Genomic DNA, 57,671 nt, shown 5'->3' with positions numbered 1-57,671 from the left:
CAAGTTGGTAGCTACAGCTTCTACATAACACCAGGAACCGTTGCGGTGGCGGACTCGATACTCAACTGGGGACTGGCTTCTTTTGGGGTTTTCAAGGGCTTTGTGGAGGGTTTGGGCGATCGCGGCGCAGTCGTCTGGGTGAACTGTCCCTAGGGCGCTACGCCCGATCGCGTGGTGGGGTGCGTAGCCTAAAATTCGCTTGACGGAAGGGCTGATGTAGCGGAAGATGCCCTTGCCGTCGATAATGATCGTGATGTCTGTGGCGTTTTCAATCAGCGATCGAAAGCGCTGTTCGCTTTCCCGTAGCGCTGATTCGGCAAGTTTGCGTCCGCTGATGTCGAGGGCTACTCCGTCGATAATTATGTCACCGTTTTCGTTTTTGGAAAATCTGGCGCTATCTTGCACCCACTTGACCTCACCAGATCTCAGAACGATCCGGTACTGGCGATCGCAGGGCTGGAGACTGGCACTCGATGCTGCTACGCTGCTGTTAAACAAGCTTTTGTCGTCGGGATGAATGATTTCGGTCAACAGTTCTGGACGCGCCTTTACTTCTTCGGCCTCAATCCCAGTTACTTCGCGCACGCCCGGACTGACGTAGGGCATAGACATTGTGTCGTCTGGATGTATTACGACGCGGTAGACTGAGCCGGGAATGTTGGCTGCCATTGTGGCTAGCTGCTGCTGGATGCCGCGGACTTCTGCTTCAGCGCGCTTGCGTTCTGCGAGTTCGGTTTGGGCTTGTTGGTAGAGTTCGGCTTGGTGGATCGCGATCGCACATTGATCCGCTATGGCTTTGACTAGCGATAGTTCTTCGGCGCTCCAAGAGCGCGCGCGATCGCACTGATAGAGACCAATTCCTCCCAAAAATGACTGCTGGTAAAGCAGCGGTGCGATCACCACTGCGCGAAACCCTACAAACTCTGCTGATGCTTGCAGGGACGGGCACAGAGTCGATAACTCATCGAGGACGAGGGTTTCTCCGGCCGCGAGGGATGTTCGGTAGTGTTGGGCAAATTCGCAATTTAGCCCGATGAGTCGTTGTTTGTCTGCTGATGAGCTGATGTAGCGAACTATGATGCCGCCTGTGGCATCTGGCTGCAAGATCGTACAGCCGCTGATTTCGAGAGCTTCGTGCAGTTGGTCGGCGGTGGTTTGCAGCACTTCGTCGAGTACCAGGGTTTCGCGCATGGCTTGGACGATGCGGTTAATGATCGCCTCACGAGTCGCTTGCCGCTGAATTTGGGCGATCGCTTCTTGTTGCTGGCGACGCATTTTGTATTCTTGGAGCGATCGTTCTAATACTGTTGGCAACCTAAACAGCCGCCCTTTTAATACGAAATCGGTCATTCCGGCTTTGATGCACTCAACTGCGGCTTCTTCTCCCAAACTTCCCGTTACTAAAATCAAGGGTATGTCTTGCCCTAATTCCTGCATTAATTTCAACACTTCTAAACCGTTGAAACCTGGGAGGCGGTAATCTGACAGCACAGCATCGTACTGGCAATTTTGCAGCAGTTGTCTGCATTCTGTTGCTGTTTCGGCAGTGTCGCAATTAAAATTTACTCCCCCCGATTCTAAGGCTAGCACTATTAATTCCATATCTTCTGCCATGTCTTCGACAATCAACAAGTTTAATGTTGATTCCGCTACCAGGTTCAGTAAATAATTGGTCTGTTCGTGATCTAACATACGGAATTATGGAGTTTTTGAAGGTGGTTTATTTTGCTAAATCTATTCATTTCTCAAAGGAAGTCTGAGTAAGTCTCACTCGTTTTTTTTAGTTATCTTTATAAATATTTTCGATCGGCTCTCAACACATTTATTTGATCCTCGCAACCGAGGGATTGCAGAACATAGTGTGACTTCTTTAACTTTATAATAGTTCCAAATTCTGCATTTATGACTATACTGGCAAGTTGCGAATTTATATTACCGTTTGAGATTATTTGCTTAGTTTAAAGTAGAATGTCGCTCCTTGACTAGGTACGCTCGTCGCCCAAATCGTGCCGCCGTGGCGGTGAATAATCCGCTGGACGATCGCCAAACCGATGCCCGTACCTTCAAATTCTCTCTGGGAGTGCAGCCGCACAAATGCTGCAAACAGCCGATCGGCATATTCCATCGAAAAACCTACCCCGTTATCCTTGACAAAAATAGTTCCGTCAGGTAAAGCATCAATCACTATTATAGCCGGAGTGCGTCCGCGGCTGAACTTGACAGCGTTGTCGATCAAGTTGCTGAACACCTGTTGCAGCAAGGTTGGATCTCCCATCACCGCCGGCAAATCTCCCACGACAAATTCAACGCTGTCAGGAGTTGGGGTCGGCTCTGCGGCTGTTCGGGGTTTAGTCAATTTAATCGCAGTTTGCACCAAACGGGTGAGATTGATCGGGATTTGGATTAACTCGGTGCGGCCCACGCGGGAAAGATCGAGCAAACCGTCAATCAACAAGCTCATTTTTTCGCTGCTGTCATCAATTACTTCGATGTAGTGACCAATTTTAGGATCGTTCAAGACCTCAGTTGATTCTAACCGCTGTTTCAAAGCATTAACAAAACCTGAAATATGGCGCAAAGGAGCGCGGAGGTCGTGGGAAACAGAATAGCAAAAAGATTCTAATTCTTGATTGGCAGCCTCTAATTGCTCCGTGCGTTCCGATAAAGCTTGTTTCGTCTTTACCAACTCAGTGATATTGCGAGCAGTGGCAATTAAAGCATAAACCTCGCCGTCGAGATTCCTGAGAGGAATTTTAAAAGTGTCGAAATAAACACTATCGCCAGAAACCACAAAATTTTCCTGAAAATGAATCGTCTCGCCGGATACAAATACTTGCATATTTTCCAAGTAAAATCGTTCTGCAAGTGGCCTTGGATAGCATTCATAAATAGTTTTGCCCTGCATCTGCTGCCTGCTGTCGAAGCCGGAAAATTCGGCAATAGGCCAGTTGACAAAAGAGAAGCGCATATTCTCACGTTCTACCACAAAAATGAGATCGGGTAAAGCATCAAAAAAAGTCTCTAATTCGGCGGTACGCAGGGCTACTTGAGTTTCTAAAGTTTCGTTGAGCTGCTTGAGTTCCGCTTCGGCTCGCTTGCGGTCGCTGATATCTTGACCGATGCTGATAAGTGTGCCGTCGGAGAGGCGAACATTTGCCCAAGTAGTGTCGATAATTCGCCCGTCTCTAACTTTAATTTTGAAGTCGCCCCACTTCTGAGTTGCTGCTTGCAGGAAGTCCAAGACGTATTGGCGGTATTCCGGCTCAGGATAAAATTCTGTCAACATATCGCGGTTTTTGGTTTCTGCAAAACTCCAGCCGAGCACTTGTTCCCAGTGGCGGTTTACCAAGATTAATTCACCCTGGGCATCTAAGGATGTCAGCATGACTGGCACGTTGTCGAAGATTGTTTGCAGCAATTCGTTTTGCTGTTTTAAGGATTCTTCGGCTTGTTTGCGATCGGTAATGTCGAGTACGGAACCGATTACTTCCTTCATTTTGCCATCGGGAGTTCTTTTGAAGATGGTCGATCGATCGTGAACCCAGCGCCATTCTCCATTTTTGTGTTTTATCCTGTAGTCTACGTCATCGGTTTCGTGGGGGTTTGTGCTGTTTTCCAGCCGCTGCATACCTGCAATTAACTTCGGCATATCATCCGGGTAAATTAAGCTAGATATAGCTTCTGTACCCCTATCTTGCAATTCTTGGGGAGTGTATCCCAACATCGCTGTGACTGCTACATTTACATAGATATTTTGCTGTGCTTCTGTGTCGTATATATACAGAAAATTGGGGATAGTTTTAATGATGCTTTCTAAAAGTTCTTGCTGTTTTTGCAGTTCAAATTCGGCTTGTTTGCGATCGGTCACGTCCAGCACAAAACTCACCCCTAATTCCTGCGAACCTTCTAACAATGCAGAGCCTAGCAGCACCGGAACGCGGCTACCGTCGGCTCGGATGAATTCTTTTTCAAAAGGGGTGTTTATGTTGTTAGCTGCCACTTCTGCAAGTTTTTCTTCATCGAGGCTGCGGTACTCTGGCGGTGTCATTTTTTGCCAGCCAATTTTTTGGGAAAACAAATCGTCTCGCGTGTGCCCTACTAGGTTTAAAAAAGCCTGATTGGCATCGGTTATCTCGCCGTTAATGTTCCAAAAAATAATCCCGATCATGTTAGAATCAACTATGCGCCTAAATCGAGCTTCGCTTTCGCGCAACTGAGCTTCGACTTGTTTGATTTCTGTGATGTCGCGGGCGATCGCTAAAACTGTTTCTACTGAATTATCCTTAGCAAATTCTGGAATAATTCGACATTGATAGTATGTTATCCCGTCGGGAGTGGGAAAATCAAATTCGATAGTTTCTTGTTTCCCAACGCGGAAAACTTTGACACAGGCTTCGTCCCACAGGTTGCAAATATCGGGGGAAGTTCCTAATTCTTTGTTACTTTTGCCGATAAATTCTGAGGGGGGTTTTCCGGTGGCTCGTTCGATTTCTTTGTTGACGTAAAGGTGGCGCAGTTGTCGGTCGAACCGCGCTATGATATCGGTAGAATTTTCGGCTAGTGCGCTAAATTCCTGTTCGCGCTGGTGAAGTTCTTGTTGAGTGCGGTGGTGTTCGGTTATGTCTCTAGCAAAAGAGAAACTTGAAACTAATGTTCCAGATTCATCAATGAGTGCAGAATTGTACCATTCGCAGTAAATTACCGAGCCATCTTTGGTATAGTTGCGGTTGCAGGAAACGGTGCGGGGTTCTTTGTTCTGTAACAGTTGATTTGTGATTTCATACACTCGATCGAAGTCTTCTGGATAAACTATTGAGAATTCGTGCCAGTATTTGCCGATTACTTCTGCTGCACTCCAGCCAAATATTTGTTCGGCCATTGGCGACCACCGCACTACCCGACCTTCCCTATCCCACTCTATAACTGCCAATGGCGAGTTTTCTAAGTGAAATTCCCGCCGCGAGTTGGCTTGTTTTATTTTAGTTTGAAGTTGCTGGCGCAGTTGCTTGGCTTTGGCAAATCCCTCGCTGATCTCCTGTGCGTTTGCTTGGTCGGCTTTGGCTATCTGAGCAATAGTTTTTGCTGTTTGTTTTTCGAATTCGTCCCAAGCAAGTTCGAGAGCAGATTCTGCCTGCTCTAGTTCACTGATGCTGTTCTGAAACAGTGCGTCACTTTCCAGTGGAGTTTCATTCATAATTTTGACACTTGGGAAACTATTTATTGGTAAATTAAAAATTAAAAATAAAAAACTAAAAATATGTAAATTCCTATTAAATTATACATTTGAAATTTTTTATGGGTGCGCGGAGCCGGTCGTTGGAGGCGGGCGGCGCTATTAAAGATGGCAGGCATTAGGGTTTGGCCTGCCGATCGGCAATTTCAGTCGATCGAGGAAAAAGTATCCTGGGCAAGCCTGCGGACGAGATCGGGCGAAATCGGGCGTTGAGTATATTTTTGCACAGGGTTGTGGTTTCGGGCGATCGAAAGAATATCGGCGGGGATCGGGGTGTCGGTTCTCTCGAATCTGTAGCGCAGGCGTTGGGTGTGCCAATCTCCAGCAGGAGAAGCTTGATGGCCCACAAGCAACCAGAAAGGTGAATTATTTGGCGCAAGTCGGGGAAATGGTCGCAGATCCCCCTAATCCCTTCCCAACCGGGGTACAAGAGCCTCTAACTGGGTCTTTTTGGGATGCGACGGAATAGAGACTAGGGTATCAGAGAGATTTGTTAAAGGTTTCACTCTGGTTGACACTAATGAAACTGTCCCAACCCCCTACAAATAATCTCAAGCCAGTTCGTCAATAAAAAGCTAAAATAAAATGTAAAGTTATTCAATCTTTATAGGTCGCGTATGACTGCTGCTACATCAGTTAAAACTCAGTACGAAGCTGTTATCGGTCTCGAAACTCACTGTCAATTGAGTACGAATACTAAAATTTTCTCCAGTTCTTCTACAGAATTTGGCAATGCTCCAAATACTAACATTGACCCAATTTGTATGGGAATGCCGGGAGTGCTGCCAGTATTAAATGAAAAAGTCCTGGAATATGCGGTGAAAGCAGGACTCGCTCTCAACTGTCAAATTGCACCTTACAGTAAGTTTGACCGCAAGCAATATTTCTATCCCGATTTGCCGAAAAATTATCAAATTTCTCAGTTCGATTTGCCGATCGCCATTCACGGTTCAATAGAAATTGAACTGGTGGACGAAGCGGGCAATTCTACTAAAAAACAAATCGGAATCACTCGCTTACACATGGAGGAAGATGCAGGGAAATTGGTTCACGGCGGTAGCGATCGCCTCAGCGGTTCTACCTATTCAATGGTGGATTATAACCGCGCCGGCGTGCCTTTAATTGAAATTGTTTCGGAACCGGATTTGCGATCGGGCGCGGAAGCTGCCGAATACGGTCAAGAAATCCGCCGGATTATCCGCTACATCGGTGTTGGCGACGGGAATATGCAGGAAGGTTCCCTGCGGTGCGACGTGAATATTTCGGTGCGCCCGGTTGGCCGAAAAGAGTTCGGCACTAAGGTGGAAATTAAAAATATGAACTCTTTTAATGCGATCGAACGGGCGATCGATTACGAGATTGAGCGGCAAACTCAAGCTATCGAAAATGGCGAAACCATCGTCCAAGAAACGCGGCTTTGGGATGAAAACAAGCAGTGTACTTTCAGTATGCGACTCAAGGAAGGTGCGAGCGATTACCGCTATTTCCCGGAACCGGATTTGCCTCCGATCGAAGTTTCGGCAGATCAATTACGGGATTGGAAAGCTCAACTGCCGGAATTGCCGGCCCAAAAGCGCCATCGCTACGAAACTAATCTCGCTCTTTCTCCCTACGACACGCGGGTTTTGACTGACGACAAAGCGGTGGCGGAGTATTTTGAAAGGGCGATCGCCGCGGGTGCTGCTACTAAACAAGCTGCGAATTGGGTGATGGGCGATATCACTGCTTATCTGAAAAATGAGAAACTGGCGATCGCAGAAATTCCGTTCCAACCGCAGGATTTGGCCGAATTGCTGGCGCTAATTGATGCTGGCACGATCAGTGGCAAAATCGCTAAGGATATTTTGCCGGAGTTGCTGGCCAACGGTGGTTCGCCTCAGCAGTTGGTTGAGAGTAAGGGTTTGATTCAAATTTCGGATACTGGGGCGATCGATCGCGCGATCGATGCAGTATTAGCCGCCAATCCCAAGGAGCTCGAACAGTACCGGGCTGGCAAAACTAAGCTGCTGGGCTTTTTCGTCGGTAAGGTGATGAAGGAAACGGGCGGCAGGGCCGATCCGAAAGTGACCAATGAGTTGCTGGCAGCCAAGCTTAACGGTTAAGGCCAAGCATTCGTTAAGGGGTTTTTTGTAGCGGATAGAGCGGCGGGCGATCGGTTTTTCCTGAGTCCGCCGCGCGATCTGCCTTTTCCGCTTCATGGTAACTTTACAATTAAATAGACATTTCTTGACAAGAACTTCACACTTGGGGGTATCACCCCTCACTGCTATCGTGTTATATTGTGTTACGTAGATGCACCCTGATGGCAGAGAGAGTTACTTCGGTAGCTCTCTCTTTTTTTGTCTTTTTTTTGGGCACGGACTTGTAAATACGGATGCGGGAGCATCGGGAGATGGCCCTTCGGCTTCGCTCAGGGTAAAGAGTGGGAGAGTGGGATCGATACCGATTACTGATTAGCAATTACCAATTACCGATTACCAATTACCCCTTCAAGTCGATTACTATCAATTTGAGTTATTAACTAATTTTGACAGTATGACTGAACAAGCTAGCGAGCTAATCAAACAGGGGATTTCGCAATATCAGGCGCACCAATTTGAGGCGGCGCTGGATTCTTGGCAGCAAGCGCTGGCCCTATATCGGGAAATTGACGATCAACGCCGATCGGGCGCGGCGCTTGGTAATATGGGTGTTGCTTACGAGGCGCTGGGAAATTACGATCGCGCGATCGACTGTTATCAGCAGCATTTGGTGTTAGCGCGGGAAATTGGCGATCGCCGGGGCGAGGCGAATGCTTTGGGAAATCTGGGCAATACTTGCTGTGCCCTTGAAGATTTTTCTGGTGCTATTGATTACCAGCAGCAGCGTTTGGCGATCGCGCGGGAAACGGGCGACTCTCGCGGGGAGTTGGAAGCTTTGGGGAATTTGGCCCTAGCTTGCGATGGGAATGGCGATTTGCCCGGTGCGATCGAGTGTTATCAGCAGCAATTGTCGATCGCGCGTGCTCATAAGGACGATCGTATTGAACGCAATTCCCTGAAGAGTTTGAAGCTGGCTTACAAGTATTTAGCGGATTATGAGAAGGCCGACGAGTACCGAAAGCAGCAATTGGCGATCGTGCGGGAACTGTTTTTAACCGATAAAAATAATAATTTTCTCCAACTTGCAGAAACAGTTGGTTTGAATCCAGTCGAGGATTTTGCCGGAGCTGATTTAAGCGGTTTTGACTTGCACTACGCTGATTTTAACGGCGCGGATTTACGCGAAACCAACCTCCAGGGCGTAGATTTAACCTTGGCAGATCTCAGCGGTGCTTTGCTGAGTTCTGCTATTTTAATTAATGCTACTTTGTGCAATGCTAATTTGCGCGATGCTGAACTCAGCAGCGCCAATTTGAGCGGTGCAGATTTGCGAACCAAGCTGCCGAGGGCAAATTTGAGTGGTGCAAATTTAACTGGCGCAAATTTGAGCAGTGCTTATTTGCCGAATGCGCTTTTGGTAAATGCAAATTTGACAAATACTGATTTCAAAAATGCTGATTTGAGCGGTGTTGATTTGAGCGGTGCAAATTTAAACGGTGCTGATTTGAGCCGCGCTGATTTAAAAAATGTGGTAGTGGAAAACGCGAGGTTTATTGGTTGTTTGGGGATTTCGGAAGGGGTGAAAATTGAGTTGAGGACGCGGGGCGGGATTTTCGAGTAGAATGGGAATGTTGGTAATTGTAGAGAGGAATAAAAGCTATGACTGCCGTAACTGCAAAACGATTCTCGATCACGGAATATCACCGTTTGGCAGAACTGGGATTTTTTGAATCCGACGCTCGATTTGAATTGATTCGCGGAGAAATTATCAAAATGGCTGCTAAAGGTAGGCTTCACTCGGTTTGTAACTCGCTGTTATTTGGAGAATTGTACGTGTTGATGGCAAGACGTGCTTGCGTGCGCGGTCAGGAACCGATTATTTTGCCTACTGATAGCGAACCAGAACCTGATGTGGTGATTGCCCGCCATCGTTCTGACAATTATGTATCTTCTCACCCGGAAAATGCTGATATATTTTTGGTAATTGAGGTTTCTGATTCTACTTTGAAGTACGATCAGAGAACCAAGTTATCTCTCTACGCTGAATCTGGGATTGCTGATTATTGGATATTTAATTTGGTAGAGCCTCAACTGGAAATGTACAGCGAACCTTATCAGAAACAAACAGGTGGTTTCGATTATCGAGTGAAACGAGTGGTTTTGCCGAATGAGTTTGTGGTAATTCCAGGTTTTCCAGAGTTGTCTCTCGATTTATCTACGGTATTTCCGGCGCAAATACGTGAGTAAAGGTGAAGAGTGCGATCGCCTTTGATGATATAATCCAAAAGTGCGATCGACGAACTCCTCAACAATTTAATGTAACGGGCGCCACGCCGACATCACCAACCAATCAACATAGCGCCCGCCCGCGCACATCACCAACCAATGAGAAATTATCACAATCATCACATATAAAAAATTGCCGGATTATGATAAATTAGAAATGAAGCACTCGTCAAAATCTCCATCACAGTCTGGCAGAGCCAGCACTTCTCCCGATATGCGATCGCTAGAGTCTCACAACAAATACCCAGATTGCTTGTGGATGCAATTAGAAGCAATTCCATTACCATCGGTTGCAGCCCAAACCCAGCAGCTCGACATTCACTTGAGCCTCAATTTTAACGAGCATTGGGAACCTCTGCTCGGCGGCCGGGTTAAATTTGGTCTGCAAGGCGGGACACTCCAGTTAAATCTGGAAAACTGCGAAATTCCCGTAGCATCGCGTCAGTTAGTCGGAGATTTCAAACTGTCGCCAATCCAAAGCACTACAGAAGTTTTGTTAACCGAAAGTCTGCGGGAAGTTTCAGACAGCGAGAATTTGGAAAAAATACAGGAAACTGATTGCACGTTTTGTGACATTTCCACAATCGGCGACGATACAAAGCCTGCTTGGATTTTTACATTAAAACGAGGCAAACCAGTATTAAAAGGTTTGCTAAAAAGTGTTAAAATAGCAAATTTTCCCGCGAAACCATTGCGGATTACAGCGACTTTTGAAGTTGCGAAAGAAGATATTTATCTCACAGATGCGGAGGGTTTGTGGCCGCATGATATTACGCCAAATCAACATTCGGTTTTAGCAAGAGTCTTGACTGTATATTTAGCAAATAAGCTCCAACCGGCTCTCAGTTGGGCGCTATTGTCCTACAATTTGCCTGCGGTGGAACAGCCTGAGGTGGAAATTGTCGCGCAGGCTGAATCGGAATTGCAGGAAATGGTCGATCGCATTATTTCCGCTAAAACCGATGATTTTGGCGAACTGGCAAAAATCGCTAATCTCAATCCAGCAGAGGATTTCGCGGGTGGTAGCTTGCTGGGAACGAGTTTAAGTGCAGTTGATTTTAGCAGTGCAAAGCTCGATCGGGCAAACTTCCGGGGTGCAAACTTAAACGATGCCGATTTCAGCGACGCCAACCTGCAAAACGCCAAATTCGGCGGTGCTGATTTGAGTGGCGCTTTCCTAGGAAATGCCGATTTGAGTGGCGCAGATTTGTACCGCGCCAGTCTGGCTTTAGCTAACTTCAGCGGTGCAGATTTGAGCGGCGCAAATCTGATCGAAGTGAACTTAACAAATGCTAACTTCAGCGGTGCGAATGTCAAGTCAGCGAGGTTTGGGAATAACGCCGGACTTGCGGAGGATGTGAAGCTGAATTTACAGCAGCGGGGAGCGATTTTTGAGGATGTTTAGTAGAATGAAGCGTTACACAGTTTTGGGCGATCGGTTACAGGTAAATACGCTTGAATTAACTTTTTTGTCATTGCGAGCGCAGAGAAGGCGATCGCAAAGACTAGGTTGCTTCTCAATCAAGTGCGGTGCATCCTGAGCAATTAGCCTGTTAACCCAAGTGTATTGTGATAAAATATATAAAGTGCGATCGAGATTGAGATAAATTTATACCGTGCCGTAATGACTGCGCCACCGAATCCCCCACCAACTCCGCCACCGACAGCATCCCAATCAAGTCCAACTGCTGTAGAGCAATCTCCTCCAGTCAGTACGCGATCGGGTACATTCATACAAAACGTAGTGATGAATGTTTTAGAGATTGTCGATCAGGTGTTCTATGCGTTGATGGGTAAACTTGGGAGAACAGTTTATGGATCAATCCAGGATGCGATCGCGATCGGTATTATTTTAAAGCTTCCCGGTTTAATCGGTGAAATTATTATCGGTAAAGATTTTTCAGGTTTCGATATTTGTCTGCAAGAAAGCCCTTGGGGTGTATCTCGTTATGCTTGTTTCATTATTGTAGCTTCTGATTTTTTGTTGTGGATAGTTCTCGCAGGTCGAATCATTGGTCGATTTTGGGCAGATTTAAAAGATTTGAAAAATAATCCCTAGGAGATATTTGATATGACTTTAGTCAACCGCAAACAAATTAGTCTTTATCAAGAAGCTGAAGCTGGATTAAATTCTTTAGTAAAGCAAACGGCTCAAGTTGGTGTTGGTTTGTTGGGGATGCTGTTGCTGACAGGAGGAAATCCACCAGCTTTGACAGTAGGGTTAAGTGTAGTTGGGGGAATTGCGTTTGTTGCTTGGAGCGAAGAAAAGCGACTGACTAAATTTTATGCGCGACAGACTCAGATAATACATAATTCTGTCATTGCGACTGAAACGACGCAATCGGAACTCAAACATAATCCTGTCATTGCGAGTGGAACGACGCAATCGCAAATTCCTAATACCAGTGAGTCTGAACCGACTAAATTTGAGGGACGACAATCGCAACTTCCTAACTCTAGTGAGTCTGAATCGCTTGCAAATGACATCAAACAAATCCTTGAAGCAGATACAGATAATTTATCGGAATTGATGAAACAGGCTGGTCTAAATCCAGATGAAGATTTAGCAGGAGCTGATTTAAGTAGTGTTAAAGCAGTTGGCTGCAAATTGAGTAGATTCAATCTCAGCGGTGCAAACTTAGATCATGCCGATTTGAGTCGTGCTGATCTGAGTTCGGCTAACTTAAGCAATGCTAAACTAACAAACATAAAACTTTGTCGCGCTGACTTAAGTGGCGCCGACCTGCGCGGTGTCAACCTGAGCGGTGCTAACCTGAGCGGTGTCAACCTGATCCGTGCCGACCTGCGCGGTGTCAACCTGAGCGGTATCAACCTGAGCGGTGCCAAACTGAGCGGTGTCAACCTGAACGGTTTCAATCTGAGCGCTGTCAACCTGCGCGGTGCCAACCTGATCTTTGCCAACCTGATCTTTGCCAACCTGAGCGGTGCCAACCTGAGCGATGCCGACTTGTGGACTGCCGAGTTGAGCGATGCAGACTTGAGCGATGCAGACTTGAGCAATGCCAATTTAAGCAATGCTAATTTAAGCAATGCTAATTTAAGCAATGCCAATTTGCACAATGCTAATTTGACGGCAACAAACCTGAGCACCGCCAAAGTAGAAAGTGCTCGATTTGGTAACAATGTCGGACTTGATGAAGATGCAAAGTACGAACTAGAAAAGCGAGGTGCAATCTTCCCGCAAGACGAACTTATCCCTGCACTGCTGTAAAGTTTTTGTTTAGAAGGCACAACATCCGTCAAGTTAAGGGTTGTCGTCATCTGTATTGAGTCGCTTGATAAAAATGTGTCTTCAATACGAGCTATGATAGTTGGGTAACGTTGGAGCAAGTAAAAAACTAACATGAATCAAACTTCTACAGTTACGATCGACAATACATTTTATAAAATCCTCGCAGAACTATCTGCCAGTTCTGGCAAATCAATCCAAGCAGTTCTCGAACAAGCAATCGAACAATACCGAAGACAACAGTTTTTAGAAGCAGCAAACCAAGCTTATATTGCTCTACGCAATAACCCCGAAGCTTGGCAAGAAGAACTTGAAGAACGATCGCTCTGGGACACCACTTTAGAGGATGGTTTAGACTTTTTGAACCGTGGGGCACAGTCTCTCCAACAACATTAATAATGGTAGAGGAAAGACTGCGTATTCTTTTGAATTTATAGCTAAATTATCCCTCATCCTCCGATTTCACAGGAGCACGCCCAGAAATCACAATAAATCCCACAGACTCCAGAGTTATCTGCGGGCGGCGAATTCCCGCTAAAACCGCTTGACTCAACGCACTTTCCGTACTGATTTCATCAGCCAAAACCGATTCTAAAAGTTGTGCCGATTTAGAAAGTCGATTCAAACGTAATTGCAATTGATTCACCCGGTTTTCAAGTTGAATTGCAGCACTGATAGCGGAATTATTGCACATTTCGACAAAAGCCTCACGCCCGCGCAGCAATTCCTCAGATACCACCCGCCCCTTTTGACAAAAATCATCCCAATCCAGCGGATCGACAAAACTGTCAATCATCGAAGTACGATTTTTCGACAAATTGTAATCCCGATTCGGGCCGCCTTTCCCCTTATAACCCCGCTGCAAAATTGCCAGAACTTCCGCATCTTCTACCAGAGACATTTGTTCGCTGCGAGCATCTACATACACCGTTTCAAAAGTTGGCAGAAACAGAGCATCGGCGCGGCGCTGCAAAGCTTTCAAGTTGTAATTTTCGATGTTTTGTGCTTGCAAAACTAGAGCGGCAGGCTGCACATCAGTCTGGATTGAATAATTAAATTGGAAGCCAAACCATTCCTTCCCTTCCGCAGCATCCCAACTTTCATCGTGGCGCCACATCGCAAAAGCTTGACCCCGATCGTCCCAGCGAACATAAGCGCCCAGTGCATCAATTAATCCCTCGCCAGTTCGGTAAAGAACCACATCGGTATTTTGATGAGCAATGCGCCGATTGTAACTACCGTATTGCTGACAATAGGGAACTAATCGAGTTGTCAAATCCTTGGAGGGAATTAAGGTTTTTTGAGTAGGTTGATAGCGCATCAAACCAGAGATACTCGGATGTTCGACTTGTTTGAAGTGGAGAGCTTGACACAGCCAACCTTCCGCCGCCCGCTGCATTTCTTTATGGCCTGCATCGCAGTTGTCGAGGGATTCAAAATACTGAGATGCGCTGTCATCGAGTGTGTCTATTTCATCGAGAGCGTACTGTTCATCGATTTTGATTTTCTCTTGTTCGATTTCAGTTTTAATCGATTCAAGTTCGCTTGATAAGCCTTTTGCTCCTTCAGTAAACAACTTTTCTTCAAGTTGAATGAGCTTTTTGTCAGCATAAAACTGAAGGCTGGAAATAGATTTGTTGAAGATGTCAAACCCGTTTTTCAAGACTTGAAACCAAGCTTCGTGGGGACTGTCGGGCATATCCGGGCCTGCAAACAAACAAAATTGGACTCCCATTTTGCTACCAATGCGATCGACTCTGCTGAGTCTTTGTTCTAACTGGTTGGGAAACCACGGTACATCGAAGTGGACTAACCAATCTGTTAATTGCAGATTTACGCCTGTTTCTGCCGATCGATCGCACACCAAGACAAAACAATGCGGTTCAGTCTTAAACCGATGCAGACTATCCTCCACATCATCCGCAGACTTGGCCATGTCATGGCTGGCGATCGCCTTTTTACCAAAGATTTTAGATAAATTCTCCGCAATTTCTTGACAAGTTATCGTAAAACTGGTAAAAATCACAATTTTCGGGAAACGCTCGCCCGGAATCGGTCGTTTAATTTGCTGTTGAATTCTGGAGAGCAAATCGCGAGGATTGGTGTGATACTCGCGCGGAACCTTCAAAGCAACTGCCAAAAATCGCAAAATTGCGATTCGTAACAAACCCAGTCGATCGAACCCTTCCTCGACCTTTGACACGGTGTTGAGTAAGGTTTCGAGAAGTTCCCTTTCTTCGGAAAACAGCGCAGTTCGAGTCAAAATCGCCGTGTCACTTTGTCCAAAATCGCGATCGAGTTCTGGACTTGATTTCTTCTGCAAACGAGCTTTGATCACCCGTTCCAAAACATTCAACCAAGTACCGGAAGCGCGGAAAAATAGCAGAAAAATCCTCTGATATTCGCTAGATTTGGGAGCAGCAGCGCGCCATTTATCGAGTACAGTTTGAATTGCTGACCACTGTTCGTCATTCAGATCGTACTCGGCTTTGGGGACAGTATCGCGATCGAAAATTACATCTTCCACCGCATCTCGGCGATTGCGGAGAATCCGGCGATGGAGGCGGTAGGTATCGCTAACGTGGGTGCGAATAGTTCGGATTAGGCGAGATTTTTCTTCAGTATCTGCGGTTTTCAAGCATTTTTCTAATTCCTTTGCTAATCCGATTAAATAATCATCTTTAGCAAAAAGAGTGCGGAGTTCAGCAAGTTTTGTTTGCAAAACAGCAGGCTGTGTTGTTTCTCGAAAATCCAGTAAAGTACGACCAATTTCGTGACGGCTTTGTACTCGTTCCTTGAAATTTTCCAAATCTTCAAGACGATAGGTTGTGGGATCTAACAAGTGCAACATCGTTAGAAAATCTTGCTCGCGGCCGACGACTGGCGCTGCTGATAATAACAATAAGTTTTTGCTTTTGTGAGCGAGTTTCTGGCAAAGTTCAAAGGATTGTTGCTGATTGCGATCGCCAGAATTAGCCATTGCCGCCAGATCCTGTGCTTCATCAACAATCAGAAAATCGAGGTTAGCGTTGCGGCTAATTTGATTGATTTCGGTAAGAGAAACAAGCTGCACTCTGTCAGCAAAATGAGACAAATAGAATTTATTTTCTAATTCTTGCCGCCACTGTTCGAGTAGGTATTTGGGAGCGATAACCACAGCGCGCCCGTTGGGATCGTCCAGTAGAAATTGGCGGAGAATTGTCCCAGCTTCTACTGTTTTGCCTAATCCGGCTTCATCTGCCAATAAATAGCGCACGATTGGGTCTTCTAAGACGCGCCGCACGACTTCAACTTGGTGCGGGTACAGGTCTATGTTCGCAGAGATTAATCCGGTCATACCACGGCTGACGGCACGCTGTTCGATCGCAGATTGGACAAATGCCAATCGGCGATCGTGAAAATACGGCGTTTCTTGACCTTTGACTGCTAAAATGTCGATCGGATCGGCGATCGGGATATTGCAGCGCACGTAAAGTTGGGTTTCGACAGCTTGCAAACTTTGGCTATCGGGGAGGTCAATTTCGTACTCTAATTTATCTTCATCCCAGTCATAAACTCGGCCAATTATCCATCTTTCCTGACTTGTGCTCCAGAGGTAGCAGCGGGTTTGGCGCTGAAGTCGGGCTTCTTGTAGCAAACCGAGGGGTACAGTTTTGCGGATGCGGTTTTTTACTGAGCAAAAATATTCAATTACGGCATCGGGGTGTGATACCTCGACAACTTTTCCGATTCCCATATCGTTTTTGGGCGATCGAACTAACGAACCAACATCAATCATAATTTCAACCTGACAATACCTATTAGAATACACTAACGCCTGAGCGACGAGAATAACATTGCATCTTGATTGCGGGTAATAGTATAATTCTAATGTCACCGGATTCGATCGGCTATTTGGCATTTGAATTTAAGCTAGATCGCGGGCAGGATGCCCGCGCCACAAGAGTTTAAGTTATAAATTAAATGTGAGACAGCTTATCAGAATACGTAATTACGATCGCCCAAAAACAACGCCTGCATTGCCAGATTCCCATTTCGGGTATTTGTGCATAATACTAGCGTAGATTTCCGAGTCTGTGAAGGCTGTTAACCAAGCTTGTAGAGGCATCCAAGGCTGTTGGTTGAACCAACCTGTATCGGTATGGGCGAATTGACGGACGAAAGGTGCGATCGCCATATCAGCTAATGCTACACTATTACCAAATAAATATTTGTTCGCCCTTAACTGTGCATTGAGTTTTGCGATAAATAAAGCACCTTCATATCGATGCACTTGAGCATCAACACCAGGGTAACGCTCAGGGTATTTATAACGGTCGAGATGATATTTAAATCTATCATCAAATTGAGCAATTAGTGCTAGCATTTCTGTCACAGAACCTTGTTCTGGCATCAACCATTTTTGAGGATCATGTTGTCCCAATGCCCACAACATGATATCAATACTTTGATCGAGTACCCGCCCGTCAACATCAATCAATATCGGCACTGTACCTTTCGGAGATACATCTAACATTTCTTGTGGTTTGTCTCGTAAAACAACTTCCCGCAACTCACACGCGCGATTGCTAACCATCAGCGCCAAGCGCGCGCGCATAGCATAGGGACAGCGGCGGAAGGAATACAAAATTGGGTAGGTTGGTGACATATATAGCCTTTCTCAAAAAGGTGAGGTACGACTGGGCATAGGGCATAGGGCATAGGGCATAGGCCTCCGTGGGCATAGGCCAAACCGGGCATAGGGCATACCTCATCTTTCTGAGAACCGCTATAGGATTAGTCAGTAGTCATTAGTCAGTAGTCATTAGTCAGTAGTCATTAGTCATTAGTCATTAGTCAGTAGTCATTAGTCATTAGTCATTAGTCATCAGGAAGGTTTTAGAGTCAGAAACCGGGTTTCTTTCTAGATTTCACGTCACCAAGCCAGATCTTTCAGAGAAACCCGGTTTCTTTGAGATTCCTAATACTATTAATCGATCGCACTATCCGCTTTTTCCTTAGCATCATAGTGTGCGCCGATATGTGCTTGGTTGCGACGCTTAGCCAACTCAATTTGACGCTGCCGCTCAGATAAGCCTTGTTTTTTAGTTTCAGTTTTCGAGTCATGACAATGAGGACAACTCACGCCAAGTACAAATAATTCAGAAGCTTTATCTTCCTGACTAATCGGGTGACGACAACCGCGACAAAGTTCGTAGTTACCAGGCTTTAAATCATGAACAACAGAAACCCGTTCATCAAAGACAAAACATTCACCTTCCCAACGACTTTCTGCTTCCGGCACCGTTTCCAAATATTTTAAAATCCCGCCTTCGAGATGATAGACTTCATTAAAGCCTTGCGATCGCAAAAAAGCAGTAGATTTCTCGCAGCGAATACCACCGGTGCAAAACATTGCCACTTTAGGTTTATCGCGTAAAGCAGCTTCTTTGAGCGCCCATTCAGGCAAATCGGAAAAGCTTTTTGTTTTGGGATTAATAGCGCCTGCAAAAGTACCCATAGATACCTCGAAGTTGTTACGCACATCAACTACGACAACATCAGGATCATCAAGCAGCTTATTCCACTCATCGGGCTTGACATATTTGCCAGCCATGAGGGATGGATTAATATCGGGTATTCCCATCGTGACGATTTCGCGTTTTAAGCGTATTTTTAGGCGGTAAAACGGTGCTTTTTCTGAGAAAGATTCTTTGTGAACCAAATCAGCAAAACGCGCGTCACAGCGCAAGAATGCGAGCACTGCGTGTACGCCCTCGGATGAACCGGCGATCGTGCCATTGATGCCTTCTGCTGCCAACAAGATAGTGCCTTTGACGTTGTGGTGGTTGCAACAATCGAGTAGCGGTGCTTTGAGGTCGGCAAAATCTGATAGTTCAACGAACTTATATAATGCAGCGGTTAAGAAATTAGCCATAGATCGAATTGATAACACTAATTGATTTTCATATAAATATGAAAATTCAGTTAAAGCGGACGGTGGGGCTCGAACCCACGACGTTCAGCATGGGAAGCTGACATTCTACCACTGAATTACGTCCGCGCTTAGCCTGTTTTACTTGCTTTTACCTTTGAGGCGTTGCAGTAAAAAATGACCTAAAAAACATTATACAACGATTTTGCGATTCTGAGTCAACCATTTTGAGAATTAATTTTTGGTGGTCGATCGCCCATCCCGACAAAAAAAGTCCTGCACGAAAGGCAGGACTAATACTTCTACTCTTCAGTCCGCGGAGGCGGACATCGTTTGTGTAGCCGCGGTTTCAACCGCCGGGGCTATTGGAGAAACTGGAGGAGCGATCGCCCGATCGCCCTCAACCCTTAAACAAAGCGCAAAGAGTTGCTGTCAAGCGCAAAACCAGAAACAGGTTGGACGATCGCGATCAACTCGTCAGCACCCGCAGTCTTCTTGAAAATAGCAGCACCCTCCGGCAATCCAGCGGGAGAAGCGCCGATCCTGTAGGTGCTCGGAGCGCCTTGAAGTTGGATGATATCGTTACTGGGGTTGTAGCCGACAATCAAAGCGTAGTCGGCTGCGCCAGTGCTGCTATCGATGCCGTCGTTGTAGTACAAATCGGTAGCATTTCCCAGCAAGAAAGTATCGCTGCCATCTGCGCCAATCAGCGTATCGACTTCGCCGCGTCCGGGATTAGCACCTGTATAGTCAACACCAACCAAGATATCGTTACCTTTTGTGCTGTAGAGGAAATCGTTGCCGCTACCGCCAAACAAGACATCATTATTTTCACCGCCGTACAGAGTATCGCTACCCTCGCCGCCGAGTAAAGTATTGTTGCCGAGTTCGCCTCCGAGGACATCGTTACCAGCGCCGCCAAATATCAAATCGTCAGCTTTGCCGCCCAATGCGGTATCTGCACCGTCGCCGCCGACAAGGGTGTCGTTGCCGAGGTTGCCAAACAAGAGGTCGTTGCCGACATCGCCGAATAAGCCGTCATCGCCTTTGCCGCCAAATACGATGTCGTCGCCGCCATTGCCTCCCACGGTGTCGTTTCCAGCGTTGCCATACAAGATATTGTTGGCTTCGCTGCCACCGATCGCATCGTTGCCGCTGGTGCCCAAAACCTGCGGTAATTCGCTTGGTGCGGGCCGGTTGGTGAATGTGGGCGCGATCGGCTGTGCGATCGACTGTGCGATCGCGGGCGTGAAGGGTGGAGGTGTTGGTGTGGGTGTGGTTGCGGGTGTGGGTGTGGTTTCCGGTGTCGGTAGTCTTACGGGTATCGGTGTTGTTACCGCAGGTGTTGGTGTTGTTACCGCAGGTGTGGGTGTTGTTACCGCAGGTGTTGGTGTTGTTACCGCAGGTGTTGGTGTTGTGACAACAGGTGCGGGGGCCTCTGGTAAATTGGCTGCGAGGATCGTGGTACTGGAGAGGTTGTTGATGGTTTCGATTAAGCCTGCACCTGCAACAGTCGGCGATGCACCGAAAAAGTCTAAAATCACCAAATCATCCGCAGGGTTGGCGATTCCGTCTTTGTTGATGTCAACTACCAGACTTGTACCTTGTCGGCCTAATCCCGTAGTTCCTGCTGCTAATGCGGTGGAAATGTTGGGTGGGGGGGTACCAGAACCAATCTGCACATTATCGATGCCACCAGTGTCCTGGATCTGATTTGACCCGTTTTCCGAGATTAGATAGCGATCACTACCTGCACCACCTTTGATCACGTTGCCGGAGCCCCCACCACCATTCAGCGTATCATCGCCAAGACCGCCATCTAAGGTGCTATCGCCAAAGGCGCTAAGATAGTCATTGCCCGCACCGCCATCCAAAGTTGAAGAGAAACTTCCATACAGCGTGTCATCTCCATCGCCACCAGCGAGACTGCCGTTGCTATAGCCGCTAAGATAGTCATTGCCTGCACCGCCATCCAGCGTGTCACTGCCATCTAAGCCACCAATCAGGGAGTCATTTCCTCCACCCCCACTGAGGTTGTCGTTTCCTGCACCGCCGAGTAAGGTGTCGTTGCCATCTAAGCCACTGATAGTGTCATTGCCATCTAAGCCTGCGATGTTGTCATTGCCGGCAGTACCGATGAGGTTATCAGGGCCCGAAGTTCCTGTGATGATATTGATCCCGCCTGCTACGGTAACCTCAGTGAGATTAGCTGCGAGGATCTGGCTACCAGAGAGGTTATTGATGGTTTCGATCAAGCCTGCACCTGCAACAGTCGGTGATGCACCGAAGAAGTCTAAAATCACCAAGTCATCCGTAGCTCTGGCAATCCCATCTCCGTTGGTGTCAATCAGCAGGCTAGTACCTTGTCGAGCTAATCCTAGCTTTCCAGGTGACAAGGATAGAGAAACCTCTGTGCCCGCTACGGAAAAAGTTCTAACGGAGAGTCTATCTGTGCCAGCGGTGTCCTGAATCTGACTTGATGCTCCACCGAATGGAGATACATAGCTATCGTTGCCTCCACCTCCTCGCAACACCATGCCGCCATCGCTACTGGAGGCAGTAAGCGTATCATCGCCAGCACCTCCATCTAAGGTGTTATTTGAGGAGAAATTATCGCCATAAAGAAAGTCATTCCCCTCACCGCCAAACAGGCTGATGTTTTGACCATCTGCCCCCAGTACATCATCGCCAGTACCGCCATCTAAGATGCTATTGTCAAGGCCTCTAAGATTGTCATTGCCTGACCCTCCATCCAGGGTACTTTTGCCAAAGCCACTGAGGATGTCATTTCCTGCGCCCCCACTGAGGCTGTTGTTACCGAAACCGCCATCCAGAGTGTCATTGCCATCTAAGCCACTGAGGGTGTCATTGCCTTCGCCGCCTGAGATGCTGTCATCGGCTGACGTGCCGACGAGAATGTCATCTAAGGATGTACCGAGAAGTGTTGCCATTTTTGTTCCTGCTTTACGAATAACAGGCGAGGGCGATTTTGACATCTGCCCTAGACCTTATTTATCTATCAGGGCTTTTCCTCAAAAATTATGCGAATTTTCAAAGTTTTTTTTGTGCGACAGATTTTGTTTTATTTGCGACAAAAGATGTTATTATTTTTCTCTGCATATTTGAACGATCGCCAAAATTTGTAAATACGCACCGATCGATTAACAGACTTAAGCAACGATCGCCCGATCACGATCGACAGCCGCCAGACAGGATATGTGTAGGGTAAGAGTAACGCTATTGTGGGCACAGGCAGCCCGATCGCCCTTTTTGATATCCAAAGGGCGAGATCCCTTGACTATTTTTGCTCACCGAAGGGCGATCACTTTTTCTGTTGTCGTCAGTCATCAAATGCGATCACGTCGATCGTTGTACCCAGACGGAGAAAGCATCGTAACAAAGCGCATCAGCAATTTGCTAAAATTAAAGCATTTATAAGTTTTATTTCCACAAATAAATCTATTGCAGGAGTAAGCCACAAATGCGTAAACAGACTATTCAATATACATCACCATTAGATGCCTTAGTTGCCGTTTCCAAGCGACTGAGCCTGTATGAAAATCAGCAAAAAATGGACTCAGAAGAATTCTTTAACCAATATAATCGAGGACTATTATCCGATGACGCTCTATTTATCGAATGGGCTAATGATTATCGGCATTACGTAGCTTTGCACCAAGAACTAGCACAACGACTGAATTATGCTGCCTAACATCTTATCTGATTACCTCGATCGAGTGGAGCTAGCAATTCTACAGTGTAGCAATGTTTATGTCGAACGGTATGACGAAGAAATTTTGACACCAAAACGGGCTAATCTCAGAATTAGATTGCGTTTCAATCAAACTCACTTACTAGAAATAAATGAAGCAATCATCGCAGACAATCAATTAGAATTTCTCGATTACCGTTACCACTTTCAAAATCAAAATAATTGCTTAATTTTTCGCTATGACAGCACACCTCATTTTCCCAATCTCCCCAACTTTCCGCATCACAAGCACTTGCCCAATGACGTAATTGCTTCTGAAAAACCTGAAATAACTCAAGTTATAAAAGAAGCAACTGAGATATTGGGGTAAGAACAACGATCGCTATTGTGGCCACACACAGGAATCTCGACCTTCCCATGCCAAAAGGTCGATCGCCTTTTACACTATTTTTCTCAACGCCTAAAGGGCGATACCCTACGGGATAGCTACGCTTCACGCCCTTTTTGCTATAGTAGAATTGTGACCTAATACAAATTAGCTAAATACCACTGTTCAGGAAATATGAATGAACAAATCCAAACAATTATCACAAAAACTCAGCAAGGTCTCAAAAAACTTTACGGCGAACAATTAGACAAAATTGTCCTCTTTGGCTCCCAAGCCAGAGGTGATGCTAGACCAGACTCCGATATCGATCTCTTAATTGTTCTCAAAAATTCCTTTAACTACTCTCAAGAAAGCGATCGAATTAGTATTTTTATTGCCGAATTGTGTTTAGAATATAATGTGCTGATTAGCTGTGCATTTGCCACTGACGAGCAGTTTAGTCAGCACAATAATGGTTTCTTTCGCAACATTCGACAAGAAGGGTTGGCGATTTGACTCCAGAACAACAAAGACTACTCGACAAAGCCAATAGAAGTTTGCAAGCAGCGAGAGAATTGAATAATACCGGTTTTCCTGAATTTGCTACTTCCCGTGCTTACTATTCGATGTTTTATCTAGCCACAGCATTTTTAGAAGCCGAAGGACTATCCTATTCCAGGCACTCAGCCGTTATCGCTGCTTTTGGGGAACGCTTCGCTCGCACTAATCGAGTTCCAGTAGAATTGCACCGCTACCTAATTGATGCTGAAAGAACCCGTCTGAGAGCTGATTATAATGTCGATCCAAATATCACAGAAACCGATGCTGAACAACTGATATCGCGGACAGAATACTTTCTCAATTTTGCCCTAGCTAATATTGATTCGCTTCCTCCACCATCTCGTTAAATGATAGACAGTATGTTTTGATATGGAGGTCGATCGCACTTTACCTCTTTTTCTCAACATTCGTACCATTTCCCTACCCAGAGAACTTCGATCGCCCTTCCCGTTTTTTCTTCCCCCGCACCAGATTAAAAACCCAGACTTGCAAACCATCCATATAGGTATAAACCACCGGAATCACCACCAAAGTCAACAGCGTAGAAGTCATCAAACCGCCAATTACCGCCATCGCCATCGGACTCCGCACCTGAGATCCCGCACCAATTCCTAGCGCGATCGGCATCATCCCAGCTATCATCGCAATAGTTGTCATCAAAATCGGCCGCAACCGCGCCACACCAGAATCCAGCGTCGCCTCATACATCGGTTCGCCTTCCTTCTGATTCATAATCGCGTAATCCACCAACAAAATCGAATTCTTCGTCACAATTCCCATCAGCAACACCACGCCAATCAAAGCGTACAAACCGAGAGATTTTTGACCCACCAAAAGTCCTAGCAGCGCACCACCCAGAGATAAAGGTAATGCGGCCATAATTGTGATCGGATGCAAGAAGTTCGCAAACAACAGCACCAACACACCATAAATAAACAATACCGCCGTTCCCAAAGCTCCCGCAAAACCGCTGAAAATATCCTGCATTACCTTCGCATCACCAGAAGATTCCTGTTCCACACCAGGTGGTAAAGGATTCATTGCAGGCAGTTTCTTCACCGCAGCAACAGCTTCTCCTAAAGTCGTACCTTGCAACAAATTGCCCTCTACAGATACTTGACGAGCTCTGTCATAGCGATCGATCTGAGAAGGCCCACTGCCCAAAGTAATATCAGCCACCGCCCTCAACGGCACAAAAGTATTATTTTTACCCGGTATTTGCAGGTTCTTAATTGTTTCGATATCGCTGCGAAACTGCGACGCTAACATTACATGAATCGGAATTTGTCTGTCCGGCAAATCAAACTTAGCAAGATTCGAGTCAATATCTCCAATCGTTGCCAAAGAAGCAGTTCGAGCAATTTGCTGCACCGAAACACCCTGATCCGCCGCCCGAATCGGATCGGGTTTCACCAAAATCTCCGGCTTTACCAAACTGGCGCTAGATTGTACTTCAATCAGTCCCGTAACTTGCCTCATTTGTTGCGTGAGAGTTTCAGCAGTTTTAGTTAAAGCTTCCGCATTTTCGCTCTTAAGGACGATCGACATTTGCTTCCTACCGCCGACACGCCCTTGAGCAAAACTCAGTCGCACACCCGGAACATCGGTAAGTTTCGGCCGCATTTCCTCCTCAAACCGCTGTTGCTTAATCCGTTGATTGGCAGGCTTCAATTTCACGTACAGACTAGCTGTATTTACGCCACTAGCGCCCCCTCCGCCGCCACCTGCGCCCCCGGATACTGTCGGAGCACCTTCAGTCTCCAAAACGCTATCTACGGCTGGATGGGCGAGCAATAATTTAGTTGCTTGCTGCACTGCTAAATCTGTCTGTGACAAGGTAGAACCGGGCGGTAATTCGATCGAGACTGTCGAAAGTCCGGTATCATCGCGATCGATAAACCCTGTCGGAATGAAAGGAATTAACTGAACACTGCCGAAAAACAAGGCTACACCTAAAATTAGGACGATCGCCCGATGCTTCAGCGCCCAAGTCAAAAGCCGGCGATACTGATAAGAAAGTTGGTCTTTTTTGAGTTCCTGATGATGCCCTTTCTCCTTAAACATATAAGCCGCCATCATCGGAGTCACGGTGCGGGCTACTAACAGCGAAAACAACACCGAAGCCGAAACCGTCACCCCAAAAGGTCGAAAAAACTGACCAGGAATTCCCGGCATAAAAGCCACCGGTGCAAATACCGAAACAATCGTCATCGTCGTCGCAACGACAGCCAAACCAATTTCAGCAGAAGCATCCAAAGCAGCTTGATAAGGCGTTTTCCCCATCCCGACATGGCGTTCGATATTTTCAATTTCGACGATCGCATCATCGACTAATATTCCCACCACCAGCGACAGCGCCAACAAAGTCATGCTGTTAAGCGTATATCCCACCATTCTCAGCACAGCAAAAGTAGGAATTGCCGACAGCGGCAAAGCCACAGCAGCAATCAAAGTAGCCCGCCAATCCCGCAGAAAAATAAAAATTGTGATAATCGCTAAAACCGCCCCTAAAATCAAAGCATCCACAGAAGCTTCATAGGAATCTCGGATGTGATCTCCTAAAGTATAAATAAGTTCCAGCTTGACATCGGTTGGCAAAGTTTTTTCCATTTTATTAACAGCTTCCCGCACCGCTTCTTCCACAGTCACCAGAGTGCTGCCGGTGCTGCGGAGGATGGCAAAAGCCACGACTGGCTTGTTATTGAGCCGCGCGCCCTGACGCGCTTCCGAGTAGCCTTCCTCAACTTTTCCCAAACTGGAAAGCGGCACAAAACCGCCTTTAGGCAAAGTAATTTGATAAGCTTGCAACTGTTCGATAGTTTTGGCACTGCCGATGGTGCGGACTGTTTGCTCGGAATTGCCGATTTCAGTTCTGCCACCGGGAAGATTGATGTTAAAATTGCGAATTTGATCGTTAACTTGGGTAGCTGTAATCCCCAGACTTTGCAATTGTTCGGGGTTTAAATCAACTCGAATATCCTTATCTCTGCCTCCAATGCGCTGCACTTGAGCCACACCTTTGACGGAGAGGAGGACGCGGCTGATGTTTTGGTCGATTAATTCGCTTAGCTGTTCTACCGTTTGGCGATCGGAAACCACGGCGTAGGACATGATGGAACTGCCGGCAAATTCTACCCGTTTGACAACCGGATCGTTAATATCTTGCGGCAGGCTTTGGCGGATTTGGGCGATCGCATTTCGGACATCATTCGTAGCGCGATCGCTATTTGTACCCAACAAAAAGTTAACAGTCGTATTAGAAGAACCATCATTAACAGTAGAAATAATGTGGTCAATATTCCCCAAACCCGCCACAGCATCTTCTACTTTTTTCGTAACTTGAGATTCAAGTTCTGCTGGATCTGCCCCCGGTTGGCTGACGGATATCGAAACAGAAGGGATATCGATATTAGGTGAATCATCAATGCCTAAAACCGGAAACGATACTAAACCCCCGATTGTCAGAATTAAGAATAAAACAATCGTCGGGACAGGCTGTTTAATCGACCAAGCCGAAATATTAAAAGACATATTTAAACAGTTGACAGTTAACAGTTGACAATTGACAGTGGAAATGGCCGTTATTAATAACTCTTGATTTTCTTTTTCTTCTCTTCTCTTTATTCGGCATCTTGCCCGCTCCAAATATGTATTAACTAACTAATAGTAAGGTGCGTCAGGGGAAAATTATTAGTTTGTAGTAGCCAAATTCTGACCTGACGCACCCTATAATAACTACTGCCAACTGCCAACTGCCAACTGCCAACTGACTACTGCCAACTGACTACTGACTGCTGACCTTAACCCGATCGCCATCCTTAAGATAACCAGCACCAGCAACAACCACTTTATCCCCCGCTTTCAGCCCTTTTTTAATCTGAACCTTAGCACTCGTCAAATCCCCAACCGCGCCCCCAGTAATCTCCCCAACCACCACCGGCTGAGCCTGCACCTTGTCCTCGCCCACAAGTTTGTAAACAATAGAACTCCCGTCAGACTGTGGTAAAATAGCCTTAGCAGGAACTTTCAAACCTTGCGTCGTCGCCGTCGAAATTGAAGCGCGCAAAAACATTCCCGATCGCAAAAACTCACTTCCAGGCAAATCAATCTTCACCGTAGCCTGCCGATTTTGCGGGTCAACTAACGGCGAAATATCTCGCACAGTTCCCGACAATTTAATCCGCTTATCAGAATCAGAAGTAATCTGCACCGCCGTTCCCGGTTGTACTTGTGCAACCTGAGTTTCCGGCACTTTCAATTGCAGTTCGAGCTTGTTTTCGCGAATAATCGAAAATAATTTTTGATTCCCCGCAGAAACATCCCCAACTCGACCAATTCTTTCCGACACAATACCGCTATCCGGCGCCCGAACTATAGTTTGTTCGAGTTGAGTTTGCAACTGTTGGACTTGTGCATTATTGCTGCGAACACTTGCTGCATTGTTTCCCACATTTGCTCTAGCGCTGCTGACAGTTGCGGCCGCAGTATTCACCTTAGCGCGGGCACTGAGCAGTGCTGCTCGCGCGGTACTGATATTAGCTTCGGCATTAACTACTTTAGCTTGAGCCGATCGCACTTCTTCCGCCGCTTTGTTCTGTTCTTCTACAGCTTTATTCAAATCAGCCTTAGTTTTGTTCACATCTTGAACAGCAGTTTCTCGCTCCGTCTTGCGCTTTTCCAAATCTTGCTGGCTAATCACTCCCTGCGTAGCCAAATTTTGGGTGCGATTTACCTCTCTTTGGGCTTGAGCTAATTTAGCCTGGGCGGAAGCAATGCCAGCCTTAGCCTGCTCGACGCCAGCTTTAGCTTGATTCACGCCAGCTTCAGCTTGGCCGACACCTGTTTTAACTTGCGCCAAATCAGCGACGGCTTTTTCAACGCCAGCTACGGCTTGGGCGACCCCAGCTTCAGTTTCTTGTTGAGTTGACTGAGCTTGCTGCACCTGAGCTTGCGCTTGTTCTACCGTAGAATCTGCCGATTGTACTTTAGCAACCGCTGCGGCAATTTGCGATCGCAACACCGAATCATCCAAAACCGCCATTACCTGACCTTTTTCTACCGCATCCCCTTCCTTCACCAAAACCTGCTTGATTTGCAAACCGTTGGCTTGCGGCAACACCGGCAGCAAATCGTAAGCCGCCACAGTGCCCGTCGCTTCCAGAGTTTGAGCCACCTCGGCAGATTCCACAGCCGCCACAGTGACAGTCTGAGCAGTTGCTGACTGAGCCGCCACTGGGGCTGTCACTACGGGGCGCGCACTTTTTTCCGCAATCAAGTGTACGCCCGCCAGCGTTGCAGCCACCCCAATTCCCACGCCCGCCAACATAGTCGTCCACCTGATTCCTTTGCTCGGAGGAACTTCCGTTGCTGCTGGCTCCCAAACTTCTGATTGTTTCCCAGTCATTTCTGGAACTTCTAGCGCCACTTCTCGTTCATCTTCCTCTGGGGGAAATTGCCAGCGAGATTGGTCTGGAACCCCACTTTCAGGCACTTCCGCTACTAAATTCCTGTCGCGCCCGCTCTGCACGGGGCGAAGAGGTTGCTTTTCTTCTGCTTCTGAAAAAATTTGATTTGTCACGGTAGTTCCTCTCGCCGCTATGAGCCCTTGATTTTTGATTGTAAAGAAATATTTCGAGATTAATATGTAGTTCATTTTAGCCGATGAGCTGAGCAGTCGCGCGTCCTCCTTTTGGGTGAGTGTGGCCAGATTTCCGGTTGCAGCGGCGATTTCGATCGGGCTCCTGAGCAAAGTAATATTAGCGTGATTGGCGATCGTTCGGGCGATCGGGCTGATATTATCTCTATTCGCGGTTTTGCCGTCACAAACTCATCAATTCTCAGAAAATTAAGCCTAATCTTGAACTAATTATTGCTAATTTATAATCTGTTTGTCGTATAATACGGCACATCGGCTGAAAAAATCCTGCCAGTTTAATTGACACAAATCCCAATGAATAATGTCTTTACTCCCATCCAACAGTTTCTAATTACTTGGTTGCTAGTCCTAGTGACGGGATGGTTTACCCTAACTGCAATCAGTTACGTGGGGGAACTGGTCAGCATTTTAGTAACAGCCGGACTCATTGCATTCTTATTAAATTATGCCGTAATCAGACTGCAAGTATTTTTGCCACGAGGAGTAGCTGCGGGGCTAGTTTATTTAACTGCGGGTTTGCTAGTAGTAGTAATTGGTCTAACTATTGTACCACCCGTGTTCAGCCAAGCGAGGCAATTGGGCGTGAGATTCCCGGAATTACTGGAGTCGGCGCGGCAGCAGTTAGGTGAATTTCAAGTATGGAGTGCCGATCGCAATTTGCCCTTTGATGTGCAAATATTAGAACAGCAGTTATCAGCCAAAGTCCAGGAACAAGTGCAAGCAATCGCAGGTACAAGTTTAGGCTTAGTTGTCGGCACTTTCAACTGGTTTCTCGACTTAATTTTTATCCTGGTAATTTCATTTTATATGCTGCTAGATGGTCAAAGAGTGTGGCAGGGTTTGACCAGCATTTTTTCGCCGGATATTCGCTATGTTTTAACCGATACTTTGCAGCGAAACCTCCAACGATTTGTATCTGGCCAGTTATTGCTGGGACTATTTATGGCGATTTTACTAACACTGGCTTTTTGGTGGCTGCAAGTTCCATTTTTTCTGTTGTTTGCCGTGTTTATAGGGTTGACAGAAATAATTCCGTTTATCGGAGCCACGTTGGGCATTGGAGCAGTTACTATAATTGTAGCATTTATCGATTGGTGGCTGGCGCTGCAAGTGTTGGCAGTTGCGATCGGCCTCCAGCAAATCAAGGATAATTTAGTAGCTCCCCGCATCATGGGCAATCTCACGGGGTTGAGTCCGGTAATTATTTTTACAGCTTTACTATTAGGAGGTAGAGTGGGAGGATTGTTAGGAGTTATCCTGGCAATTCCGCTGACTGGGGTTGTCAAAAGTATCGTAGAAATTGTACTCAATCCCAAATTGCCACCGCAAACAGGCTCATTTTTCTACAATCCCTTTAGCGGCGAGGAATTGGGCAAAATTGAGGAAAATGAAAATAAAATAATTTTGGTTGCAGATGAACAAAAATAGTCGAAGGTTTGTAGTAAGAACTTCAGTCCTCAAAATTTATATTAGCAAGGAAATCAGCCCTTGCTACGGATTTCGTTAAGAAATAACTCAAGTCCTTAAGCTGTTATACATTTAAAGTGTGGGTCAAAAATCAGTCCAAGTATTGTCAAGTATTGTGGAATGGGCTTCGACGCCGTTCCGAATATACAATTTAACTGCAAAACAGCTTACTACGAACGAAAGAAGGACTAAAGTCCTCACTACGAACACACTTAAAATTTAAAACCTAAAACCTATGAAATGGTGGCAAAATCTTAAAAAAAATCCTCTAGCTCGGTTGGGAGCAGTGGTGCTGTTAATCTTTTATACAGTCGCACTTTTCGCCGAATTTGTGGCACCTTACGACCCCTACGACTCTCAATTAAACGCTTCCTTGCTGCCCCCAACTCAGATTTATTTAAGTACCAAAGATGGGCGATTTATCGGGCCGCACGTTTATCCGACAACTCAGGGTCCAGTGGATGCGAATACGGGCGCTCGCGAGGTAATTGTAGACTGGAAAAAACCCTCTGCTGTCGGTTTGTTTGTCAAAGGTTCTCCCTATAAGTTTTTAGGAATTTTACCATTCGACAGGCACTTGTTTGGCACTACAGGAGAAGGCAAAATTAACATTTTAGGCACGGATGAACAAGCTCGCGATCAATTCAGCCGCTTAGTACATGGCAGCAGAATTAGCCTCAGCATTGGTTTAGTTGGCATAGCAATTTCTTTTCCCTTGGGATTGTTAGTTGGAGGAATATCAGGTTATTTCGGCAGTTGGATTGACAGTATTTTAATGCGATTCGCCGAAGTATTGATGACGATTCCTGGTCTTTATTTATTAGTAGCGCTAGCAGCAGTGTTGCCCCCCGGATTGACAAGCGCTCAGCGATTTATATTGATTGTGCTGATTACTTCATTTATCAGTTGGGCGAGTTTGGCGCGGGTAATTCGCGGTCAGGTACTGTCAATCAAACAGCTAGAATTTGTGCAAGCAGCGCGGGCTATGGGCGCAAATCCAATTTATATTATAGTCCGCCACGTTTTGCCACAAACTGCAACTTATGTAATTATTTCTGCTACTTTATCGGTTCCGGGTTTTATTGTAGCGGAGTCGGTTTTGAGTTTAATTGGCTTGGGAATTCAACAGCCTGATCCTTCTTGGGGAAATTTGCTATCGCTGTCTACTAATGCTTCAATTTTAGTTTTGCAGCCCTGGTTAGTTTGGCCTCCGGCGACACTGATTATTTTGACTGTTTTGGCGTTTAATTTATTGGGAGATGGGTTGCGGGATGCTCTAGATCCGCGCAGCATTCAAAGGAATTAAACAATACTCTCAAAATATTTGCCGTAAAGCTTGGTTGTCATGAGTCAAGCTCTCACGTCGTCGTGAGAGCCGAAATGGCGAGATTCTTCACTTCTTTGGGAATGACAACTGTTCAACCGGACAGGATATGAGAGAAAAATCCCGGATTTCGCACTTAAAAACAGAGACTCACGCACCGCCAAACAAAAGAAGAACTAAAGTGGATTTGGGCAACTGAAGCTCATCACAAAAAGCGAATTACTGACTGCAATTAGTTCAGACTATCTGGATCTACTCCCAACTCCCGCAATCGTTGAGCTAATTGTTGGGCGCGCCGATCTAATTGTTGGGCGCGCTGATCTAATTGTTGGGCGCGCTGCGCTTCCTGTTTCACCTGTTCTTCAGGTGTCAGATAGCGTTTGCCATCGGCATCATACCAATACAACCACTCTCTTGTCACCCCAGAATAGTTTCCCCTTTCACAACCAATCCCCAAACCTATTTCTGGCATCCAAACTGGATGTCCTGGCTGTTGTAATTCATACTTCCCATTGACTAACTTGTGTACTTCTAAATGAGGTTTACGACGGCGGCGGGAAGAATAAATGACGTAATAAAGTACGCCTAAAGCTTGATAAGTGTCTAATTTTGTGCTGTATTCCTTGCGATAAGTTGGGGAAACCACTTCTAGCACGAAAAGTGGCATGACATTTTCATCCCACAGCACGTAACTGGGGCGTAATTCTTCGTCGTAAAACCGTTCTACTCCTAAACTTAAGAAAGCATCTGGGACAATGGGTGGTTCGTCCGGGTGATGATAAACACCCATATCTATGCCAAAAAACCAGTCCATGCGTTCTGACCAAAGTATCAGCAAGATTGCCTTTAACAACCCCGGTATTAGTTCTTGCAGTTCATTATCCACAGGGGTTTCATCCGAGTCTGGTAGTTCATCGGCTGAGGGCAAGTTCCTCGGCAAGTTGTACTGTAACATTGCGGCTTTCCTCAAAACTAATTCCTATTATAATAGGAATTATGCACTATACCCAGGTGTAGGAGCTTTTAAGCGGGGGGATTGCCCCGCTTAAAAACACCATGTACGGACACTTTGCGTGCAGGACTGTTATAAGATACAGCTTGAACAAGCTGTGTTTACTTTTGTGCTTTCTGCTAATTATTTAGAGGTAAGCGGATCGTAAAAGTAGAACCAACACCGACTTGACTGTTTACTGAAATATTGCCACCCATCATGAGGCAAAAACGCTGGCTGATTGCTAGTCCCAAACCTGTGCCGCCGTATTTGCGCGTGGTAGAAGCATCTGCTTGGATAAAGGGTTGGAAAATGTGCTGCAACTCGTGTGGATTCATGCCAATTCCTGTATCTGTACAATTAATTACTAAAAATTCTTTACTGGGATTTGAGGATGGAGAATTTACCGCAGGTTCAGAATTGTTTTCTGGTCTCGCTGCGCTGCTATCGCTGGCGATTTCTTGTCGGCTGGCGGTGAGGGTAATTGTACCATTTTGAGTAAATTTGGCGGCATTGCTCAGCAAATTTAATAAAATTTGCCGCACTTTGGTAATGTCACCGTGCATAGTGCCGATATTGCTAATTTGCTGTAAGTTTAAAGTGTTATGATTTTTATCAATTAGTGGCATGGCGGTGTCGGCGACTTCTGCAATCAATGTGGCGATGTCGAAGGTTTCTAGGTAGAGATCCATGCGGCCTGCTTCGATTTTAGAAATGTCGAGAATATCGTTTATTAGTGATAGCAAGTGTCTGCCGGATGTGCGGATTTTGTCTAAATCTGAGGTGAGTTCATCGTAACCCAATTCTTCGGTTTCTTCTTGGAGCATTTCGCTGTAGCCGATGATGGCATTCAGAGGTGTTCGCAGTTCGTGGCTCATGTTTGCCAAAAATGCACTTTTTGCGGTGGAAGCTGTTTGGGCTGCTTCTAGGGCGAGTTGCAAGGCGGATTCAAAGACTTTGCGATCGCTAATATCCTCGACGCTCCCTTCATAGTAGAGTACCTCGCCGTCGCTGTCGCACACTGCACGGGCGCTTTCGGAAATCCAAATTACCTTGCCGTCAACGCGGTAAACTTGTGACTCAAACCCGGAAATTTGTCCGAATTCTTGCATCACTCGCATAAACTTCTCGCGCTGCTGAGGATTGACGTAAGCCTGCTGTCTGATGTTTGTGAGATTTGATGTCAATTCTTCGGGTGTTGCGTAGCCGTAGATGCGGGCTAAGGATGGATTTACGCTCAAGAAGCGGCCTTCTGGGGTGGTTTGAAAAATGCCTTCGACTGCATTTTCAAAGATGCTGCGGTATTTTTGTTCTGCTTGGCGGAGTGCGGTTTGTGTCCGATCGCGATCGCTAGCTTCGATCGCCAATGATACCAAATCTGCGAGGGAAGCAGCAAAATTTTGTTCTTCTACCGTCCAGTTGCGAGCAATTCCCACCTGTTCGATACAGATGACTCCGACTGTTTGTCCTCCCAATCGCACCGGCGCATCTAAGGTTGATTTAGTGTCATTTTGTGTAAAGTAAGATGCCACAAATTCTCTGGTTCTGATATCTGAGAGAGCGTCATCGGCTGCGATCGTCCGGTCTTCTTCCAAAGCTTTAAAATAAACTGGATAGTCTGCTACTGCGAGTTCACTACCTTGAGAATGCTGGCTGTTGGTGCGGTGAAATTGGTCGAGACATTGCAGTTTCGATCGACTTTGGTCGTACAACCACGCTCCGGCTACTTCTGCATCTAGGGTATGAGCTGCGGCTTCGGTGATTTCCCTCAAAGCTACTTGCAAATCGCCTCGATATAGCGCTTTATTTCTTGCCAATTCTAGCAAAACCATATTTTGTTTGAGCAATTGTTTTTGCCTCATCCGCCGCATTGATTCGGCTCGTTTCTGTTCAGTAATGTCGCGGGCTACCCAAATTACGGATTCTTCTGAAAGTGGCGAAATGCTGGCGGCAAAACAAACTTCGCGGTTGTCAATGGTTAAATCGTACTCGATGCTGACAGTTTGCTGAGTATCTAAAGCTGCTCGAATGTGGTGCAAAAAAATGTCGGCTTTAGCTTGGGGAAACAGCTCTCCGACAGTTTTGCCAACTAATTCTTCGGCTGGTTTGTAGAGCAGGGATATATTTGTGGGCGCGATTTTTAAATAGCGGCCCGTGGCATCCACAACTATAATTAATTCGTTCATAGCTGCAAACAAAGCCCGCAATTCTGCTTCGGCGGCTTCGAGTTCGGCAGTCCGCTCTGCTACTCGCTGTTCTAAACTGGAGTTAGTTTGTTCTAGGGCTACAAAAGATGCTCGCAATTGTCTCGCCATCTGGTTGAAAGACTGAGCCAGGACGCCGAGTTCGTTGACACCTTTGACTTCAACTTCGCCGTCTAATTCGGCGGAGGTGAAGTCGGCAGATTCGGACATTTTTGTTAAAGCTTTGGAAGCTTCCAGCAATCGGGTAATTGGTGTGACAACCCAGCGAGAGGTGAAAATTCCCAGGACGATCGCCAATATGAACGCAAAAAAACACAATAAGATAGTTGTGCGAGTGTTGGCGTTAATTTGCTCCATAAAGTCTGCTTCCGGGATTGCTACGACAATCAGCCAATCCAGACCGCGGCCGTCTCGCAGGGGAGCAACCGTAATGAATTGACGTTTGCCGTCTATATCGAAGGTAAACTGTCCTTGGGTGTCAATTTCTGCAAAACTGCCAAATCGTTTTTGCAAGTACGTGGATGCCGATCGAATTAGCAAATTTTTGCTCCTAGTCGCCAACAGCCGTTTTTGTCCGTCGTTGTCAGTGATAAAGGGCAATTCATCTGTGGAACTGGCGACTATTTCGCCGCTGCGTTCGATCGCAAAAACTTCTCCAGACGGGCTAATTTTGATACTTTTAAGAAAATCACTGATTTGAGAAAGAGTCAGGTCAATTGCCAATACCCCCCGCAGTTTTCCTGTTTCATTGTAAATCGGCATCACCGGCGTAATCCCCAGAACTGGCGAGGCCGTGAAGACGTAGATCGGAGACCAAGTAGCTTTTTCTGCCTGTTTGGCAGCTTGGTACCACGGTCTATTACGGGGGTCGTAGGCAGCGGTTTGGATGAGTTCAGTGCGATTTCCCTGGCTGTCGAGGCGATAAATTTGGCGGTTGGGAGCAGTTGATTCGTCTCTGATGTATACTAATTCTTCTGCTTCGCGTTTGAGTAAGAGGAATTTGCCCTGTTCGTCGCCGTAGTAGATGGTTGTAGTTCGATCGCTCAGCTTGGTCTGGTTCCACAAATAACGCTCTAAGTTGGGGAAGTCATCAGGGTCTAGGTTTCCAGAGGCGATCGCAGCAGTATTCATTTGCAGGAACAGGTGAGACACCTCTCCAAAACTGCGGAAATTTTCTTTAGTCCTGGCTGCAACTTCCAAGCTTAACCTGGTTGCAAGGTCATTGACGGCTTTCTGACCATTACGAAACGATAGCCATCCAGTGACGCCAACTGCTACGGAGATTTGCACCACCAGCGGCATCAACAAGACAAGGCTCAGTGACATCTTAGGCGAGCTTTTCATTTCTTCGACTGCTCAGAGTTTTCAATAACATTAATATTATTTTGACACCGATCGGGTTTGCATATCGTTTGTCGTTTAAAAGATGCCCTAGATATCAATAGTCAGGACAGTTTTTCAACCCCCCTGTAAGCCTTACAGAGCTTGCTATGCCATTTTTAACGCATTTTTTGAAACTTAGCACTCTTACTTAACAATACTTCGGACAGTTTTTGAGCAGCGAGAGTACCATAGGATAGGACTGACGGAAGGTTAGGGTGATTTAAAATTAAATTAGGGTCTAAATCTAACTTATTAATAAAGGTGTAAAGTATATTTGTATTGAATTTCCGGCGTTTACAAGAGGCTATTGAAAACACGAATAGCTCCGAAAATAAATTAAAAAGTAGCTTTTTCTTCAGTTTTTTGCCCCTTTCATTAATTAATGAACAATCGATGGTCGCAATAATTTTTAGCTTACAGTTCAAGGCTTTCTTGATAAGGTATTGGTGAAATTCGCTCAAATCAAAATTCTTTAAAAAATGACGAATATCAGTTTTTTTTACTCAATGAACTATAAGGGCTCAGATTGGTAAAGTTCACCTTGCCATAAACAAGCAATATGGTGTCAAATAAAATTACCATAAACTTGTTGGGGATTGACTAATCCCTGACATTTTTTGTAAGATAGATTCTAGAATATTTATTAAGCATTTTTTTAAGTTCGTCTGTTTTTGAGCTTAACGCAAAAAGTACCTTTTTTTGTCTTTTTGGTGAAAATCCCAGTGACTTTTTAGCGGAATGCTCGCGGAGTGTCCGTGTGGCAAAACTGTCCGAAGTATTGAGGGAAGCGCGATCCTCTTCGTTGGCGCAGCCCCCGTAGGGGTGGGCTTCGCTAACGCACTTTTAGGCATCGCGCCGGTGCGCGCGAGCGAAGCTATCCCCTAGGGAATCGCCCTTGACAACTTTAACTTTTTCTCAGGGAAGGGCGATCCTCTTCGAGGGCTTCGCTAACGCACTCCCTGCAATCTCGATCGCACTTCTCACCCAATTGTAAATTTTTGTTACTAATTTCAATTCGGTAGCTTTAGATACAGAATTATCTGATATATTTATAAGTAGGAACAGAAAAACAGCCCAATATTAAATCCAGGAAGACGGAGGAACCGCATATGTCTACCGAAAATCAAGCCCGCTCTCTGATGATGCGCCACCACCAGATGGTGAAGAACCGGCAGCAATCCATGCTCAACCGCAGCGCCACTGAAGTCGGGATGGAAGATACCCACTACTGGGGCCACATTCAAGGCAAACCACAGCCCAGCCTTCAAGCCAGTTACGATCGCAGCAACGCCACCATGAGCTAGGGCAAGCTCAATTTCGACAATTGTCTACGAAGTTATTACCTATAATTTGGAGAAATCAGTTATGTCAACTCAACAACAAGCGCGCAGCCTGATGATGCGCCACCAACACCTCGTCAAAAACCGTCAGGAATCGATGCTGAGCCGCGCGGCTGCTGAAGTTGGTTTAGATGCTGGTTCTCAGGCGAATGTCGATCGCAAATAACTCATTTTTTTCAACACCCAGACAGTTGAATCGAGTTTGTTGTTTGCCAACTAAAAATTAATTATGTTAGTTACAAAACCATCGCGACTGCTTCTTGATATCGATATCAAAAAGCAGTCGCGATTGTTTTTATTAGTAATTAGTCAGTAGTCAGTAGTCATACCATTTTTTTAAAGTTATGCAAGACTTATGTAAAAACTCAAAGACAGAATTATCAATGTCTGGCGGTATTTTATCTCTATCACATCTTTAAAAAAATGGTATCAGTAGTCATTGGCAATTGCCAATTGGCAAGATTTCGGTTGTAGTGCTTGTGAGCAAAAGGTGAGCTTGCATGAGAGTTGGCTCGCCTCAAACGTATACATCACAAAGAATAAAAGACGTTTGTGCCTAGAAACTTGATATAATCCCTTTTCAGCAGATTGAAGGCTACTAGGGAGGTCATCATGTCGGACTGGAAAGAAATTGACGGCGGAGTTACAGCACCCAGAGGATATCGAGCATCGGGAATTACAGCGGGTTTGAAGCCTTCAGGCTTACCGGATTTAAGTTTAATTTTATCAGAAGTGGACGCGATCGCCGCAGGAGTCTTCACCACATCCACCGTCCGGGCCGCTTGTGTGGACTACTGCCGCCAACTACTACAAGCTAAACCCAGCGCCAAAGCCATTTTGTGCAATGCCGGACAAGCAAATGCTGCGACTGGCGAAGCAGGCTTAGCAGATGCCCTCGAAAGCGCCAAATTGTTGGGAGAAGCGCTGAATATTCCTTCAGAATCAATTCTTTTGGCCTCCACTGGCGTGATCGGACAGCGGATTAAAATGGAGCCGTTGAGGGCGGCAATTCCGCGATTGGTTGCTGAGGCATCGGAAACTGGTTCTGATGCGGCTGCTAAGGCTATCTGTACGACTGATTTAGTCCCGAAAACGATCGCCCTGGAAACCATGTTTGGCGATCGCCCCGTGCGGATCGGCGGCATTTGCAAAGGTTCAGGAATGATTCACCCGAATATGGCAACAATGCTCGCATTTGTAACTTGTGATGCAGCAGTGTCGTCCCATCTATGGCAGGAAATGGTGAGTCGGGCGGCTGACAGAAGTTTCAATCAAATTACTGTTGACGGCGATACCAGTACCAACGATTCGCTAATTGCTTTAACTAACGGCCAATCCCGCACGCCAGCGATTACAGAAATGGGCCCGGAGGCTGAGAAATTAGAGGCGATGCTAACAGAAGTTTGCGTGCATTTAGCAAAAGCAATCGCCCGCGATGGTGAAGGTGCAACTTGTTTGGTGGAAGTACAAGTTAGCGGCGCCACCGACGAAGTTTCTGCGAGTAAAATTGCCAAAATAATTGTCGGTTCTTCTTTGGTAAAAGCTGCTATTTTTGGACGCGATCCGAATTGGGGAAGGATTGCGGCGGCTGCGGGGCGCGCTGGTGTTCCTTTCGATCAAGAGAATTTGCGGATTCAATTGGGAGATTTTTTGATGATGGAAAATGGACAACCGAAGGAGTTCGATAAATCTGCTGCGAGTAATTATATGAAGGCGGCGGCTGCTGGTGAATATCTGAAGGAAGACACGGTTTTAATTCAGGTTGCTGTCGGGAATGGCGGCGGTTTTGCGAAGGCTTGGGGATGCGATTTGAGTTACGACTACGTGAAGATTAACGCGGAGTATACGACTTAATGCCCCGGCGATTGAAATCGCGGCAGCCCCGGCGAATCGAATTCGCGGCGACACAGACAAAACCCGCCTCCGCGGGTTGAAGATGTCTCGGCGATTGAAATCGCGGCAGCCCCGGCGAATCGAATTCGCGGCGACACAGACAAAACCCACCTCCGTGGGTTGAAGATGTCTCGGCGATTGAAATCGCGGCAGCCCCGGCGAATCGAGTTCGCGGCGACACAGACAAAACCCACCTCCGTGGGTTGAAGATGTCTCGGCGATTGAAATCGCGGCGACACAGACAAAACCCACCTCCGTGGGTTGAAGACAAATTTCACACAGTTTTAATAGCAATGAGAGACAATTTTACGCAGTTATATATCCATTTTACTTGGTCAACCTGGGATAGATTGCCGTTGATTACTTCTGATATTCAACAAGTAATCTATGCAGCAATTATTGCAGAATGTCAGAAGTTGGGATGCACGGTGATTGCTGTTGGTGGTATAGAAGATCACGTTCACCTGTTAACAGCTTTTCCGACGACTTTGGCGGTATTTGAGATAATTAAGCAAGTCAAGGGTAGTTCTTCCCATTTAATCACTCACGAAATTAAACCGGGTGAATTTTTTAAATGGCAAGGCAGCTATGGGGCATTTACTGTTAGCCATGATGGGCTCGACGTTGTGGCTAAATATATCAAAAATCAAGCTGTTCACCACAAGGAGAAATCAATGATTCCTCATTGGGAACTGACTTCAAAAATCACTACATAATCGCAATTGCCCGTAATTCTTCAACCCGCGGAGGCGGGTTTCGTATGTGTCGCCGCGAATTCCATTCGCCGGGAATCTCAATCGCCCGCGATTCTTGAATCCAAAATTTCTTCAACCCGCGGAGGCGGGTTTCGTATGTGTCGCCGCGAATTCCATTCGCCGGGAATCTCAATCGCCCGCGATTCTTGAATCCAAAATTTCTTCAACCCGCGGAGGCGGGTTTTGTTTATGTCGCCGCGAATTCGATTCGCCGGGAATCTCCGCGAATTCCATTCGCCCGCAATCTCAATCGCCCGCAATTTCAAGCACTATTTTACCCGTCACCGAGCCTGTTTCTAACAATTCATGCGCAGCTTGAGCTTGTGCTAGCGGAAAAGTTTTGCTGACATGAATTTTGAGCAAATTACGATCGCACAAACCAGCACACTGCCGCAAAATATTAGCTTGATCTTCCTGTTCCTGTTCCAAACCTTGCAACATCGGAGTTAACATTAACTCCAAACTGATCCGCAGATTGCGCATTCTCGCCGTTTTCAAATTCCCCAAATCCGGATCTGGTTCCAAAATTGTTACCAAATCTCCATAAATCTTGACAGCCGGAATAGTTTGGTAAAAAGTTTCTCCCCCGACAGTATCGAAAGCCAAGTCAACTCCTTGTCCCTGAGTCCAAGTCAAAACTTCATCGACAACATCGGTATTTTTGTATAAAATAACTGAATCTGCACCTAACTGCCTTACAAATTCGGCTTTTGCTTCGGAACTAACAGTAGTGCAAACCTCAGCACCCTGCAATGCAGCCAATTGTACCGCGACGTGGCCGACACCGCCTGCACCTGCTAGAATTAGCACTTTTTGGCCAGCTTGCAAGCGCCCTCGATCGTACAGCGATTCCCATGCTGTAATTAAAACTAACGGTGCAGCCGCCGCCTCAGCAAAACTTAAAGCAGCAGGCTTGATGGCGAGAAAACGTTCGTCTACAACGGCAAACTCCGCATAAGTACCGATCGACCCACCCAAACCGCCATTGCAGAAAAAAACCTCGTCTCCGACTTGGAAACTCTGCACAGCAGCACCGACAGCCTCTACGACTCCAGCACCGTCGCACCCCAAAACATGAGGAGTTTTTTCGGGGTAAAAAGTGCCGCGCGATCGCAACTTAGTATCTATCGGATTAATCCCCGCCGCCCGCAACTTCACCAAAACTTCAGTTTCTGTTTGTATAGTAGGAGCGGGGATATCTTGCAGTTTCAATACGGACGGGCTTCCGGGCGTTTCAAAAACGATCGCTTTCATCAGGGTATTAACTCTATTTTCGTCTTCACCTCCGATCCTACCTTGTATTCGTTACCCATTTGTGACGATACTTAGTTATTTTTAAATAGATTGGCTTCAGATAACTACAACAATTGTCGAGCGGTGCTAATCGATGTTCGATCTAGATTTATTCCTTTACTTTAAGATTCTTGCATACCTTCTGGGATTATCGGCGACTTTAGCCCTGGCGTCCGCGATTTATCTCAAGTGGCAGCGAAGGCCTCCCAGTCTGCCAAGCGCCGCAGAGCAACCGCTGTTGACAGAATTACAGCCCGATTTATTTGCGGGATTGAAAATTTGGAAAAAGTTTTTGATTTTCCCCAACTCAAATCTGTTGGCGATCGCAGACAGCTTCTTGGGTAAACTTTTAAGTATTGGCTGCAATCTATTCTTCGCCCAGCAACAACGCTCAACTGTGAATTCTTCGCCTCTTGTAGGGCCTTCCACCAGCAAAACCGTTAGTCTGAGCATCCAAGGTTCGATCGCCCAAAATGACAACAACCCTCCCAATGTCAACCCACCCAAAGTTCGGGCTTCCCCGCAATTAGAAGAAGACTTGCTAGGCGACATCTTAACAGGTACTAATTCGCCCGGAGGAGCAGAATTTTTTGATGCCTTAGTTCGCCACTTAGCCTCAGCACTCGGAGTTCGCAGCGCCGTTGTTTACAAATCAATTAAGTCGATAAAACGCGCCGATACTGATCCCGATCAATTACAAGTTATCAGTTTTTGGAGCGACGGACAGCAGCAGCCAAACTTTGAGTGCAACACCGCCAATACTCCCGAAGCGCTGGTGTTTGAGCAGGGAATGTACTCCTGTCCAGACTGTCTCCTAGAAACCTTCCCACAAGACCGCAGACCGATCGTTACAGGCGCGCGCAGTTTCCTCGGAGTCTTGCTCAAAAACTCTTACGGCGAACCTTTAGGGATTATTTGTATTTTACACGATCGCCCCTTGGTAGAATCAAATCTTGCCAAATTTCAACTAATCATCAGCATCTTTGCCGGACGGGCCGCCGCCGAATTAGAACGGCAGCGCCTAGAAGCAGCACTCTGCACCGTAGAAGCGAAATACTGCGCCCTTGTAGAACAAATGCCGGCTGTCACCTACATTTCTCCGCTCAACCGCAATGCCAAACTTTATATCAGCCCTCAAATCGAGACTTTTCTGGGTTATTCTGTAGCTGAATGGAAGGCAGACCCAGATCTGTGGCTGAAACTCGTTCACCCAGAAGACCGCGATCGCGTGTTAGTTGAAAACGCCACACAGAAATTTACCGACGGAGAAGATATCTTTGGCGACGCGCCGCTAGTTTCAGAATACCGCGCGATCGCCCGGAACGGCAGAGTTGTCTGGTTCCGCGATCGAGCGATCGCAGTTCGCGATGAAGCAAGCAAGTCTGTGATCCTTCAAGGCGCAATGTTTGACATCACAGAGACTAAAGTAGCTGCCAGCGCCCTGCTAGAAAGCGAATATCGCTATTACACCTTAGCTAAAATACTGCCAGTCGGGATTTTGCGCGCCGACGCTGCTGGAGATTGCTTGTATGTCAACGAGCGATTTTTGGAGATGGCGGGACTGACTGCGCCAAATGCACTAGGCGAAGGTTGGGCTCAAAGTTTGCATCCCGAAGACCGCGATCGCGTTTTGAGCCTGTGGTATCGCGCTGTCAAAGACAAGTTGTCTTGTAAGTTAGAGTACCGCTTTTGCAACGGCGATCGCACAACCTGGATATTTTGGCAAGCAGTGCCGGAAATTGCCAACAGCGGGGAAGTTCTCGGCTATCTGGGGACGCTGACGGATATCAGCGATCGCAAGCAGGCAGAATTCGCACTGCAACAAGCCGAAGAGAAATACCGCAGCATCTTTGAAAACGCGATCGAAGGAATTTTTCAGACAACGCCCGACGGACGATACCTCAGTGCTAACCCGGCTTTGGCGAGAATTTATGGCTACGAGTCTGCCTCTGAACTGATCGCAAACATCCACGATATCGATCACCAACTATACCTCGATCCCAACCGCCGCGTCGAGTTTTTGCGCGCGATCGAAAAACACGGTTCTGTGTCTGAGTTCGAGTCCCAAGTTTACCGCGCTGACGGCAGCACCATCTGGGTTTCCGAGAATGGCCGGGATGTTCGCGACGCTGACGACAATTTGCTTTACTACGAAGGTACTGTCGAAGATATCACCCTCCGCAAAATAGCCGAAGACAAGTTAGTACACGATGCTTTGCACGATACGCTAACGGGTTTGCCAAACAGAGCTTTATTTATGGATCGTTTGGGACACGCGATCGAGCTTTCAAAACGCTGTCCCGAAGTTTTGTTTGCGGTGCTGTTTATCGATCTAGACCGCTTTAAGGTTGTTAATGACAGTTTGGGGCATTTAGTGGGCGATCGCTTGCTGATCGCGATCGCGCAGCGCTTGGAAATCTGTTTGCGCACTGGAGATACCGTTGCCCGTCTCGGCGGCGACGAATTCGCTATTTTGCTGGAAAATATCAAAAACACCGATGATGCGATCGTCATTGCCGAACGAGTGCAAGCGGAACTGGCAGAGCCTTTTTACCTCAACGAATATCAAGTTTTTAGCAGTGCTAGCATTGGCATTGTTTGTTCTGGTTTGCCGCAGCCTTCGAGTCCAAGCAGCGAATTTTCTAGTCCAGCAAATCTGGGAAATGTCGATCGGGAAACTGTTTTGTCTTGCCTATCTCCCGACTCCCCAGTTCTCCCGGTGCCGTTCCGAATATTGTACGATCGACCCGAAGAACTGCTGCGAGATGCAGATGCTGCCATGTATCACGCCAAGGGATTGGGCAAAGCTCGCCATGAAGTTTTTGACTTAAGTATGCACACTCGCGCCGTCGCCCTGTTGCAACTGGAAAACGACCTACGGCGCGCTCTAGACTCCGAGGAATTTCGGCTTTACTACCAGCCCATCGTCTCTCTAACTAGCGGTAGAATCAGCGGTTTTGAAGCGCTGCTGCGATGGTATCACCCCGATCGGGGTTTAGTCTCTCCCGGCGAGTTTATTTTAGTCGCAGAAGAAACTAGATTGATTGTACCTATTGGTTGGTGGATGATGCGATCGGCTTGCCGTCAGATCCACGAGTGGCACCAAAAATTCCCAGCAAATCCGCCATTGACTGTCAGCGTCAACCTTTCTAACGAACAATTTAAACAGCCAGATTTAATCGATCGCCTGAGCGAAATTTTACAAGAAACTCAGCTTGACCCCCGCACTTTTAAGTTAGAAATTACTGAAGGCGTGATCATGGACAATGCCGAATCAGCCGCCGCTATCCTCACGGAATTGAAAAATTTAGAAATTGAATTATATATTGACGATTTCGGAACGGGCTATTCTTCTTTAAGCCGCTTGCACACTTTTCCCACTGATGCCTTAAAGATCGATCGAGCTTTTGTCAGCCGCATGACGGAAGATGAAGGAAACGAAGCCATTGTACAGACTATTCTAATTTTAGCCAGTCATTTAGACATGGATGTAATTGCTGAAGGAATCGAAACCATCGAACAGCTTAATTTGCTCAGAGCCCTGCAATGCGAATACGGACAGGGATACTTTTTTTCAAAAGCCGTAGACAGTATAACAGCCACAAATTTGATAGAAAGTCAACCAGTATGGTAATTAGTCAGTTGACAGTTGACAGTTGACAGTTGACAGTTGTCATATCGAGTTGTCATATCGAGTTGGGTTACATCGGAATGATAACGCAATGCGAGCATCTCGCGAGCTAAGCTGAATCAAAGTGCTGAACTCGGAAAATTATGATTCTGATACAACCGGACACGATATCCTTAGTGATTGGTCATTTGTAATCAGAAGTCGAAAGTTAAAAGTTAAAAGATACTTTGTGACCAATGACAACTCACAACTATCAACTGACAACTATCAACTGACAACTATCAACTGTCAACTGTCAACTGACAACTGACTTAAACTTTCGCTTCCAAAGACTTAAGAAACTCAGTATTTACGCCCGACTCGCGAGTCATGGCAATTTTCCCAGTCCGAGCAATTTCCTTAATCCCAAACCTATTCAGAACCTGGACAATCGCCACCATTTTACCAGGATCTCCCACAACTTCCAAAGTCAGCGTATCATCACCAATATCCACCACCCGCGCTCTAAAAATCTGAGCTAACTCAATGATCTCCGATCGCGTCCCGGTAGCAGAATTAACTTTCAGCAACATCAACTCCCTTTCCACGCAGGGAATTTCGGTTATATCCTGAACTTTCAGCACATTAATTAACTTGTACAGTTGCTTAGTCAACTGTTCAATAATCTGGTCATCTCCCGGTACAACCATCGTAATCCGAGACACACCAACTTGTTCCGCCGGGCCAACGGCCAGACTTTCAATATTAAAACCCCGACGGGCAAATAAACCAGCAATTCGAGTGAGGACACCCGCTTCATCTTCTACTAAAACCGAAAGAGTGTGTTTCATTTCTCCAAAAAAAGACGCATTTTGTGCAATTCTACTGTCGTCAATTCGCCTTTTAGCAGAAGTGCACTTGAACCTGCATTAGACATTTTATCGCGAGTTATTAGCCGTTCATCTGCGGGAAAAAAACCTCTTGATAAATTTCGCTTTTATCGCAGTCTCGATCCCCCTAAATCCCCCTTAAGAAGGGGACTTTGATAGCACTCCTGTCCCCCCCCTTAAGAAGGGGGGTTAGGGGGGATCGGCTTTATCTCAACCCTAAACCCGCCCCAACCAGGTTCTGGCCGCACACGATCCAAGTTTTTTCGTGTACGAACGTACACAATTACGCGACCGAATAAAAACTATTTAGGTCTGGTGGCTGACGGAAACTGCAATTTTGAGACCAATTGGTCTCAAAATTACGAAGTACCAAGCCACCACAACTCACAGAAAAACCCGGTGTTGCAGCGATGGCATTTGGCGGCGGACTTGTTCTAGTCGATCGGGATTAATCTCTGCAATCGCCACACCCGGTTCCTCTCCAGCATCCGCCAAAACCACACCCCAAGGGTCTACAATCATCGCGTGACCGTGAGTTTGACGGCGGCCGTAGTGGTGTCCAGTCTGCGCCGGGGCGATCGCATAACAAGTATTCTCGATCGCCCTAGCTTGCAACAACACCTTCCAGTGATCCTTGCCAGTGTACGCTGTAAACGCCGCCGGCACGAACAAAACATCAGCACCCTTGTGAGACAAATGCCTGTACACTTCCGGGAACCGCACGTCATAGCACACCGAAAGTCCCAGCGTCCCCAACTCCGGCGACACATAAACCGGCGGCAAATCTTCACCAGCTTTCACAGTGTTCGATTCCCTGTAAGTAATCCCGTCTGGCACATTCACATCGAACAAATGTACTTTTTTGTACCTGGCAACTTCGGTGCCGTTTGGGTCTATCAGCAAGCAAGTATTATAGACCTTCCCCCCATCCGTCGGCACCGGAAATCCGCCGCCCAGAATCGTCACCTGGAAGCGTTGGGCCATCGTTTTGAGGAATTTTTCGCTTTGGAGTCCGATCGCCTCTGCTGAAGCAATCTTTTCCTCCTCTTCTCCCATAAACGAGAAATTTTCTGGTAAGGAAACTAACTCCGCACCCTGACGTACTGCCAAGTCGATTAATTCCTCTGCCTGCACCAAATTTTTTCGCAGGTCAGGCAAGCTAGTCATTTGAATTGCTGCGGCGATATAAGACTTCATCGATTCACAATATTAGTCATTTAGTCAATAGTCATTTAGTCAATAGTCAGTAGTCAATAGTCAGTAGTCAGTAGTCAGTAGTCAGTAGTCAACAATGCCCTATGCCCTATGCCCTATGCCCTATGCCCTATGCCCTATGCCCTATGCTCACCTCATGTCACTGAGAAAGGCTATATATAGTTTGAGAGTTTTGATATTTGAGTTTTCAATTAACCTTTAACCTTTCACTCAAAATTCAAAACTCTCAACTTTTTTACCCAAGACTTTAAGACCTAATTTCGGTCAAATCTTAAGGCATCGGATGGAAAAGCAAGTCAGGGAAAAAGCGGTTAAATTCAATCAAACCGGCCGCTTGAATAGCAATCCAAATCGTTGCCAATACTGGTGCGGTTGAAAGAAACTTGACAAAATATTGCATGAATTCTGCTCCTGAAATTTTGAGACAGTTGGTAATTGCCGATCGCTCGGTAAGACGCTAATTGCTAACTTGCAGTTAATTGCTTAACTCTTAGCTATTAGCGTTCGCTCCATTTCCCTATTTTAGCGGGGGGAAACAGTAATTTCATCATCCTTGGCAAACATTTCACCAGTGGTGATTTCCTTGAGTGCTGCTAGAGGCCATAAAACGCCGCTCAGCATACAGGAGATTGCCACAGGAACGTCGATAATAATCTCTTTTTCCTCTGGAGTCGCTGATTTTTTGGCGATTTGCAGATAAGCGCGGCCTACCCAACCAATCCAACCAGCAATATACAAGAACAGCAGGCTGGGAATCAAAAAGTCGCCAGCATAAGCCAAGTTACCATCTACGATTAAGTGTGGGTATCCTTCCGGGCCGCACATAGCCGCAGAATAGCGATCGAATCTTGCCTTCGCAGATGCTGGGTCGCCATTGGTAGAACGAGCATTTTTAGCCAGTTCCTGGAACGCGGGGGAGTCCTTGCACGGCACCAAATTGTAGGCCGAAGCAACTGGAGCAAAACTGATCCACAGACTAACCACTAAAATTGCAGCAAACAATCGTCGCATGAAATTGTTTCCTTTTGTTACAAAACAATAATTTTTTCTACAAGCATTTCAACTTGCCGATCTCTAATCCAGATTACCGCATTTGTTGACAATGCGAAGCATTGATCGTTGATGCGGCAAATCCCAATAGAATTAGGAATTCGCGTTTGATCGCATCAGTACATCAGTCAGTGGCAAGCTAGCAATACCGCGAGGATATTTCACAGCCTGTATCTAATGATGGGCTTAACTGTCGCGATCGGGCAAATATCCCTAACAATAACCTGAGTACAGGCTGGCGCGGGGGACTTGCGCCAAATTAGTTAAGCTAGCAATAGCTAACCTATCAAATAAAATTACCAGATTAATGGCAACCATTTTCGCGATCGAAACAAGTTGTGACGAAACAGCAGCAGCAATTGTTAAGAATCGTCAAGTTTGCAGCAATGTTGTAGCATCACAAATTAAAATCCACGAGCAGTACGGCGGGGTAGTGCCCGAAGTAGCTTCGCGGAGTCACCTAGAAATGCTAAATCAGGTAATTGCCCAGTGTCTGAGTGAAGCCAACCTGAGTTGGTCAGAAATTGACGGCATTGCAGCGACTTGCGCCCCCGGTTTAGTAGGTGCATTGTTAGTCGGGTTGACAGCGGCGAAAACCTTGGCAATAGTCCACCAAAAACCCTTTTTAGGTGTCCACCACCTCGAAGGACACATTTACGCTTCTTACCTAATCGAACCCGACTTACAGCCACCATTTTTGTGTCTATTAGTTTCCGGCGGACACACCAGCTTAATTTATGTTAAAGATTGCGGCGTTTACGAAACAGTAGGACAAACCCGCGACGATGCGGCGGGCGAAGCGTTTGATAAAGTCGCCAGACTTTTACAGCTAGGATATCCCGGCGGGCCGCTGATGGACAAATTGGCCGCCCTTGGCAATCCCCAAGCGTACCCTCTACCAGAAGGCAGAATTTCGCTGCCTGGTGGTGGCTACCATCCCTACGACAGCAGCTTTAGTGGTTTGAAAACAGCAGTTTTGCAATTAGTGCAGAAACTCAAAAAACAAGATATTAATGCTGGTGGCGAAGGCATCTTGGCTGCCTCTACAATTAATGATATTGCGGCTAGCTTTCAGGAAACAGTAGCCAAGGGTTTAACTAAAAGGTCGATCGCCTGTGCACTAAATTTAGGACTTAGCACTATAGTAGTCGGTGGAGGAGTCGCAGCCAACAGCGGACTCCGAAAACACTTACAAGCCGCCGCAGTCAAAAACAACTTGCGAGTATTGTTTCCCCCATTAAAATATTGCACAGATAACGCAGCAATGATCGGCTGTGCGGCGGCAGAACACTTGCAGCGGGGACACATATCACCGCTGACATTGGGAGCAAATTCGCGGATGCCCGTTAGCGATGTCATGGAACTTTACAAGAGTCATTAGTCATTAGTCATTAGTCATTAGTCAACAGTCAACAGTCAACCAAACGATGAAAATCCGCGACGCAATTGAAAGCGATTTACCCGCAATTGTCCAAATATACAACGCAGCAATACCAGGGAGAATGGCCACAGCAGATTTAAAACCAGTCTCCGTCGAAAGCCGTCTGGCGTGGTACAGAGAACATTCTCCCAATTCCTTGCCGATTTGGGTAATGGAATCAGAACAAAATATCGTTGGCTGGCTGAGTTTTCAGCTTTTCTACGGACGCGCCGCCTATCAGCATACCGCAGAAGTTAGCATCTACGTCGCGCCCGATCGCCAACGCTGCCAAATCGGACAAAAATTATTGCAATCGGCAATCATGCGGAGTCCACAATTGCAACTCAAAACGCTGATGGGCATAATTTTTGCTCACAATCAGCCGAGTTTAAGATTGTTCGAGAAATTTGGGTTTCAGCAGTGGGGATATCTGCCAAAAATTGCCGAACTTGAGGGCGTGGAAAGAGATGTAATAATTCTTGGCCTGCGTTGTTTGTAGGGAAACGGCAATGCCGTGTCCTGATTTGGAGGAAACGGCATTGCCGTTTCCCTAGCTTTTGTGGGGTGGGCTTCTAGCCCGCCCGAAAAGATTTGGAGGAAACGGCATTGCCGTGTCCCTACTCTGCTACAATTATCATCTCATCCAAAGATGCGATCGCCACATCAGCCTTTTCCAGATGATTAACCTCAGCATTTCCCCAACAAATCCCGATACAGCCAGCCGCGCCAGCATCTTTACCCATCTGAATATCACCCGCCGAATCTCCCACCATCAAAGTGGCTGCGGGATTTACTCCGAGTTTTTCGCAAGCTTGCAAAAACAATTTCGCATCAGGCTTGTGAAGCGTTGAATCAACTCCCATTTCTAACTGAATCCAATCGCTTAATTCGTGGTGTTTCACAAACTTTTGCACTGCCGCAGTCGTAGCAGCCGACAGAATTCCCAGCTTCAAACCAGCTTCCGAAAGATTTTTCAGCACTTCCAAACTGCCGACAAACATCGGAGAAGAAGACGCATTTTTAAACATTTCGTCAGCTTCATCAAAAGCGCGGCGCGCAATAGTTAAAGATTCCAGCCATCCCCTGCCAGTTTCCGCGATGTATCCCGCTGCAACAATCTCATTTTCCCTGCGACTACCGACTGCTAGTAAACCCGTGGGGTCGATGCTAGCGCCATTGATACCCAAAGCCATTTGTAAAGGCTCTCCAACGCCCGGAATTTGAGCATCTGCGAGGCGCGCTCGCTTAATTCCCAACAATCTCAAAAACTCCTGAGAATCCTCTAGAGTGCCGTCTTTGTCGAAGATTACAGCTTGGATATTTGAGAAGGTAATGCCCCGACATTTAATAGTTACCAAGAATCATAACTCCCGAATTTTTATATTTTTTTGTATTGTCTCATGTTGTGCTCTTTTTGGCAATTGTTTTTAAAGGAAAATGATACTCTTGTCCCCCCCTTAAGAAGGGGGGTTAGGGGGGATCTAGGCCCTAGCTATTACGATCGCCCTCCGCCAACAACTCCCGACAAACACCCTCAAAACACTGCAACACATCAACATTCGTCAACCTGACAACTTTCAGCCCATACCCCTCTAAAATTCCTGTTCTTTCTGCATCATGTTGTTTCCCCTGTTCGGTAAAATGACTTTCTCCATCAACCTCAATTACCAATCTTAAAGCAGCACAATAAAAATCTACGATAAAATTGTCAATAGGCCGCTGTCTCAAAACTCGAAAAGGGAAATTTCTCAGAAAATCTTGCCAAAGTTTTTTTTCGGCTGGAGTTGGATTTTTCCGAAGTTCTTGGGCGATTGGGATAAGTTTTGGGTTGTAAGGTAGGTGGAAATTGGAGTCGTTTAATTTGGTCATAATTCTCCTCCTCTCGATCCGGAGATCCCCCCTAACCCCCCTTAAGAAGGGGGGGATAAGAGAGTTCTCAAAGTCCCCCTTCTTAAGGGGGATTTAGGGGGATCTCCGGGGCATAAATATGTTAAGTGAACCGTATTTGGTCATAATTCTCCTCCTCTCGATCCGGAGATCCCCCCTAACCCCCCTTAAGAAGGGGGGGATAAGAGTTGAAACCGCTAATTCTTATCTAAAATATCATAACTCAAAACCCCAAAATATTTAAAATCGTCCTGCTAAATTGGCAACTATTAATACTAATTGAACAGGCTTCACAGGTTTCGTAATATGTGTTTGAAAACCCGCTTCGATCGCCCTTTCGCGCTCTTGCTCGCTCGCATACGCAGTCAGCGCAGCGGCAGGGATTTTTCCTCCGGCTGGCGCAGCAAGAGCTCGCACTTGCTGAATTAAAGAATATCCGTTTTGCTCAGGCATTCCCAAATCCGAGATCAGCACGTCATATCTGCCGGGATTTTCCGTCAAAACAGCCATCGCGGCTCTTACAGATTCCGCTGTCACAACCTCAGCGCCGTAATGTTCCAGCACATATTTTAAGAGCTCCCGCGTATCAGCCTCATCATCGACAACTAACACCTGCAAATTTTCCAAAGAAGGGACACGATCGCCTAAAGTGTTCAAAGACTCTGAAAATGCAGCCGACTCTAAACCGTTTGGCGGTGTCAACTCTTCACCCGATGCTCGCAAAGGCAATCTCACAATTATGGTAGTTCCTTGTCCCTCACCCGGACTTTCGGCTTGCACTCTTCCCCCGTGCAATTCGACAAGATGGTACACGATCGACAAACCCAATCCCAAACCTTGATTGGTTTTAGTGGTGCTAGAATCTCCTTGGCGGAAACGATCGAAAATATGCGGCAACAACTCGCGTGCAATCCCTTTTCCCGTGTCGGTGACTCGAATTTCTGCTCGATCGTCGATCGCCTCCAGCACAATTTCCACTCGTCCCGCCGATGGAGTAAACTTAATCGCATTAGACAGGATATTCCACAAAACCTGCTGCAAACGATCGATATCTCCCAAGACAACAGCAGAAGTCAACTGCGAAACAATTTGAATGTTTTTTGCTTCCGCTGAACATTGAATCCCATCGATCGCACCTTGCACCACTAACCGCAGATCGATCGCACAGGTGATAAGTTGAAGCTTACCGCTCGTAATCCGGGAAACATCGAGAATATCTTCGATTAACTGAGCTTGCGCCTTGGCGCTGCGCTCGATCACCTCTAGAGCGCGATCCGCGGCGGCTTGCTTCAGGTTCCCCTCGCGCAGCATTTGTGTCCACGCCAGAATCGGAGTCAGGGGATTGCGCAATTCGTGGGAGAGATTCGCCAGAAATTCGTCTTTAGTTCGGTTAGCAATTTCTGCTTGTTCGCGGGCCAACTTTTCCTGCTCCAATAACTGCGATCGCTCTTTCTCAAACTGCTTGCGAGCGGTGATATCCTCGATCGACAGCAGAATCATGGAAACACTGTCTTCTGGTTCAACTTTACAAGCATTGATCAGCAGAGTTTTCGGCCCGATCAGCTCAAAAACCTGCTCGATCTCAAAGTTGTTAATCTCAACATTATTAACCCGAATATCTTCCAAAAGCCCTCGCAGTTGCGGGATATTCCACTGCCCGTTAGCCCATTCAAACCAGTCAGCTTGGGCGGTTTCGGAAGATGAAACTTGAAACGTTTCGTATAACGCTCGATTGGCAGTGTTCACTCGCAAATCAGCATCCAGCACAATTAAAGGCGTCGGCACGCTTTCCACAATTGTTTCTGCATAATTGCGAGCCGTTTCTAACGTTGCAGCAGTGCGTTTGAGAGCATCAATATCGATCAAAACTATTACCACACCCTCAATCTGGTTTTCAAGCGTCCGGTAAGGACGAATGCGGAGGGCGTACCAATATCCCGATGCAGTTTGCACTTCTTGTTCTTTGGTATTGAGAGTATCGATCACCTCCCAAATCATCGCTTCTAAATTGGGAATTTCCAGATTGGCTCGGATGTCGCTAAACGGGCGTCCGACATCCGTAGAAATTAGATTGAACAGTCGCTGCGCCATCGGCGTAAAGCTGCGAATCCGCAAATCGTCGGCCAGCATTAAAATTGGAATACTGATACTAGCAAGCAAATTAGTCACATCATTATTAACCTGCTGCAAATCGAGATTTCGAGTGCGAAGTTCCTCGACAGTAGTAATCAGTTCTTCGTTAGTAGCTTGAATTTCTTCTTTAGCCGTTTCTAGTTCTTCGTTGATGCTTTGCAGTTCTTCATTGCTCGAAATAATTTCTTCGTTGGCAACTCTCAGGTCTTGATTGAGATTTTCTTGATCCTCTACCACCGCTTGCAGGTGCGCTTGAGCCAGTGTTTTATCTTGGTTGGCGGTGGCAATTTCCTGCCTCAGTCGCACTATTTCCCGCTCTAAATCGCTTGGTTCTAAGCTGTCAAAAGTTACGGTTCCCAGGTCGATCGCTGGGGGTAAAGCTTCTTCAAACAATACCAAAAAATAGCGCGTTTCCACGATCGCAGGTTGGAACGGAATCACCTCAAAATTGACGAAATTCGTGTCGCCCTCTTCCACCCTCACCCCTTTTTTTCTCACCGTCGCATTCTGGCTTTGCGCTTGATAAATTGCGGTGCGAAGCTCCGCAGACAATCCTGAAACCGCCATTGCGAACAAATTTAAACTCGGCGTTCCTGGTGTTAATCTCAAGTAGCGATTGGTATTTCCCCGCAGTTGCAGAATCTCCATCTGGTCGTTCACCACCGCACCGACAGAAGCAGAGCGATTTAAAATCAATTGGTCTGTTTCGCGCTGCAAGTCAAAGCTGTTGGCAAAATTTGCATTCATTGGCCGCCGATTATCTAGTTGGGAGAGGGGAGAGAAACTCGTCGTAAACGAAAGTCGGGGACGAGTTGCTGTTAACTTTTTGGTAAAAATTTTAGACGGCCCGTCGGCTAAAGTAAAGAAGTCCGAGGATTTGCCCGTACTTTCGGAAGTGCCGAGCATCAAGAAGCCTGTTGGGTTGAGACTGTAATGAAAAATCGCCAAAACTCGTTTTTGCAAAGGTTCTGCTAAATAAATCAGCACATTGCGGCAGCTAATCAGATCGAGATTAGAAAAAGGCGGATCGATGCCTAAGTTTTGTCGGGCGAATACGCACAGTTCGCGGACTGCTTTGCTGATGCGATATCTGCCTGTTTCTACGGGGACAAAGAAGCGGGTGCGTCTCTCTTCGGAAACGCCTAACATTTGGTTTTCTGAGTACAGGCCAGACCTCGCTTTGCCGATCGCCCCTTCGCTGATATCTGTAGCAAAAATCTGAATCGGCAGCGACAGATTTCGATCGCCCAAATACTCTAACAAGCAAATGGCGATCGAGTAAACCTCTTCACCAGTCGAACATCCCGCCACCCAAATCCGCACCGGAGATTCTGCTGACTTATTTTGGGTAATTGTGGGGAAAACTTGCTCTTTTAAGCGTTGAAAAGCTTCTAAGTCGCGGAAAAAACTCGTGACGTGGATCAAAATTTCTTCATACAAAGCTGTGACTTCCGCCGGATATTCGAGCAGATATTGGGCGTAATCTTCCAATCGTACCATCTTGTACAGCAGCATCCGCCGCTGCATTCGTCGGTTCAGGGTGGCCGATTTGTAGTGGGTGAAGTCAACGCCTGCGGTCGATTTTAGCAGCGCAAAAATAGTCCCCAGGGCAGATCCGGGTTCTGGCAATTCTTCAGGGATTGTGACGGGGAGCGGCCCGACTAGAAAGGCATGGCGGCTGAGATTTTCTAGTTCCCGCGCAATTGCTTCGGGCGGCAGAATGAAGTCTACACTGCCTGTAGCGACGGCGGTAATGGGCATACTGTCGAATTTTGCGCTTGCTTCGGATTGAGCAAAAGTCACGCCACCGGCTGCTTTGATGGCCATCAGCCCCAAGGCTCCGTCTCCATCGGCTCCCGATAAAACTACGGCGATGGCTTTGTTCCCCCGATCGACTGCTAAGGACTCGAAAAACGCATCTCCCGGCATATATTTGCCAAAAACCTTCTCCCTCGGCATCAGTTTCAGCCTTCCTTCCAGCAGCAGCAGCTTGGTATTCGGCGGAATGATGTAAACATGGTTCGGTTCTGGGGCGATCGCGTCTTCCACCTCGCCCACGGGCATTTGCGTGGTTCTGCTGAGAATTTCGCCCAGCAGGCTTTTGCGATCGGGCGCTAGGTGCTGGATCAGCACAAATGCCATGCCGGTATCTGCGGGTAAGTGAATCAGCAACTGGATGAATGCTTCCAACCCTCCAGCAGAGGCCACAATCCCGACGATCGGAAAAGGGGCATCGGTTTTGGCTTCTAGCTCTAAGTCGATCGCACCGGGGGCGATCGGTGCAAATGTATCTTCGTTAGATAAGTTCATAAATATCCATTTTAATTACCGCACGCAGTTATTAGCAGCCAACCCTTGTCAGCCTCCGAGTAATGCGGACTATTCTAATAGCAGCTTGAATTGCTAAGATTGTGCAACCGCCTTAAGGCTTAGGTGCAGTGTGAGAGCGTCGATAAAAGGACTTAGGCACAATTACTGAAGAAATCGATTGTTTATACTCTGGTGGGCGGCTGTAACGAGATTTTTTGGTATGAAAACCCGGTTTTTAGGTAATTGCTAAATCTTATGTCATTGTTGGCGATCGGCTTATCTTTTGTGATGTGGGGCGATCGGCTTATCTTTTGTGATGTGGGGCGATCGGCTTAGCTTTTGTGATGTGGGGCGATCGGCTATTAGTGTTAACTGAAAACTAAAATCCTTGAGATTTTTCGCTGCTAGCAGAGGCCAGATCCCCCCTAGCCCCCCTTAAGAAGGGGGGGACAAGAAGCGCTCAAATTATCCTTTTTTGAGGGGGACAAGCAGCGCTCAAATTATCCTTTTTTGAGGGGGATAAGCAGCGCTCAAATTATCCTTTTTTGATGGGGATAAGCAGCGCTCAAATTCTCTTTTCTTGACGGGGATAAGCAGCGCTCAAATTCTCTTTTCTTGACGGGGGAAAAGCAGCGGTCAAATTCTCTCTTTTTGAGGGGACAATAACACTCAAACTCTACTTTTTTAAGGGGAACTTCGCTCGCTTCTTATCCCCCCCTTCTTAAGGGGGGCTAGGGGGGATCTGGCCTCGGCTATTACGAGATGCCCGATCGCTTCTTGTCCCCCCCTTCTGAAGGGGAACTTCGATCGCTTCTTGTCCCCCCCTTCTGAAGGGGAACTTCGATCGCTTCTTGTCCCCCCCTTCTGAAGGGGGGTTAGGGGGGATCTGGCCTCGGCTATTACGAGATGCCCGATCGCTTCTTGTCCCCCCCTTCTGAAGGGGGGCTAGGGGGGATCTGGCCTCGGCTATTACGAGATGCCCGATCGCTTCTTGTCCCCCCCTTCTGAAGGGGGGTTAGGGGGGATCTGGCCTCTGCTATTACGATCGCCCTCCGCCAACAACTCCTGACAAACTCCCTCAAAACACTGCAACACATCAACATTCGTAAACCTGACAACTTTCAGCCCATACCCCTCTAAAATCCCTGTTCTTTCTGCATCATGTTGTTTCCCCTGTTCGGTAAAATGACTCTCTCCATCAACCTCAATTACTAATCTTAAAGCAGCACAATAAAAATCTACAATAAAATTGTCAATCGGCCGCTGTCTCAAAACTCTAAAAGGGAAATTCCTCAGAAAATCTTGCCAAAGTTTTTTTTCGGCTGGAGTTGGATTTTTCCGAAATTCTTGGGCGATTGGGATAAGTTTTGGGTATCCGCTCAATAAGTTGCGGTAAATCTTAATTTTTCGACAGTGTATAACTTATTTGATTCTACAAATATCTTA

Annotated in this window: 41 protein-coding genes and 1 tRNA gene (1 of these 42 running past the window's edge); 21 read left to right on the top strand and 21 right to left on the bottom strand. The window is 46.6% G+C overall.

Going from position 1 to position 57,671, the window contains the following annotated elements:
- From QUB52_RS12680 to QUB52_RS12670, 3 genes are all read right to left on the bottom strand, one after another.
- Positions 1-1,692: the 5' portion of an EAL domain-containing protein gene (locus tag QUB52_RS12680; RefSeq protein WP_332973999.1), read on the bottom strand. The gene continues 1,503 nt to the left of window position 1, outside the view; only the first 1,692 of its 3,195 coding nucleotides appear in the window; the start codon lies at positions 1,690-1,692; its stop codon lies beyond the left edge, outside the window.
- 253 nt (positions 1,693-1,945) lie between these two features.
- Positions 1,946-5,194, bottom strand: a complete 3,249-nt coding sequence (locus QUB52_RS12675) for a PAS domain-containing sensor histidine kinase (RefSeq protein WP_332974001.1) — start codon at positions 5,192-5,194, stop codon at positions 1,946-1,948.
- A 185-nt stretch (positions 5,195-5,379) separates the two neighbouring features.
- Complete coding sequence (locus tag QUB52_RS12670) at positions 5,380-5,580, bottom strand: hypothetical protein (RefSeq protein ID WP_265235193.1); 201 nt, start codon at positions 5,578-5,580, stop codon at positions 5,380-5,382.
- Positions 5,581-5,850: 270 nt separating this feature from the next.
- Here QUB52_RS12670 and gatB point away from each other — a divergent pair, with 270 nt between their 5' ends.
- The 7 genes from gatB (at position 5,851) to QUB52_RS12635 (ending at position 13,246) form a co-directional block, all read left to right on the top strand.
- Positions 5,851-7,335, top strand: coding sequence for an Asp-tRNA(Asn)/Glu-tRNA(Gln) amidotransferase subunit GatB (gatB, locus tag QUB52_RS12665; protein WP_332974002.1), 1,485 nt, complete (start codon positions 5,851-5,853; stop codon positions 7,333-7,335).
- Positions 7,336-7,768: 433 nt separating this feature from the next.
- The gene (locus tag QUB52_RS12660) at positions 7,769-8,935 is read left to right on the top strand and encodes a pentapeptide repeat-containing protein (RefSeq protein ID WP_332974005.1); all 1,167 of its coding nucleotides are present in this window, start codon (positions 7,769-7,771) and stop codon (positions 8,933-8,935) included.
- Between the two features lie 38 nt (positions 8,936-8,973).
- Positions 8,974-9,561 (top strand): Uma2 family endonuclease, encoded by a 588-nt coding sequence (locus QUB52_RS12655; RefSeq protein WP_265235190.1) that lies wholly within the window; start codon positions 8,974-8,976, stop codon positions 9,559-9,561.
- Positions 9,562-9,757: 196 nt separating this feature from the next.
- Positions 9,758-11,005, top strand: coding sequence for a pentapeptide repeat-containing protein (locus tag QUB52_RS12650; protein WP_332974008.1), 1,248 nt, complete (start codon positions 9,758-9,760; stop codon positions 11,003-11,005).
- 219 nt (positions 11,006-11,224) lie between these two features.
- On the top strand, positions 11,225-11,659 hold the full coding sequence (locus QUB52_RS12645) for a hypothetical protein (RefSeq protein ID WP_332974010.1): 435 nt from the start codon (positions 11,225-11,227) through the stop codon (positions 11,657-11,659).
- Positions 11,660-11,671: 12 nt separating this feature from the next.
- Positions 11,672-12,832, top strand: a complete 1,161-nt coding sequence (locus tag QUB52_RS12640) for a pentapeptide repeat-containing protein (protein ID WP_332974012.1) — start codon at positions 11,672-11,674, stop codon at positions 12,830-12,832.
- Between the two features lie 132 nt (positions 12,833-12,964).
- Positions 12,965-13,246, top strand: a complete 282-nt coding sequence (locus QUB52_RS12635; protein ID WP_332974013.1) for a hypothetical protein — start codon at positions 12,965-12,967, stop codon at positions 13,244-13,246.
- A 46-nt stretch (positions 13,247-13,292) separates the two neighbouring features.
- On the opposite strand, the gene dpdE is transcribed toward QUB52_RS12635, so the two are convergent.
- From dpdE to QUB52_RS12610, 5 genes are all read right to left on the bottom strand, one after another.
- Entirely contained in the window at positions 13,293-16,628 is a 3,336-nt protein-coding gene (dpdE, locus tag QUB52_RS12630; protein ID WP_332974014.1) for a protein DpdE, read from the bottom strand.
- A gap of 213 nt (positions 16,629-16,841) precedes the next feature.
- Positions 16,842-17,498 carry a glutathione S-transferase gene (locus QUB52_RS12625; protein ID WP_332974017.1) on the bottom strand — a complete coding sequence of 219 codons (657 nt, stop codon included), beginning with the start codon at positions 17,496-17,498 and terminating at the stop codon, positions 16,842-16,844.
- A 321-nt stretch (positions 17,499-17,819) separates the two neighbouring features.
- Positions 17,820-18,767, bottom strand: coding sequence for an oxygen-dependent tRNA uridine(34) hydroxylase TrhO (gene trhO / locus QUB52_RS12620; protein ID WP_332974019.1), 948 nt, complete (start codon positions 18,765-18,767; stop codon positions 17,820-17,822).
- A gap of 54 nt (positions 18,768-18,821) precedes the next feature.
- A tRNA-Gly gene (locus QUB52_RS12615) sits at positions 18,822-18,893 on the bottom strand.
- Positions 18,894-19,171: 278 nt separating this feature from the next.
- The gene (locus QUB52_RS12610) at positions 19,172-21,715 is read right to left on the bottom strand and encodes a calcium-binding protein (protein WP_332974020.1); all 2,544 of its coding nucleotides are present in this window, start codon (positions 21,713-21,715) and stop codon (positions 19,172-19,174) included.
- A gap of 530 nt (positions 21,716-22,245) precedes the next feature.
- On the opposite strand from QUB52_RS12610, the gene tumA reads away from it, so the two are divergent.
- The 4 genes from tumA to QUB52_RS12590 all read left to right on the top strand — a co-directional run bounded on the left by tumA (position 22,246) and on the right by QUB52_RS12590 (position 23,751).
- Positions 22,246-22,476, top strand: coding sequence for an antitoxin TumA (gene tumA, locus QUB52_RS12605; RefSeq protein WP_265235181.1), 231 nt, complete (start codon positions 22,246-22,248; stop codon positions 22,474-22,476).
- A complete protein-coding gene (gene tumE / locus QUB52_RS12600; protein WP_265235180.1) occupies positions 22,466-22,846 on the top strand; it encodes a toxin TumE in 381 nt (126 codons plus the stop codon). Before tumA ends, tumE begins: the two co-directional genes overlap by 11 nt.
- Positions 22,847-23,038: 192 nt before the next feature.
- Positions 23,039-23,359 carry a nucleotidyltransferase domain-containing protein gene (locus tag QUB52_RS12595; protein ID WP_332974022.1) on the top strand — a complete coding sequence of 107 codons (321 nt, stop codon included), beginning with the start codon at positions 23,039-23,041 and terminating at the stop codon, positions 23,357-23,359.
- Complete coding sequence (locus QUB52_RS12590) at positions 23,356-23,751, top strand: HEPN domain-containing protein (protein ID WP_332974023.1); 396 nt, start codon at positions 23,356-23,358, stop codon at positions 23,749-23,751. The genes QUB52_RS12595 and QUB52_RS12590 overlap by 4 nt, the downstream gene beginning before the upstream one ends.
- Before the next feature lie 73 nt (positions 23,752-23,824).
- Here QUB52_RS12590 and QUB52_RS12585 read toward each other — a convergent pair whose 3' ends face one another.
- Complete coding sequence (locus QUB52_RS12585) at positions 23,825-26,935, bottom strand: efflux RND transporter permease subunit (protein WP_332974024.1); 3,111 nt, start codon at positions 26,933-26,935, stop codon at positions 23,825-23,827.
- Positions 26,936-27,188: 253 nt separating this feature from the next.
- Complete coding sequence (locus QUB52_RS12580; protein WP_332974026.1) at positions 27,189-28,982, bottom strand: efflux RND transporter periplasmic adaptor subunit; 1,794 nt, start codon at positions 28,980-28,982, stop codon at positions 27,189-27,191.
- Positions 28,983-29,093: 111 nt separating this feature from the next.
- Here QUB52_RS12580 and QUB52_RS12575 point away from each other — a divergent pair, with 111 nt between their 5' ends.
- The 3 genes from QUB52_RS12575 to QUB52_RS12565 all read left to right on the top strand — a co-directional run bounded on the left by QUB52_RS12575 (position 29,094) and on the right by QUB52_RS12565 (position 31,833).
- Complete coding sequence (locus QUB52_RS12575; protein ID WP_332968672.1) at positions 29,094-29,270, top strand: hypothetical protein; 177 nt, start codon at positions 29,094-29,096, stop codon at positions 29,268-29,270.
- A gap of 84 nt (positions 29,271-29,354) precedes the next feature.
- Positions 29,355-30,488, top strand: a complete 1,134-nt coding sequence (locus tag QUB52_RS12570) for an AI-2E family transporter (RefSeq protein ID WP_265235174.1) — start codon at positions 29,355-29,357, stop codon at positions 30,486-30,488.
- Between the two features lie 274 nt (positions 30,489-30,762).
- Positions 30,763-31,833, top strand: coding sequence for an ABC transporter permease (locus QUB52_RS12565; RefSeq protein ID WP_265235173.1), 1,071 nt, complete (start codon positions 30,763-30,765; stop codon positions 31,831-31,833).
- Between the two features lie 250 nt (positions 31,834-32,083).
- Here QUB52_RS12565 and QUB52_RS12560 read toward each other — a convergent pair whose 3' ends face one another.
- Positions 32,084-32,806: a Uma2 family endonuclease gene (locus tag QUB52_RS12560; RefSeq protein ID WP_332974028.1), complete on the bottom strand. Its 723-nt coding sequence runs from the start codon at positions 32,804-32,806 to the stop codon at positions 32,084-32,086.
- 176 nt (positions 32,807-32,982) lie between these two features.
- Positions 32,983-36,372, bottom strand: a complete 3,390-nt coding sequence (locus QUB52_RS12555; protein ID WP_442923198.1) for a PAS domain S-box protein — start codon at positions 36,370-36,372, stop codon at positions 32,983-32,985.
- A gap of 1,166 nt (positions 36,373-37,538) precedes the next feature.
- On the opposite strand from QUB52_RS12555, the gene QUB52_RS12550 reads away from it, so the two are divergent.
- From QUB52_RS12550 to tnpA, 4 genes are all read left to right on the top strand, one after another.
- Positions 37,539-37,733 carry a hypothetical protein gene (locus tag QUB52_RS12550; RefSeq protein WP_265235170.1) on the top strand — a complete coding sequence of 65 codons (195 nt, stop codon included), beginning with the start codon at positions 37,539-37,541 and terminating at the stop codon, positions 37,731-37,733.
- 61 nt (positions 37,734-37,794) lie between these two features.
- The gene (locus QUB52_RS12545) at positions 37,795-37,935 is read left to right on the top strand and encodes a hypothetical protein (RefSeq protein WP_265235169.1); all 141 of its coding nucleotides are present in this window, start codon (positions 37,795-37,797) and stop codon (positions 37,933-37,935) included.
- A gap of 446 nt (positions 37,936-38,381) precedes the next feature.
- Entirely contained in the window at positions 38,382-39,623 is a 1,242-nt protein-coding gene (argJ, locus tag QUB52_RS12540; RefSeq protein ID WP_265235167.1) for a bifunctional ornithine acetyltransferase/N-acetylglutamate synthase, read from the top strand.
- Positions 39,624-39,955: 332 nt separating this feature from the next.
- Entirely contained in the window at positions 39,956-40,378 is a 423-nt protein-coding gene (tnpA, locus tag QUB52_RS12535) for an IS200/IS605 family transposase (RefSeq protein ID WP_265235166.1), read from the top strand.
- Positions 40,379-40,663: 285 nt separating this feature from the next.
- Here the strand turns inward: tnpA and QUB52_RS12530 are convergent, their stop codons facing one another.
- Complete coding sequence (locus tag QUB52_RS12530; RefSeq protein WP_265235165.1) at positions 40,664-41,671, bottom strand: zinc-dependent alcohol dehydrogenase family protein; 1,008 nt, start codon at positions 41,669-41,671, stop codon at positions 40,664-40,666.
- Between the two features lie 133 nt (positions 41,672-41,804).
- On the opposite strand from QUB52_RS12530, the gene QUB52_RS12525 reads away from it, so the two are divergent.
- A complete protein-coding gene (locus QUB52_RS12525) occupies positions 41,805-45,344 on the top strand; it encodes a sensor domain-containing protein (protein ID WP_442923402.1) in 3,540 nt (1,179 codons plus the stop codon).
- 308 nt (positions 45,345-45,652) lie between these two features.
- On the opposite strand, the gene ilvN is transcribed toward QUB52_RS12525, so the two are convergent.
- The 4 genes from ilvN to QUB52_RS12505 form a co-directional block, all read right to left on the bottom strand.
- Positions 45,653-46,171 (bottom strand): acetolactate synthase small subunit, encoded by a 519-nt coding sequence (gene ilvN / locus QUB52_RS12520; RefSeq protein WP_265235163.1) that lies wholly within the window; start codon positions 46,169-46,171, stop codon positions 45,653-45,655.
- Positions 46,172-46,594: 423 nt separating this feature from the next.
- Positions 46,595-47,407, bottom strand: a complete 813-nt coding sequence (locus QUB52_RS12515; protein WP_265235162.1) for a carbon-nitrogen hydrolase family protein — start codon at positions 47,405-47,407, stop codon at positions 46,595-46,597.
- Between the two features lie 289 nt (positions 47,408-47,696).
- Positions 47,697-47,825: a photosystem I reaction center subunit IX gene (gene psaJ / locus QUB52_RS12510; protein ID WP_265235161.1), complete on the bottom strand. Its 129-nt coding sequence runs from the start codon at positions 47,823-47,825 to the stop codon at positions 47,697-47,699.
- 122 nt (positions 47,826-47,947) lie between these two features.
- The gene (locus QUB52_RS12505; RefSeq protein ID WP_265235160.1) at positions 47,948-48,436 is read right to left on the bottom strand and encodes a Photosystem I reaction center subunit III; all 489 of its coding nucleotides are present in this window, start codon (positions 48,434-48,436) and stop codon (positions 47,948-47,950) included.
- 346 nt (positions 48,437-48,782) lie between these two features.
- Here QUB52_RS12505 and tsaD point away from each other — a divergent pair, with 346 nt between their 5' ends.
- On the top strand, positions 48,783-49,856 hold the full coding sequence (tsaD, locus tag QUB52_RS12500; protein ID WP_265235158.1) for a tRNA (adenosine(37)-N6)-threonylcarbamoyltransferase complex transferase subunit TsaD: 1,074 nt from the start codon (positions 48,783-48,785) through the stop codon (positions 49,854-49,856).
- A 46-nt stretch (positions 49,857-49,902) separates the two neighbouring features.
- Entirely contained in the window at positions 49,903-50,394 is a 492-nt protein-coding gene (locus QUB52_RS12495) for a GNAT family N-acetyltransferase (RefSeq protein ID WP_265235157.1), read from the top strand.
- A 118-nt stretch (positions 50,395-50,512) separates the two neighbouring features.
- On the opposite strand, the gene QUB52_RS12490 is transcribed toward QUB52_RS12495, so the two are convergent.
- The 4 genes from QUB52_RS12490 to QUB52_RS12475 all read right to left on the bottom strand — a co-directional run bounded on the left by QUB52_RS12490 (position 50,513) and on the right by QUB52_RS12475 (position 57,608).
- The gene (locus tag QUB52_RS12490) at positions 50,513-51,253 is read right to left on the bottom strand and encodes an HAD family hydrolase (RefSeq protein WP_332974033.1); all 741 of its coding nucleotides are present in this window, start codon (positions 51,251-51,253) and stop codon (positions 50,513-50,515) included.
- A 130-nt stretch (positions 51,254-51,383) separates the two neighbouring features.
- Positions 51,384-51,764: an endonuclease domain-containing protein gene (locus QUB52_RS12485; RefSeq protein ID WP_332974035.1), complete on the bottom strand. Its 381-nt coding sequence runs from the start codon at positions 51,762-51,764 to the stop codon at positions 51,384-51,386.
- Between the two features lie 258 nt (positions 51,765-52,022).
- A complete protein-coding gene (locus QUB52_RS12480) occupies positions 52,023-56,225 on the bottom strand; it encodes a CheR family methyltransferase (RefSeq protein WP_332974036.1) in 4,203 nt (1,400 codons plus the stop codon).
- A gap of 969 nt (positions 56,226-57,194) precedes the next feature.
- Positions 57,195-57,608, bottom strand: a complete 414-nt coding sequence (locus QUB52_RS12475) for an endonuclease domain-containing protein (RefSeq protein WP_332974038.1) — start codon at positions 57,606-57,608, stop codon at positions 57,195-57,197.
- Positions 57,609-57,671 lie beyond the last annotated feature (63 nt).

It is taken from the genome of Microcoleus sp. A6-C6, from assembly GCF_036705955.1.
Taxonomy (GTDB): domain Bacteria; phylum Cyanobacteriota; class Cyanobacteriia; order Cyanobacteriales; family Microcoleaceae; genus Microcoleus.
The sequence above is the reverse complement of the archived record's forward strand: the minus strand, read 5'-3'. Positions and strand labels throughout refer to the sequence as shown.

What these genes read in the sequence shown, in the direction of transcription:
- QUB52_RS12675 (WP_332974001.1), bottom strand. Translation starts at nt 5,194, where the DNA reads ATGAATGAAACTCCACTGGAAAGTGACGCACTGTTTCAGAACAGCATC.
- gatB (WP_332974002.1), top strand. Translation starts at nt 5,851, where the DNA reads ATGACTGCTGCTACATCAGTTAAAACTCAGTACGAAGCTGTTATCGGT.
- QUB52_RS12660 (WP_332974005.1), top strand. Translation starts at nt 7,769, where the DNA reads ATGACTGAACAAGCTAGCGAGCTAATCAAACAGGGGATTTCGCAATAT.
- QUB52_RS12655 (WP_265235190.1), top strand. Translation starts at nt 8,974, where the DNA reads ATGACTGCCGTAACTGCAAAACGATTCTCGATCACGGAATATCACCGT.
- QUB52_RS12650 (WP_332974008.1), top strand. Translation starts at nt 9,758, where the DNA reads ATGAAGCACTCGTCAAAATCTCCATCACAGTCTGGCAGAGCCAGCACT.
- QUB52_RS12645 (WP_332974010.1), top strand. Translation starts at nt 11,225, where the DNA reads ATGACTGCGCCACCGAATCCCCCACCAACTCCGCCACCGACAGCATCC.
- QUB52_RS12640 (WP_332974012.1), top strand. Translation starts at nt 11,672, where the DNA reads ATGACTTTAGTCAACCGCAAACAAATTAGTCTTTATCAAGAAGCTGAA.
- QUB52_RS12635 (WP_332974013.1), top strand. Translation starts at nt 12,965, where the DNA reads ATGAATCAAACTTCTACAGTTACGATCGACAATACATTTTATAAAATC.
- dpdE (WP_332974014.1), bottom strand. Translation starts at nt 16,628, where the DNA reads ATGATTGATGTTGGTTCGTTAGTTCGATCGCCCAAAAACGATATGGGA.
- QUB52_RS12625 (WP_332974017.1), bottom strand. Translation starts at nt 17,498, where the DNA reads ATGTCACCAACCTACCCAATTTTGTATTCCTTCCGCCGCTGTCCCTAT.
- trhO (WP_332974019.1), bottom strand. Translation starts at nt 18,767, where the DNA reads ATGGCTAATTTCTTAACCGCTGCATTATATAAGTTCGTTGAACTATCA.
- QUB52_RS12610 (WP_332974020.1), bottom strand. Translation starts at nt 21,715, where the DNA reads ATGGCAACACTTCTCGGTACATCCTTAGATGACATTCTCGTCGGCACG.
- tumA (WP_265235181.1), top strand. Translation starts at nt 22,246, where the DNA reads ATGCGTAAACAGACTATTCAATATACATCACCATTAGATGCCTTAGTT.
- tumE (WP_265235180.1), top strand. Translation starts at nt 22,466, where the DNA reads ATGCTGCCTAACATCTTATCTGATTACCTCGATCGAGTGGAGCTAGCA.
- QUB52_RS12595 (WP_332974022.1), top strand. Translation starts at nt 23,039, where the DNA reads ATGAATGAACAAATCCAAACAATTATCACAAAAACTCAGCAAGGTCTC.
- QUB52_RS12585 (WP_332974024.1), bottom strand. Translation starts at nt 26,935, where the DNA reads ATGTCTTTTAATATTTCGGCTTGGTCGATTAAACAGCCTGTCCCGACG.
- QUB52_RS12570 (WP_265235174.1), top strand. Translation starts at nt 29,355, where the DNA reads ATGAATAATGTCTTTACTCCCATCCAACAGTTTCTAATTACTTGGTTG.
- QUB52_RS12565 (WP_265235173.1), top strand. Translation starts at nt 30,763, where the DNA reads ATGAAATGGTGGCAAAATCTTAAAAAAAATCCTCTAGCTCGGTTGGGA.
- QUB52_RS12560 (WP_332974028.1), bottom strand. Translation starts at nt 32,806, where the DNA reads ATGTTACAGTACAACTTGCCGAGGAACTTGCCCTCAGCCGATGAACTA.
- QUB52_RS12555 (WP_442923198.1), bottom strand. Translation starts at nt 36,372, where the DNA reads ATGTCACTGAGCCTTGTCTTGTTGATGCCGCTGGTGGTGCAAATCTCC.
- QUB52_RS12550 (WP_265235170.1), top strand. Translation starts at nt 37,539, where the DNA reads ATGTCTACCGAAAATCAAGCCCGCTCTCTGATGATGCGCCACCACCAG.
- QUB52_RS12545 (WP_265235169.1), top strand. Translation starts at nt 37,795, where the DNA reads ATGTCAACTCAACAACAAGCGCGCAGCCTGATGATGCGCCACCAACAC.
- argJ (WP_265235167.1), top strand. Translation starts at nt 38,382, where the DNA reads ATGTCGGACTGGAAAGAAATTGACGGCGGAGTTACAGCACCCAGAGGA.
- tnpA (WP_265235166.1), top strand. Translation starts at nt 39,956, where the DNA reads ATGAGAGACAATTTTACGCAGTTATATATCCATTTTACTTGGTCAACC.
- QUB52_RS12530 (WP_265235165.1), bottom strand. Translation starts at nt 41,671, where the DNA reads ATGAAAGCGATCGTTTTTGAAACGCCCGGAAGCCCGTCCGTATTGAAA.
- QUB52_RS12525 (WP_442923402.1), top strand. Translation starts at nt 41,805, where the DNA reads ATGTTCGATCTAGATTTATTCCTTTACTTTAAGATTCTTGCATACCTT.
- ilvN (WP_265235163.1), bottom strand. Translation starts at nt 46,171, where the DNA reads ATGAAACACACTCTTTCGGTTTTAGTAGAAGATGAAGCGGGTGTCCTC.
- QUB52_RS12515 (WP_265235162.1), bottom strand. Translation starts at nt 47,407, where the DNA reads ATGAAGTCTTATATCGCCGCAGCAATTCAAATGACTAGCTTGCCTGAC.
- psaJ (WP_265235161.1), bottom strand. Translation starts at nt 47,825, where the DNA reads ATGCAATATTTTGTCAAGTTTCTTTCAACCGCACCAGTATTGGCAACG.
- QUB52_RS12505 (WP_265235160.1), bottom strand. Translation starts at nt 48,436, where the DNA reads ATGCGACGATTGTTTGCTGCAATTTTAGTGGTTAGTCTGTGGATCAGT.
- tsaD (WP_265235158.1), top strand. Translation starts at nt 48,783, where the DNA reads ATGGCAACCATTTTCGCGATCGAAACAAGTTGTGACGAAACAGCAGCA.
- QUB52_RS12495 (WP_265235157.1), top strand. Translation starts at nt 49,903, where the DNA reads ATGAAAATCCGCGACGCAATTGAAAGCGATTTACCCGCAATTGTCCAA.
- QUB52_RS12485 (WP_332974035.1), bottom strand. Translation starts at nt 51,764, where the DNA reads ATGACCAAATTAAACGACTCCAATTTCCACCTACCTTACAACCCAAAA.
- QUB52_RS12480 (WP_332974036.1), bottom strand. Translation starts at nt 56,225, where the DNA reads ATGAACTTATCTAACGAAGATACATTTGCACCGATCGCCCCCGGTGCG.